The sequence below is a fragment of the Streptomyces sp. PH10-H1 genome, assembly GCF_030063355.1.
Lineage (GTDB): Bacteria > Actinomycetota > Actinomycetes > Streptomycetales > Streptomycetaceae > Actinacidiphila.
Window position 1 is genome coordinate 1 of the sequence record NZ_JASISZ010000023.1, and the last position, 56590, is coordinate 56590.

The following is a 56590-nucleotide window of genomic DNA, read 5'->3' on the forward strand; positions in this document are numbered from 1 at the left end:
GATGAGAAGAAGCTCAGGATCATGGGTGCTGACAGTAGAAACACCACACGGCTCAGTGCAAAGCCCAAACCCCCTGGCCATCAGCCCAGTTAGAGTCAATCGCCACACGCAAACTAAGCAGAGACAAGGCGGCGGAAGTCGTGGGGAGCGAACTTCACCTCGGCGAACCGCGGGTCGGTGTCGATCAGTCCCTCCGCGGCCCGGCGGATCATCCGCCACATCGTCGTGGTGGACATCGCCCGCAGTCCCCCTGCGTGCACGTTTTGGAACAGGTAGGGCAGCGGCTCGCTCCAGACCTTTTCGTGCAGGTCGTATCGGACGCAGGTCGGAACGGTGCCGTGCGCTGATGTGGCGGCGGATGATCTGGGCGATGACGTGGAAGAGTTCTGCGGACATCGGGATGACCCGTTCTCGGTCGCTCTTGGACGGCGTGATCACGAGCAGGGCGACGACTTCACCGCTCGGGCGCTGGTAGTTGCGCACGCTCAGGTGAGTCAGCTCGGTCAGTTCCTCGGCGCGCAGCCCGGCCAGCCGGAGCGTCTCCACAATCGCCCACTGCCAGAACGCCTGGTTCTCGGTGTGCGTGAGCTGTACCAACTTCCCCGTCACCCGGTTCACCGCCCGGATCGGCGCGGTCGTCGGGTCCCGGCGTTCAGCGTCGATCTTCGCGGAGACGCGCTGCCACTCGGTCCCATCGACAATGAAGTGCTCACCGAGCCCGACCGCACGGGCGCTCTCCAGCACAGTGCGTTGCCGCTGCCACTGATCAGTGACGTGCTAGGACAGGACCGGCAGCAGCGGCTGGCGTTCCCGTGTGCGGTTGGCCATCCGCTCCTGGACACGGCGCCGGCGGACATGGAACCAGCGCACGTCTTCATCGCGGATCGGGCAGGGCGCCACCCACTGGGCCCAGCGTTCCGGCTCTGCGACCGCCCAGGTGTGCAGGTCCAAATAGAAGGCGCGGACCGCGAGGAAGGGGCCCTCGACGTGCAGCCGCGGCTTGCCGTCCGGCCGGACGAGCAGGCTCTCCTTCCAGTGGGTGACCGCCTCGGGCGACAACCGCAGGTCAGCCTGGTCCGGGTTGAAGTCCTCGATCACCTTCCAGAACCGGACGAGGTTGGTCACCAGGGAGGTGAGGGTGGAGTGGTCGACCTCGACCGAGCGCCGGCTGATGTAGTGGATCAGCAGGTCGCGAACACCCCGGTTGCGGACCTTGTGCTTGTCGACGAGTTCGGCGACAGGACGTTGGCCCTTGACCACGGCGGCCCGCAGCGTGCCTGGGGTCGAGGCCGGGAAGTGCCCCATGTTGGAGAGGATCGGCCAGGCTTGAGTGGCGGCGAAACAGCCGTCCCCGCCCGCCTCACCGGCCGTGACGCCGTACTTCCTGGACTCCGTCGCGTAGAAGAGCAGGGCCTCCGGCGTCAGGTCGGCGATGTCGATCCCGAAGACGGTCAACGGGACGATCACGTCGAACTGGGCCCGCCGAATCGACTGGCGGCTCACGTTCAGCGACAGGGTCCGCTCGCAGAACTCCTCCAGCACCGGGTCCTTGGCGATGGTGCGGAACCACCGCAGGTAGTGGGAGAAGCGGTAGGAGCGGAAGGCCAGCAGCGACGGCTGGATCAGGCGCATTGCGAAAGCGTGGCCCGCAGAGGTGTTCATGGTGCTCTTGATCGCCCTGCTGCGGCCCTGGTAGAGCTGCTGGGCCTGGCGTTCCCCACTCGTTGAGTCCGGCCGCTTCCCACCGCTCCTGCCATGTGTCGCCGGGGAACTCCTGCAGGTGTTCCAGCAGCCGTTGCATCTCCGTCGTCCACTTCGCGACACCGGAGCCGATCCCGAGGACCGTCCCGGCCAAATCTGCGATGTCCTCGATGGAAGCGGTCGACAACTCGCCCAGAGGCCGGGGCGGATGGACGGGCCTCGGCGGAGGCGTGGGCTCCACCGCAGTCGGCTTGAAGCTGAAGTCCCGCTCGTAGATCTCCAGCGAATGACGGCGTACTCGTCCGGTGGTCGGGCCCTTCACCCGGGCACTGTTGCCAGCCTGACTACCGGGCACCGAACACCACCGCCACGTCCTGCGGGTCGTACTGCTGGGACCACGCGGCCGGCTGGGCCGGGCGCCCGTAGTGCTCGGCGAGCTTGTCGACCAGATCGTCCAGGCCCACCACGGTGTAGAGGGCCGTGGTGGTGACATGCGCGTGCCGAAGGATCGTCTGCACCTCCGCCAGAGTCATCTCCGGGTCCCGGGCGAACCGGGTCGCTGCCGTGTGCCTCGCGTCATGCAGCGTCCAGTTCATGCCCAGCTGCTCCGTCGCCCGCTGGAGAATCCGCCGGGCTGCCCAGTAGGTCAGCGGACGCGTCTCGCCGCGGCGAGTGCGCCAGATCAGCCCGCCGTCATCAGGCAAGCCGACGTCGTCGAGGTAGGCCGCCAGGTAGGCCAGCGCCTCGGGAGACACAGGCACTGGCTGACGGTCCCGGGTCCCTTTGGAGACGACCACAACTGGCCCTTCTGCCAGTCGATATCGGCAAGCCCAACACCCAGCAGTTCGGTGGCCCGCGCCCCGGAGAATACGTAGCAGGCCAACAGCGCCCGATCCCGGGCGCACCGCATGTATGCGAACAACTCCTCCCACTGAGCATCGGGAATCGCCCGCGGCTGACGGACTGGAACCTTCGGACGCAGACGGCCCCGACGATGCCGACCGGGAACCTCCAGCGGCGACCGGTGCGTTAGCGTCGCGCGGCGGGCCCGATTCTCCGGCACCGGGTTGAGCACCGGCCCACGTCCGAAGTGCAGGTGGAAGGCATAGAAGCCGTGCACCACCGACAGGCTGTGCGCGATCGTCGCCGGGGCATACCCCGCTGCCAGGACCCGCTTGCCGGTTGTCGGATTCACCGACCCGGGAGGGGACCCGCCCTCACGACATCTGTGCCGCTGCGGATTGCGGGCACACCGCAGCCAGCCCACCATCGCGGCTGCCTCCGCCTCCGTGGCCTGCTCCCATCCGACGTCCACGGTCCACAGCACCCGGAACCAGCGCAGCAGGTCGTACGCGTAACTCCGGCAAGTCAACGGACTCACGTCCCCCAGCAGACGGTCCCGCAGATAGCTGCTGACCGGCTCGACCTCACGCCCCGCACCATCCACCACCAGCCACGGCAACGACACCGACGTACCAGCAGCAACCGCCCCGATCCTCGACAGCCGTACACGGCCATCCATCAGATCTCGATGTACCCGGGAGAACTCATGCGACAACGACATGCCCAGATGCTCCTGACGCACCGCCTCCAAGTCGAGCCGTGGCCTGAGTTAGTGCAGTCAACTGACCCAACGATCCACAACCCCGGCAAGGCCGTCCGACTCGGTCGACCCGGCCGGCAGGAGCCCCGGGCGAGAGGGCGGGCGTCAGAGTCACATCAACGACGCGTCAATAGGGCAAGGGCCACATCTGCGGTGGTAGCCGGGCAGGTGCAACCCCGGGCGAGGTGGCCTGCGACCTGATGCGCACCGCGACTTCGTCCGTTGAGGGGGTGCCGCGCCGGCGGCTCCCCCCTCAACGGACGAGCCTTACGGCTGCATGACGTACGCGCCGGACAGCGCCTCTACCTGTGTCCAGACCCGGGCCGCGCGCCCGGCGTCCGAGACCGGGCGGCGGACGTGGGCCAGCGCCCAGGTGGCCTGCTCGTCGGTTGTTGAGCTCTTGCCGTGCAGCTCGGTGGCATGCGCGGAGAAGTCACGCACCAGGACGTCGAAGATCTCGTCCAGCAGGTCGGCGTCTGTGCCGGTCAACTCGGCCTGCTCCAGTACCAGCTGGCCGTAGACCACCAGGGCGAAGAGCTGGCCGATCTCCAGCAGGAAGTCCAGGTCCTGCTGCTGGGCCTCGCTCGGCGCATGGGTGAGGAGGAGCGTGCACAGGCCGTCCGCCTGCTCGCGGAAGCGGGCCACGTTGGGCAGGTGCGCGTGCGCGTCGTAGGCGGTGCGCCAGTCGTGGAAGCGGATCGCGCCCAGGCCCCGGGCCGGGCCCTGTTGGAACAGGAAGGTGTCGTCGGCCGGGTCGAGGCGGCTCGGCACGGCGGGGTACTCGGCCGGGTCGAAGAGGTAGTTCGCCATGAACTTGAGGATCAGGGCGAGGTTGACGTGCACCGTGCCCTCCAGCTTCGGCAGGCCGCGGATGTCGCGCGCGGCCTTGTCGAAGTAGGTGTCCGTCTCGAAGCCCTTGGCCGCGATGACGTCCCACATCAGGTCGATGACCTTCTCGCCCTCGGTGGTGACCTTCATCTTGGTCATCGGGTTGAAGAGCAGGTAACGGCGGTCGTCAGGCGAGGCGGAGCGGAAGTAGTCGACAGCGCGGTCGCTGAACAGCTTCATCGCCGTGAGGCGGGTGTATGCGTCGGTCAACTCGCGGCGCACGTGCGGGAAGTCGGTGACTTTTCGGCCGTACAGCACCCGGTTGTGTGCGTGCGTGACGGCCTCGTACATCGCGTGCTCGCAGATGCCGATGGACGCGGTGCAGAGGTTGAACTTGCCGACGTTGACGGTGTTCAGCGCGGCGTCGAAGGCCGCCTTGCCGGTGTGCAGCACGTCCTCCACGTGCACCGGGTAGCTGTCGAGGCGGAACTCGCTCACGTACATCTGCGAGTTCACCACGTTCTTCACCAGGTGGTATGCCTCGTGCCGGCTGTCGGCGGCGAAGAAGACGTAGCCGTCCGGACCCTCGACGTCCGAGCGGCGGCCGAAGACCGAGACCAGGCCGGCGACGTTGCCATTGCCGATGTAGTACTTGGAGCCGCTCGCGGTGAAGCCGCCCTCGCCGTCCGGGGTGAGGATCATGTCGGTCGAGTAGATGTCTGCGCCGTGCGTCCGCTCGGAGAGACCGAAGGCCATGACATGACCCTCCGTCAGGAGCTTGGCGGCACGCGCCCGCACCGCCTCGTTCTCGCTCTGCCAGACCGGCCCGAGGCCCAGGATGGTGACCTGCCAGGTGTACCAGTAGCCCAAGCCGTAGAAGCCGAGGATCTCGTTCAGCTCGGCGATCCGCGCGGTGTCCCAGCGCTTCGAGCCGTCTGCGGAGGCGGGGGTGAGGAACTCCGCGAACAGCCCCTCCTTCGCCGCGAATTCGAGGAAGTCGCCGTACCAGGCGCGGTCGACGTAGGTGTCGATGAGTGCCTTCTTGCCGCGCGACTCGAACCAGTCGACGGTGGCGCGAAGCAGCCGGCGGGTGCGCTCGTCGAACTGCACGGGGTCGTAGGTGCGCGGGTTGAAGAGCATGTCAACTCCAGTTGAATGAAGGTCAGTTGGCGAGTCGGTGGAACGTGGCGAGCACGTCGTCCAGCCAGGCGAGGGTCATCCGCTCGTACTCGATGCCGCCGCGCAGTACCACGTGCTGCAGCTCCTGCTGGGCGGAGAGCGAGGTCAGTTCGGGGAAGTCGCGCTGCTCACCTGTGAGGTAGCGGGCCAGCAGTGCGGCATGGCTTTCGCGGTGCCGCTCGACCTCGGAGATCAGTGAGGTCAACGCGGCCCGGTCGTCGAAGGCGGCGGCGCGGATCTTGACGGCGAGTTCATGCCGGACGGTCTCCGGTTCGACGGGCTCGCGCAGCCAGGAGGCCAGGGCCGCCCCGCCCGGACCGGCGGCGGAGTAGACCTTCTTATCGGGCCGACCGTCCTGAGCGACCTCCTCGGCGGCGATCCAGCCGTCCGTCTCCATCCGGCGCAGCACCCGGTAGATCTGCTGATGGGTGGCAGTCCAGAAACGGCCGATGGAGCGGTCGAAGCGGCGCGCCAGCTCGTACCCGGAGCCGGGCTGTTCCAGCAGGGAGACGAGGATCGCGTGCTCGAGGGCCATGTCCGCATCCTGCTATGCAACGAGTTGCATAGGCAATGACACCCGGCCCCGTTGAGACACGGATCACGCGCGGCAGCCACTGCCTCCCGCGGACCAGCGCACCTGGACACCAGGCGGCGATGTGCCACGCTCTGCCGGCAGTCCAAGGTACGGCGGGTGCGGGTCCACGACCCTGCGGCAGAGGTGCGCGTCCCTACTGCGCGCACAGGGCATAGCCGCTCGGACCATCATGGGGAGACGCTGGGCCACAGCTTGAGCGCCGCGACGGGCACCCGGCCCACGACGATTCGGCTCTGGACCGAATTGTTGGACGGGGCGTCCAGACGCACGGTGCAATGTCCCGGGCGACCCCTCGTCCAGCCATGCAAGCCGCCCGCACAGTCAGGAGACCAGTCGCATGGTCAAGCTCCGCAAGATGCGCCGCTCCATCGCCACGGCCACCCTCGCCTCCCCTTGGGGGTCACGTATGTCCGTCCGCCGCGCCACCCGCCGGTCCGTCGCCATCGCGGCCGCAACCTTCGTCGCCGCCACCGCGCTCACCGCTGCCGCCCCCACCGCCTCCGCCCACGCCGCGGGCTGCGACCCTAACGGGCAGCGAATCATGCTCGGCCCGTCCACCCCCGTGCAGGTCTCCAAGTACAACAGCCCATGGAGCACCATCGGATACCTGTACATGGGCTGGATCCCGTCCTGCTCGTGGGCCTACGCCGAGATCGACTGGATCAACGGCTGGCAGGGCGACGTCTCCGGCAGCGTCTACATGAACTGGAACGACCCCGCCCACAACAGCGCCGAAGGCCGTGTCTCCTTCCAACCCGGCGGCCCCGTCTCCTGGGTGTCCCACATGCTGTACGAAGGCCCCGGCACGCCCTACATTCCCGGCCGCTCCTTCACCGCCGCCGCGCAAATCACCGTCACCATCCCCAACTGGGGCTTCGCCCAATGCGGCCCGAAGGTCATCGTTGGCAACACCCACGACTTCTCCAACGGCGCAAACAGTGGCGTCGGCGACGGCCACTGCCACGTCTGAGAGGGTGATGCATCCTGCGGATGATGTCTGATTCTGGGGCGTCGGGTTTCCCAGGCTGGGGTGGTTTCACCGGTGCGACGACCAGCAACATCAGCAGCAGGCCGAGGGTGTCGGTGACGATGCTCCGCTTCCGGCCGACGATCTTCTTGGCAGCGTCCGTTCCCTGCTCGGCGGCCGGGACGCTGGGCGAGGTTTTCCCGCTCTGCACGTCGACGATGGCGCCTCAACGCCACCGAAGACCTGGAAGCCGCCGGCGAGAACATCGTGCTTGCCCGAGCAGTCCGGCCGACTCTCGTCCCCGGTGCGTCGGCGGGTCCGCACCACCGTGCGCGGGCGCCCTCGCCGCGGCAGCCGGGTCAGGCGGCATCATGGAAAACCAGGCCGAGGGCATGGCGACGGCCGGAACGTACGGTGCTGACCCCGTGCCGCATACCGCCGGCGGACCAGCCGCGGATGGAGCGGATCGGCCGGTCGCGGGTGGCGAAGACCAGGCCATGCCCCTGTGGAAGCGCGGTGGTAATGCCACGCGACTGGGCCCGGGGCCGCTGTTCGACGAGCAGGAACTCGCCGCCGGTGTAATCCGCTCCGTATTCGTCGAGGCCGATGACGACCTGGAGTGGGAAGAGCATGTCGCCGAAGACATCGCGATGCAGGGCGTTCCAGTCATCCTGCCCGTAGCGCAGCAGGATCTGCGCGGACCTGTCCTGGCCCGCCGAGTGACACATCGAGATCCACTCCGCAAGGCTGTCGGGCCAGGGCGCCGCCCGTCCGAGCCGTTCCGCCCAGTCCCGGGCGACGGCGAGAAGGTGTGGATACAGTGCGCCGCGCAGCTCCCTGACGGGATCGGGAAGGTCATGGGTGAAGTAGCGGTACTGGCCCGATCCGAAGCGGTGGCGGGCCATGTCCACGGTGGAACGGAAGCGTTCGGCCTCGTCGTAGAGGGCGGTGAGGGTGCGGCACTCGTCATGGGTGAGCAGCGGAGGCGTCAGGGCGCAGCCCTGGGTGTCGAGTTGAGCGGCCACGGCCGGCCAGTCGGCCGCGGCCACCCGCCGGCGGGCCTCGCCGGCAGTGAAAGTGCTGTTCATACGGTTTCTCCGGAGTAGGTGGACCGCGTGATCCGCGGCCGCCGGGCAGTTGTCTGCGGGGCGAGGCCGCGCGGGCTGCCACACGTCAGATGAGAACGGGCTGCAGGGCCCCTTCGTGGATCAGGAGATCCTGCTTGCGCCCGACGCCGCCGGCGTAGCCGCGCATCGTGCCGTCCGCGCCGATGACCCGGTGGCACGGGCGGACCAGGAGCAGCGGATTGGCTCCCACCGCCGCGCCCACGGCGCGGATTTCCGCGCGCTCGATACCGAGCTGGTCCGAGAGGCGGCCGTAGGTGGTCGTCGTGCCGTACGGGATATCGTCCAGGGCCTCCCAGACCCGTTGCTGGAACGCCGATCCGCCGGGCACGAATTCCAGATCGAAGACCCTCGCTCCGCCGGCGAAATAGGCCCGCAGCTGACGCGTCACTTCGGTGAATGCCTGCTCGTCACGCTGCCAGCCGTCCTGGACGGCTGCGGCGTTCTTCCGGCCCTGCATCGACAGGGACGCGAGCGCGATGCCGCCCCTGGCCGTGGCGGACTTCTCGCCCACCAGAAGAAGATCGCCGAGGGGGCTTCCGGCTGTGCTGTAGAGCGTCATCGTCAGGTCCCTTCGTAGCTTCGTAGTGGTCCCACTTCCTCACTATGCTCCGGGCCGGAGGCCGGGGCTGGCGGAAATCGGACGGGGCGTTCACCGACTGCGGGGGCCTGGTGACCACGCCGAGCCGACGTCAACGGGGCAATGCATTGCTGAGTTCCGCGTCCGTTTTGGGCGGGAAGAACTCGAAGGAGAAGGACCGGGTTCCTGTGGCCAGGATCTCGCGCAGGGTGCTCATGAGGGGCCTCCATGAGCGTTGAAGTGGCCGGCTTGGGGGTGGTGGATGATGATCGCGTCGGTGGACTGCTCGGGGTGCAGCTGGAACTCCTCGGAGAGGATGACGCCGATGCGTTCCGGCTTGAGCAGGTCCATGATCTTGGTGCGGTCCTCCAGGTCCGGGCAGGCCGGATACCCCAGCGAGTAGCGGCAGCCCTGGTACTCGGTACGGAACATCGCGTCCAGGTTGTCCGGGTCGGCGCCCGCGATGCCCAGCTCAGTGCGGACCCGGCCGCGGGCCGCTCTGGATGGGGTCTGCGGAGACAGCGGGCCCGGGACGCCTGAGGTCCGGGGGATCCCCGGAACCTGCCGCGAGCAGCCGGACGAGGACCGCCGTGACCAACGTCAGCACCGCCACCACCACCGCCACCACCACCACCGCCAACGCCACGGCCGCCACGGTCGGCGGCCGGCGACGGGATGCCGCCGGCGTCCTTCGGGAGTGCTGCGGCACGACCGGCCGAGCAGGGCACTGAGAGGCCGGGGTGGCTGGGGTGGCCGGGCGAGAGCTGCCGGAGCCGCCAGGGGATGGGCCGGCCGGGGACGGAACGGTTCGCGGAGCCTCAGCGATGAGCCGGGAGGCGACCGCGGCGAGTTCGGACACCCCTGCGGACTCCCAGGCCGGCCCGAACGCCGCGACGGCCGTCCGCTCCACTTCGGCGACCAGTTCCGCTGTTCCCGGGCGTCGCTCCGGTCCCTTGACCAGGCCCGATCGGAGCAGCGACCTCAACGGCTCTGGGACCACCGCCACGGAGACGGGTGCGGTCAGATGCCAACTCATCAGGCTGAACGGCTCCTTCGCCTGCGACGGCGGTTGGCCGGTCAGGCAGGGGAGGAACACGCACATCGCCGCGTACACGTCCGCCGCCGGCGACGGGAGACCGCCGCGCCAGACCTCGGGTGCCCGGAAGGCAGCATCCCCCTGAGTGAGCGCCGCTACCGCGAATCCGGTCAGCGCACTGTGCCCGGCGGCGCTCACCACGATCTTGGCCGGCCGCAGGTCCCCATGAGCCAGACCCAGCAGGTGTGCCTCGGACAGTCCCCACAGGGTGCGCTTCAGCAGAACCAGCGCCACCGCGCCCGTCAGCGGACCGTGCCGGTCCAGTATCCGCCGTACGGAGACGCCGTTGACCGCATCCGTCACCAGTGCCGCACCCGGGCCTGCCCCCACGCACAGATGCGGCCGGGCGATCCTCGGGTCTTCCTCGTAGTGACGCAGACCGGCTACGAAGGGGTGACCGAGGAGGGCCAGTGGCGCCGGGGCCGATCCACTCGGCCAGGAAGACCCGGAGCCCCCGCTCGCACAATCGGGACGCCAGCCGCTTGGCCTGCTCGACGTCCACAGCGGCGCAGGAGATGAAGACGTCGTAGCTCCCAGCGGGATCGAGACCGGGCACGGGATCGAGGGCGGGCGGTGGATCAAGGCCGGGTACTGGAGTCGGGCCACCACTCCGGACGGCGAATCTGGTCCCGGAGCGGAACATAGGCGAAGTACGCCACCACCACTCCAGTGATCATGCTGGCGAGCGCGACGGCCAGGTTCGCCCAGTCCATGCGGCCCAGGCTAGTGTCCCGGTCCAAGTTCTGCGCCCTTATGGACTACTGGTACCCGCCGCCGGACCGGGGCGGCGGGTACCAGCGGGAGCGCGGCGAACCAGGCGGAGCCGTACCCGTAGCGGGAGGACCGGGCTTCGGGGGCCGGGTGATCACTGGCCATGATCGGGACCCGGTTACCCTGGTGGGATGGGAGCGGCCGACGCTTCCGAACCACGGGGGTGGGCGGCTGTGCTGCGTGTGACGTTGGCCGGACTCCGGGCGTACAAAGTACGCCTGCTGCTGTCATCGGTGTCGATCGTGCTGGGGGTCGCGTTCATCGCGGGCACGTTCATGATGACCGATTCGATCAATCAGGTTTTCGACCACAGCTATGCCCGCGCCGCGGAGAATGTGGATGCGGCCGTGCAGCCGTCGGACACCGCGAAGCAGCGGCTCGCCGCCCAGCCCGGCGTCACGGTCCTCACCCCGGAAGTTCTGAACGCCGTGCGCCGCGTCAACGGGGTGGCCGCGGTAGCCGGCCGGATCAAGGCACCGGCGCCGATGCGCGACGTCGACGGCCGGCTGATGACGACCGACGGACTCGTCGGCAGTGCCCTGGCGATCCCGGATGACGTGGCACTCAGCAGCGGCACGGTCGTCGCAGGCACACCGCCGCGCAGGCCCGACGAGGCGGTGGTCGACAAGGACACCGTCTCGGAACGGCATCTGACGATAGGTCAGCAGATCCAGATCGTCGCTCACGACCAGCAGGTGCGGCAGTTCCGGCTGGTCGGGGCCATGGAGTTCGGGGTGGACAACCGGGCCAACGGCTTCACGGTCGTGGGGCTGCGGCCCGATGTTGCGTTGTCCGTCACCGGACATACCGGCTACGACCAGATCGACGTACGTGCCGCTGCTGGGATTTCGCAGGCCCAACTGGCGGACCGCCTTCGCGCGGCGCTCGGATCGTCCGCTGATCTCGCGGTCCTGACCGGACAGCAATTCACCCAGGCGACCTTGCTGCACCGCGCGAAGATAGCCGGAAACCTGCCGCAGATCCTCGCGGTCTTCAGTGTCACGGCGCTGCTCGTCGCGGCATTCGTCATCTACAACACGTTCACGATCCTGGTCACTCAGCGGATGCGGCAACTGGCACTGCTGCGCTGTGTGGGCGCGACGCGCAATCAGGTGTTCGTCAGCACCCTGCTGGAGGCAGCGGTGGTCGGGCTGCTCGCCTCGGTGGCCGGACTCTTCGCGGGGATCGGCATCGCGGCGGGGCTGCGGTCCGTGGTCCGGGCCCTGTCCACCGGGCCAGTGCCCGCCGGCGGTGTCGTGGTGCACAGCACGACGGTTGTCGCCGCCTTGACAGCCGGGATGGTCGTAACGGTGGCCGCCGCGGCGATACCGGCTCGCGCCGCGACGGCGGTGGCTCCGATATCCGCCGTGCGCCAGCAGCCCGACACCACCGCTTCCCCTGCCCGGATCGCGGTGCTGCGGCTCTGGGTGGCGATCGTGCTGGGCATCACCGGGATCACGGTCATCGAGTTCGGCACCCGCTCGTCCGAGCTCTATACCGGCATCAAGGTGATCGGTGTGGGTTGCGCGACGGTCTTCCTCGCGGTCCTGGCGATCGGCCCGGTCGTCGTCGGACCGCTGACGCGGGTGCTCGGTTGGTTGCCGGCCAAGGTACTCGGCACGCCGGCGAGACTGGCAGCCGCCAATGCGCGGCGCAACCCGGGGCGGACGGCCACGACGATGGCGGCCCTTTCGGTCGGCGTGATGCTGATGAGCCTGTTCACCGTGATTCAGGATTCGGCCATGGTCACCCAGTCGCAGTGGATCGAGGCGCACAATCCCTACGACTACTCGGTCGACCCGCTCGCCGGTTCCGACCAGACCGTGCCGTTCAGCGTGGCGGCGGAGCTGCGCAAGAAACCTGAACTGGCCCATGTCGCCGCGCTCGACGGTACGAAGACCAATGTCAACGGTCACCCGTCGGATGTGGGTGCCGTTGAATCGAGTGCCTACGGCTCGCTGTTCCAACCGAACGTGCGCGAGGGCTCCCTCACCGACTTCACCGCCGGGACGGTCGCCGTCTCCAACGAGCTCGCCGCGACGCTGCGTCTGAAGGTCGGCGACACCGTGAGCGTGGCGACACCGCGTTCCGGTACCGTCACCGCCCGGCTCACCTTGATCTACCAGGTCTACACCGGGCATGGGATCGACTGGTTCGACGTCCTCCTGCCCCGCGAAGATTTCCTCCGCGGCTTCGCACCCGCCGGCGACACCCAGGTGCGGATCCTGGCCGGAGCGGGCGTGAACATCGCTGATTCGCGCGCGGCCGTCCAGGGCGTCATCGCCGCGCTGCACCTGCTCCACATCGGAAGTCTCGCGGAGAAGAAATCGGACCTGTCCGGCAGTGCACAGTCGACCCTGACACTGTTCACCGTGATGCTCGCCATGGCGATCGTGATAGCCGTGCTCGGCATCGCCAACACACTGTCCTTGTCGGCCGTGGAACGCTCCCGGGAGTCCGCTCTGCTCCGCGCCCTGGGCCTCTCACGCGGCGCGATGATGGAGATGCTCTGGGTGGAGGCCGTACTGACGGCCCTGCTGGGCACCCTCATCGGGCTCACCCTCGGGGTGTCGTTCGGCTGGGCGTTCGAGCAACTCATCGGCCACAGCCAGGGCGGCGCCGTCCTCAGCGTCCCGGTCGCGAAGCTACTCGCCTATGCGGCGATCGCCACGGCGGCGAGCCTGTGCGCAGCCCTGCTACCGGGCAGCCGCGCCGCGCGCGCCTCGGTGGTTACCGCCCTGGCGGACGCCTAGAACGAGCCGGCCGTGGCCCTGTGCGGGTCCCGCCGGGGTCGGTACGTTCCGGATGAGCCGACCCTGGCTCGTAGGGCTGCCCATCCTCCCCCTGAACGCGACCCCGAAGCGACCCCGAGCGCGGCCTCCGCACGCGAACTCCCGCAAGCGGCACCGGAGACGAGCGCGCTGAAGACCGTGCATTCGGATGGGCCGTACCCGTTGACGATGCGGGTGTCCGGCAGGGCCCGCACGGCGCGTGCGACGTGCTCCTGGGAGAGTGTCTCTCCGCCGATCAGGAGCTGGTTCAGGCCCGCAGCGAGGACACGTCGACGTCGACCGCCGTTGAAGGCGGCCGACGTCAACCAGAGCACGGTCGCACCGCACGCGGCCGCCTGCCGGGCGACGGCCAAGTTCATCGGTACGCCCGACCAGGTGGCGGACACCATCACCGCGTGGTTCGAGGGCGGTGCCCCCGGACGGGTTCAACAGCATGGCACCCGCCCTGCCGTCGGGCCTGGAGACCTTCATCGAGCAGATGCTGCCGATCCTGCGCAGCAAGGACCTGTTCCGCGAGGAGTACGAAGGCACGACCCTCCGCGAGCACTACGGGCTCCCGGTACCGGCGAACCAGTTCCACTAGGCAGAGACCGAGGTGCTCCTGCCGCTTCTCGGAGCGGCGGCAGACCACCAACGCTCCTCGTTCAGGGGGTGAGCAAGACGTACGGGGACGCCTGCGCCGCATCGCCCTTGTCCCACGCGCTGTTGCGGTCGTTGTGGAGGTCGAAGGACTTGCCGTCAGAGTAGACGTAGCGGTAGTCGCCCAGCACGTAGGCAGCCACCGCGTCTGCAAAGGCCTCGGTCCACGCGCATCCCTTCGAGCCGGCGATGTCGAAGGTGTGGTTCTCGCAGTTCGGCGCGTCCGGGAACGAGTGGTTGTACAGCTGGAAATGGAGCCAGTGCCCGGCCTCGTGGAGGATGGTGTGCTTGGAGCCGGCGTCGTCGGCGGCGAGGACGACGTTGTGGGTGTCGGGATCCCAGTAGCCGCCGTCGACGGCGTCCGAGGCCCAGGTGAAGGTCAGCTGATCGCAGCTGGTGTTGGTCTGGTGGCGGGTCCAGCACACGGATCCGGAGGTGTCGGCGGCGACGGCTTTAGATCGGCTGGTTCTCACCGGCTTCGACATCCCGGTGCTCGTACATGAGCGTCCCGCTGATGCAGATCTGGGCGGCGGCCTGGGAACCGGCAGTCGGTTGGCTGCCGGCCCTGGACGGACCGCAGGCCACCAGGCCCACCAGCAGCGCCACGAACTCACGGTGTCGGCCGACGGCACCCTCACCGTCGACGACGCCGGGCCGGGTATACCGGCCGAGTTGGCCGGCTCCCTGTTCGAGCGCTTCCGGAGCGGCTCCGGATCCACCGGCCTCGGCCTGTCCATCGCCTCCTGGGTCGCCCACACCCACGACGGCACACTCACCGCCGGAACCAGCCCGCGCGGCGGTGCCCGCTTCACCCTCCGCCTCCCCGCACACCGCCGGTAGCGCCCGGACAGGCCCTGGGTGGTTCACCGCGCCCAGCGGATGCCATGGAAGCCCGGGGAGGCGTCGAAGTCGACCACGTGGGCCAGCCTGCCGTCGATGAGGCGGAGCGGGGCCACGTCCTTGTGCAGGGAGTGGCTGTCGAGCCGCCAGATCCGGTGGACCCGCTTGACGCCGACCTCGGGTTCGAAGCGGACGGCCAGTTCGAGACGCCGACCGGCGCCGCTGAGCCAGCGGCCGTAGTACGACTCGCAGGTCTCGGCCGCCACCTGGTACTCCAGCGCGAGCGTCTCGCCGCGGCCGAGTGGTGCGAACAGCAGCTCTGCGGCAACCAGTTGGGCCTCGGGGTCGGTACGCACACGCCCGAGCCGGGTGTCCCGTCCGGCCTGGATCTCGGGCGGCGCACCGCTGGAGACATGGCAGAGCACCACATGCCGGTCGACGCCGGAGCGACGGGCTCGGACCACGACGCGGACGACGGCCAGACAGCCGCTCACCGTCACCGTCACGTCGTCCTGCACGGCAGGCACGTCCAGACCAGGGTCGCCGGACACGTCGAGTGCGGCCCGGAGCCGCGCGGCGGCGGGCCGAGAGGTGCCTGGGGAGAAGCTCTGACGACGGCCTCGGTGGGCGGGCTCCGCCAGCAGTCGCCGCAGGGCACCGTCCGGCAGGTCGAGCACGACCTCCAGCGCGGCGACAGCTCGAAGGCTGTCCACGCGCCGGGGACGGCCGGCCCCGCGCTGCCAATTGCTGAGCGTGGAAACGCTCACCGGGAGCCCGCGACTCGCGAGCCGCTCGCGAAGGCGGTCGAGGCTGAGGCCGCGGGAGTCGATCGCCCAGCGCAGCGCCGTATGGAACGGGCCGGTGAGGAGGACGTCATGGATGTCGTCGATCGGGAACCTCCCCTTACCCGCCGGTACTGGAATTCCATCGCCGCAGCGCCATTCTTGCAGGCAACGCCGTTCTGTGGCTTCCCCGCACCCCCACCCGATCCGGAGAACCGGCTTCCCACCGGCTCGGACAGCCACCACGATGTCCGCGAATCCCTGCCTCCTGTGTCCGGCCCGACAAGCAGCATCGAGCACCTCTCTGCACATGGTCACTCCGGGTTGGGACTCATCCAGCGCCTCCCGCACACCACTTGAGGAGCCCCTGTGCGTATCCGCCGTCCAGCCATCGGCCTCACCGCCACGCTCGGCCTGCTCTGTGGTCTCGCCGCCTCCGTCACCGCTGCCCCGCCCGCTTCTGCGGCCGTCAGCCCGCCGCGCCCGGACCACGTGGTGATCGTGCTGTTCGAGAACACGTCGCAGGGCTCGATCATCGGCAACCCCCAGGCCCCGTACTTCAACCAGCTGGCCAACACCGGGGCCGACTTCACCAACTCCTTCGCGATCGAGCACCCCAGCGAGCCGAACTACCTGGACCTCTTCTCCGGCTCCAACCAGGGAGTCACGGACGACTCCTGCCCGCACACCTTCGGCACCGACAACGAAGGCGCCCAACTGAGCGCCAAGGGGCTCACCTTCGCCGGTTACTCCGAGGGCCTCCCGTCGACCGGATCCACGGTCTGCACCTCCGGCAGGTACGCCCGCAAGCACAACCCGTGGGTCAATTTCAGCAACGTCCCGTCCTCGGCCAACAAGCCGTTCTCGGCCTTCCCGACCGACTTCACGCAGCTGCCCACGGTCTCCTGGGTGGTCCCCGACCTCTGCAACGACATGCACGACTGCTCGATCCCCACGGGCGACACTTGGCTCAAGACCCACCTGGACAGCTACGTCCAGTGGGCCAAGGCCCACAACAGCGTACTGATCACCACCTTCGACGAGGACGACAGCGCCGGGAACAACCAGATCGCCACCATCTTCAACGGCCAGCCCGTCAAGACCGGCAACTACGCCGAGCGGATAGACCACTTCAGCGTGCTGCGCACCATCGAGGACATGTACGGCCTGCCCTACGCCGGCGCCGCCGCCCAGGCCACCCCGATCACCGACGCCTGGACCACCGGCGGCCCGAGCGGCAACGTCACGGTCACCGCGCCCGGCGACCAGAACGGCACCATCGGCACCGCGACTTCGCTGCAACTGCAGGCCACCGACACCGCAGGCGGCACGCTGAGCTGGTCCGCGACCGGCCTGCCCGCCGGACTCACCGTCAACAGCACCACCGGCCGGATCTCCGGAACCCCGACCACCGCGGGAACCTACTCGGTGACCGCCACGGCCACCGACTCCACCGGCCCGTCCGGCAGCGCCACCTTCACCTGGACCATCGGCGGCGGGACGGGCGGCTGCACCGCGGGCCAGTTGCTCGGCAATCCCGGCTTCGAGACCGGCACCGCCTCCCCCTGGACCGCCACGAGCGGCGTAATCGACAGCGGCTCCTCAGAACCGGCCCACTCCGGCGGCTGGAAGGCCTGGCTGGACGGCTACGGCAGCACCCACACCGACACCCTCTCGCAGACCGTCACCATCTCCGCCGGCTGCAAGGCAAGCCTCAGCTTCTGGCTGCACATCGACACCGCCGAGACCGGCACCACCGCCTACGACAAGCTGACCGTCCAGGCCAACTCCGGCACGCTGGCGACCTACTCCAACGTGAACGCGGCCTCCGGCTACCTCCAGAAGACCTTCGACCTCTCCGCCTACGCCGGCCAGACCGTCACCCTCAAGTTCACCGGCACCGAGGACTCCTCACTGCAGACCGGCTTCGTCATCGACGACACCGCCCTCAACGTCTCCTGACCGCCATCCGTGTGCGCCGGGCTGTGATCCCCCGGTGTCCTCGGCTTCCTTGGACTGCTGCGGTAGCCGGGCGGCGGTGTGCCGCCCGGCCGGCCGTCAGGTGCGGCAGGCGCAGTAGACCGAGCAGCGGCGCGGTTTGCCGAGTCGGCCGGGTGTCCAGAAGTGCTCCGGTGCGCTCGGCTGGCACGGCGTCGGCCATGCGTCCGAAGGACGTGGCAGTCGGTGGGGGTTCACCAGCGCATCGCACTTCAGCAGGGCCTTCCGCGGCGCCTACGGCATGACCCCGCGCGAGTGGAGCGCGATGAATCGACGTAGTTCCGACGTGGTTCCCGGGTGATGGCCCGGCCGGGCGACGAGCGAGGCCCATCGCCCGGCCGGACACGTCGGGCCTACCGCTGCGCGTCGGCGCATCGCTCCAGCACGAGCCGGAGCGCCTCGTCCGGCGTCGACTCCTTGCAGCAGCTGCCGCATGGGGACGAAGCCGGCCGGACGCACCCAGGTACGGTCCACGGCCGGGACCTGCGGGTCCGCCGCCGCGTTGAGCGTGATGACGACGTTCACGCTCAACGAGGCGAGCGATCTCACGATGGCGGCGAGAGCGTCCGGGGCGTCGACGAACCTTCCCAGCGTCACCAGGACCAGCGGCGGGTTCCCGTGACCCGCGAACCGCGGCACGGACCAGGCGTCGTGCTCGGAGGAATCGGAGGAATCGGAGGAATGCGGCTCGGGGCGCACGGTGATCCGGTCGCCCGGTGGAGTCCAGTCCTGGCGATGCAGACGGTCGGGCCAGGGATCGAGATGGGCCAGGCGCCGTGTGGGCGTCAGACCGCGCTCGGCGTACCGCGGGAGGACGGCGCGGTCCAGGGCCGCGGTCAACTGCTCGTCCAGTGCCAGGCCCCAGCCATGGGACGCCCATGGCACGTTGAGAGCGGCGGCGACCAGCGGGCCGATGCAGTCGACCACCTCGGCGATGATCAGGTCGGGGGCGAAGTCGCGGGCCACGACGAGCGCCTCGTCGACTCCCAGGTCCACGCGGGCGCCGCCGAAGAACTCGGCCGGTGTTGCGGGGGTCGTGTCGGTGCCGGCATCGGCTCCGGTGCGACGCATCACTTCGGCCAGGGTGGCCTCCACAGTCGCGCCCGCGGGCAGAACCCGCAGTGGGGCGACCGCGTCGGCCATCGACGCGTGGGTGACCAGCGCGGTGTGGTGACCGGCGCGGCGGGCGGCCGCGGCCAGCGGCAGCAGAGGTAACAGGTGCCCGAAGGCGGGAGTGCCGAAGAACAGGATGCGCATGGGATTCCTAGAACGTGGGTGATGCTGCGGGACGGCTGCCGGGGACCCGCATCGGGTGGGGTACGAGGGGTCAGGGAGCCCCGCGCAGCACGAGCTTGCCGCGGGTTCGGCCGCTCTCGCCCCGACCGTGGGCGTGCGCGGCCTGATCCAGCGGGAAGACCTCGTCGATCTCCACCTTCACCTCGCCGGTGTCGATGAGTTCGGCGATGCGCGTCAGGGCGGGGCCGTCGGGCGCGACCAGGAAGGCGCTGGTGCGCAGGTGCCGGGACTCGGCTGCCTTCAGCAGCGCGGGCGAAACGCCGGAGGGGATCGCGACGATGAGACCGCCTTCGCGCAGCACGCTCAGGGAGCGGATGCTGGTGTGGTCGTGCTCGTCGCCCACCAGGTCGATGACGACGTCGATGTCCTTGACCGCGTCCTCGAAGGGGACGGCGGTGTAGTCGATGAGTTCGTCGGCGCCCAGTTCGGTGAGCCAGACATGGCGGCCGCTTGTGGCGGTGCCGATGACGTGGGCGCCCAGGTGTCTGGCGAACTGGACGGCGAAGTGCCCCACGCCGCCCGCGGCCGCGTGGATCAGCACGCGCTGGCCGGGCTGGACGCCGGCGGTGTCGACCAGGGACTGCCAGGCGGTGAGGGCCGCCAGCGGGACGGCGGCAGCCTGTTCGTGGCTCAGGGCCGCGGGCCTGCGGGCGAACTGCCGGGCGGGCGCGGTGACGTACTCGGCGTAGGCGCCGGCCGCGCGGGGAAACCACGGCATCCCGTAGACCTCGTCGCCGGGCTTGAGAGTGGTCACCCCGAAACCGGTGGCCTCCACCACTCCGGAGACGTCCCAGCCGGGGATGAACGGGCCGTCCCGGGAATCGGTCCGGGCGCAGAAGGCTTTGAGCTCCGTGGACAGGACCCTAGGATCGATGACCGGCCGGGTTTTGACCGTCAGGGCAGATGCACTTGACCGAGAGCGAACAGCACATCGTCCGAATCCTGGCCCTGACCGCACGAGAATCCTCCTCGCGAGGCTTCCTACCGTTGGAACCGGGAGACTCTCAGCACGGAGGGTTGTACGGGAGGTCCGGAACGTATTTCTTCCATTCCTCTCTGGTGATCTTGCTGGCGATCACGGTGCATATGTAGGCGGCGACCTGGTCGGTGTCGGTGTTCCACAGCCAGATGGTGCTGTTGCTGGCGGAAGCAGCGAGGGTGCGGCTGTCGGAACTCAAGGTGGTTGGATTCTTGGCTCCACCGCCATCGCCCGCGGCGCCCGATTCCGGGGCGGCGCGGGCGATGGCCAGTACCGTCAGACCGTCAGGCGCGTTCCGCGGTGAGGGCGGCCAGCTCGCGGTCGACTGCGAGCCGGTGCTCCTCGGCGTCCTCCCGTGCCTTCTTGGGACTCCAGCGTCCGGACATCACGAAGATGAACGGCAGGAACAGCGCCTGGCCGCCCACGCACACCCACCACCACGTACGCCACTGCCCGGGGCCGTCCGCGGCGGCCTTCTGCACCTTGGGCCCGTACTCCTGCAGCAGCCGCAGTTGGGGCTGCGCCTTCTGGACCACCGCCAGGTCGGACGGCCCGACCTCCTTCACCGCGCGGGCGCCGAGGGCCGGCGGGACGGCCGTGGGCGGGAACTTGCCGAGCTCCGCGAACAGTTCCTGGTGGGCGCCGACGACGGCGAGGGCGGGAGCTGCCTGGACGTGTGCCGCCTGTACCTCGGCACCGTGGTCGACCAGCGGGGTGACCGCGGTGACGAGCACCGGGATGAAGGCCGCGGAGACGGCGACGACGGCCCGGATGATCCATCCCCAGATGGCCAGGCCCGTGGCCGTGGCTGCCGGATTGTGCTTCTCCACCGTCTCGGTGAAGCTCGCCATCCACGGTGCGTAGGCGAAGCCGGCGAAGGCGCCGATGCCGACGAACAGCCAGGCGAACGTGTAGTAGCTCGTGCCCGGATGGGTGGCGCGCATCGCGAACGCGGCGGTGACCACGATCGAGCCCAGCGCCCCCACGACCATGAACGGCTTGCGCACCCGGAGCCGGTCCGACAGCAGACCGGCCGCCACCAGGGCGACCGCGTTCGCGGCCCAGTACCAGTTGGCCACCGCGTTGGCACGCTGCTCGCTGTAGCCGAAGACGGTCGCGAAGAAGACGACGAAGTTTCCGACCGCGGCGAAGTACAGCAGCAGGTAGACGCTGATGGCGAAGGCCGAGCCGACCACGTCCAGCCGGAGCATCTGGCGCCAGTGCCCCTGCTGGGCGGCCTGCGGGTCCATGCCCTTGGCCCGGGCTTCGACAAGGGCGCGGTCGCGCAGGCTGACCATGATCTGGTCCCGTAGCGCGGGCGAGAGCTCGCGCAGCGCGAACAGCGCGACGACGAAGATCACGAGTCCGGCCGCGCCGGAGTAGCGCAGTTCGTCCTGCCAGGAGGAGGTGGTGAGGGTGTTGCTGGTGACCGTGGTCACGACGAGGCTGCCGATCACCGGGCCCATCGTCCAGTACCCCATGGCGGTGGCCCGCCCGAGCTGCGGCGAGAAGTCGCGGATCAGCGCGGGAGTGGCGACCAGGACGACACCCTCGATGAAGCTCACACAGGCGAAGAGCACCAGGTACGTGGTCTTGTCGGCGGCATTCGGCAGCCCGAACAGGACCAGCAGCGCGGCTGTCAGCAGACCGTAGACGACCATATTGGCCCGCCCCCAGCGATCCGCGAGGCCCGCGGCCAGGGACGCGAAGGCACCGATCGCGTTGCCGATGACCGAGACCCAGATGAAGTAGCTGTAGGTCATGTGGAAGTGCGTGATGATCGATGTGGCGACCGCGTACTGGATGTAGAGCATGTAGTACAGCACGACGGTGGTCACCACGACGATCGCCAGGTACGCCATGCGGCGGCCGGTGGCGGGGTAGTGCGCCAGGTCGCGGTGCCACAGGCGGGCGGCGAGGCCGGGCCCGGGCCTGACGGGCAGGTAGGGGACGGCGTTGGCGTCTTCGTTCGACGACGGGGACGTGGACATGCGGCTCCTCCTGGATGCCGGAAACGCGGCATCGGCGGGTGCGGCTTCGGGGGCGTGGCCAGAGGGTAGTACCGACCAGTCGGTACGGCCTAGACGTGTGCACGAGGCAATCGAAGTCGGCTCGACGGCCACGCAATCCGACGGCCTAACACCCCGGGGGCCTGCTCGGATCCGGGCCGGCGGTCGCGCTATCGTCCTGTTTCGGGTCCGTGCACCGGACGCCGACCCCGCAGCGCCGCCGCTGATCCTTCACGCCAGGCGGTTCGTCGCGCCGAAACCGGTCGGAAACCAGCTGCATCTGAAGAGGGGCGAGGTCCTGCGATGGCCGTCTACGAATCGGTCACGGACGCGATCGGCGGAACGCCCCTGTTCCGGCTGGCACGTCTCGGCGACGGAATCTCCACGCCGGTCTATGCGAAGGCCGAGTTCCTCAACATCGGCGGCAGCGTCAAGGACCGTGCCGCGCTGTCGATGGTGGAGGAGGCCGAGCGGGCGGGGCTGCTCCGGCCGGGCGGGACGATCATCGAGGCGACGTCCGGGAACACCGGCATCGGGCTGGCCATCGTCGGCCGGCAGCGCGGCTACCGGGTCGTGGTCGGAGTGTCCGACCGCGCCGCCAGGGAGAAGAGCGACATCCTGCGGGCCTACGGCGCCGAGGTCGTCCTCGCCCCGACCGCGCTGTCCAAGGACAGTCCTGACCACCTCTTCCATGTGGTGCGGAGGCTGGCCGAGGAGATCCCCGGCGCCTGGCTGGCGAATCAGTACGACAACCCCGCCAACCCCGACGCCCATGTGCGGACCACGGGGCCGGAGATCTGGGAGCAGACCGGCGGCCGGGTCACGCACTTCGTAGCCGGCGTCGGCACCGGCGGCACCATCAGCGGCACCGGCGGCTTCCTCCAGAAGGTCTCGGGCGGACAAGTCACCGTCGTCGGCGCGGATCCGGAGGCGTCGGTGTACTCCGGCGGCGACGGCAGCGCCTACTTCGTGGAGAGCATCGGCCACTTCGTCCATCCGGAGACGCAGGAGGACGTGTGGCCGGAGTCGTACCACCAGAACGTGGTCGACCGGTTCGAACGGGTGCCGGACCGGGAGTCGTTGCTGACCGCGCGGCGGATGGCCCGCGAAGAGGGACTGCTGGTGGGTCCCTCGTCGGGAACGGCGGTGGCCGCGGCGCTGCGGGTGGCGCGGCGGCTGGGCCCTGACGACCTGGTCGTCGTCCTGCTGCCGGACTCGGGCCGGTCCTACCTCTCCTCGGCGCTCAACGACGACTGGCTGCGGCAGCGGGGCTTCCTGGAGGAACCGCGCCACAGCGGCGACACCGAGCCGACGGTGCGCACGGTGCTCGGTGATGCCCCGGACCGCGGCGAGCGTCTGGTCACCGTCCCTTCCGCCGCCTCGCTCGGCGAGGCGCTGACCGTGCTGCGTGCCGGGCACGCCACCGTCGCACCCGTGGTGCTCGCCCGTGCCGGCCGGCCGTTCGGGATCAGCGCCACCGAGATCATCGGCTCCGTCGAGTCCGCCAGGCTCCAAGTGGCAGTCGACTCGGGGGCGGCGCGCCCGGAGGAGCCACTGCGCGACCACCTCGGCCCGGCGCTGCCGATCGTCGGCGTCGGCCAGCCGCTCTCCAGCGCGCTCGCCTCACTCGACACCCCCGGACACCGCCACGAAGCCGCCGTGGTGCTGCTCGACGGGCGCGCCTACACCGTGGTGCACCGGTCGGAGTTGCAGGCCGGTCCTACCGCGACGCGCACACCGTATTAAGCGGGCAGGGCCGACACCCTGTGGACCGGCCATCGCCGCGGCCACCAGTACGCCGTCAACAAGAAGGAGACCTACGCCGGCGAACGTCCAGCGCCACCCTCACCATCGGCCACGACGCCTGGGACGCCCTCGTCGCCATCGTGGGTCAGCCACCTCGCCGGGCTGGCGAGGAACCTTCCATGTCCGGCGGATGATCGGCGGGCGTTCGGCGTACCAGCGACGGCCTCGGCGCCTCCGGTACGCCTCCAGTACGCCTCCAGTACGGCTACCTGTACGGCTACTTCGGCGCCCGCCGGAAGCGGACATGTGCGACACCGGGCGAGCTGACGAACTCCACGCACTCATAGCCGTCGGGGCCACCGTCGAGGTGATCGAAGAGCCGCTCGCCACCGCCGAGCAGGATGGGAACGACCGCCAGGTGCATCTCGTCGATCAGGCCTGCCCGGAGGTACTGCTGGACGGTGGAGGCGCCGCCGCCGATCCTGACGTCGGCACCTTCGGCGGCGTCCTTCGCCCGGTCGAGTGCCGCTTCGATGCCGTCGTCGACGAAGTGGAACGTCGTGCCGCCCTGCATCGTGATGGAGGGATGCGGGTAGTGGGTGAGCACGAACACCGGGTGGTGGTACGGAGGGTTCTCGCCCCACCAGCCGGTCCACTGATCGCCGCCCCACGGTCCGCGGACCGGGCCGAACATGTTGCGCCCCATGATGGTGGCGCCGATGCCCACGTCGCCCTGGGCGAGGAGCTCGTCGTCGAGGCCCTCGTCACCGCCGTCCGTGTCCTGCATCCGATGACCGGTGCGCGTGGCGAAGGCCCATTCGTGCAGCCCCATGCCGCCCACTCCGAGTGGGTTCTCGAGGCTCTGATCGGGTCCTGCCACGTACCCGTCGATGGAGACCGCGAGATTGTGTACGCGCAGCTTCGGCATGGGTGTCTCCCCGTCCGTTGATCGAGCGCTTTGCTGGATGACGTCGCCACCGGTGGCACCGGCGCAATCGGCGGCATCGGCGGAATCCGGCACTGTCGTCATCGGCACCGCCGGATCCCTCGACGTTCTCTCATCCCCACAGAACCATGCATCCACAGCCAGGTCGTGGACCTGATCGAGAAGTCTCGCGTGTCATCCGGCCGTACCGCATATCGCGACGGGCGTTCAACACTTCGACACAGCCGCGGTTCCGGGATCCGCCGTATTGACGTGATCTGCCCCAAGCGTTCAAACCTCGTGCTCCGGCGGCCGGTTGTGGAGATTCCCGTGCTACTTCTTGACGCCATCGAAACAGGGTTGTAAACATCACCCCACCGGGAGAGCGCTCTCACGGAGATTTCAGCCTCCATCACGGACCCCCACCCGTTTCAGGAGACGCCATGTCAGGCATGAGTACTTTTCTGCCGCGCCATCGGTTGAGGCGAGTCAGACAGCCGTTTCTCATCATCGCTCTGCTGGCCGCATTGCTGGCGGGCCTGGTGTTCGTCATGACGCAGTCGCCGGCCCGTGCGGCGGGCACGCTGCTCTCGCAGGGGAAGCCGGCCACGGCGTCGTCCACCGAGAACGCCGCGACTCCCGCGAGCGCCGCCGTCGACGGCGACACCGGCACCCGCTGGTCCAGCGCCTTCAGCGACCCGCAATGGATCCAGGTCGACCTCGGCACCGCCGCCTCGATCAGCCAGATCGGACTGACCTGGGAAGCGGCGTACGCGACCGCGTTCACCATCCAGGTCTCCGACACCGGCACCGGTAGCTGGACGACGATCTACTCCACCACCACCGGCACCGGCGGCACCCAGACCCTCAACACCACCGGCACCGGCCGGTACGTGCGGATGAACGGCACCACCCGAGGCACTCCCTATGGCTACTCGCTGTGGGAGTTCCAGGTCTACGGTCTTCTCACCCCCGGCGGCGGATGCGGCACCGACAACGCGGCACTGAACCGTCCGGCCACTTCGTCGTCCACCGAGAACTCCGCAAGCCCCGCGAGCGCCGCCGTCGACGGCAACACCGGCACCCGCTGGTCCAGTGCCTTCAGCGACCCGCAATGGATCCAGGTCGACCTCGGCGCTTCACAGCAGATCTGCCAGGTCGTCCTGCAGTGGGAGGCGGCGTACGCGACCGCGTTCCAGATCCAGGTCTCCGACACGGGCACCGGTAACTGGACGATGGTCTACTCGACGACCACCGGCACCGGCGGTACTCAGACCCTCAACGCCACCGGCACCGGCCGGTATGTGCGCATGAACGGCACCGCGCGGGGCACCGCCTACGGCTACTCGCTGTGGGAGTTCCAGGTGCACTCCGGATCCTCGACCAGCACCCCGCCCACGACTCCCCCGACCACGTCCCCCGACCCCGGCTCGTTCTGGGGCGACACCAGCACCATCCCGGCCGCGCAGAACGTCGTCATGCTCAAGATCCTCAACCGGACGAACGGCAAGTACCCGGACAGCCAGGTCTACTGGAGCTACAACGGGCAGGCCCACTCGATCGCCGAGCAGCCGTACTTCGACATGCCGGTCAACTCCGCCGGCCGGATGTACTTCTACCTCGGCTCCCCCAACAGCCAGTACTTCGACTTCATCGAGTTCACCGTCGGCGCGAACGTCTTCAACGGCAACACCACGCGGGTCGACGCGTTCGGTCTGAAGATCGCGATGCGGCTGCACACCCACGACGGATACGACGTGTCCGTCGGCGAGGACCAGCCGACCTTCGCAGAGGACCGGTCGGTCACCTTCCAGAAGTTCATCAACGAGGTGCCGGCGCAGTTCAAGGTGCTGGCGCAGTCCCAGGCCCCGTACCGGATCATCGCTCCGGGCAGCGACCCGACCTTCAGGACGGGCGGTGTGAACGCGAACTACTTCACCGCCTACGCGAATTCGGTCGGGGTGAACGCCCCCACGTCGGACGTCTTCGGGTGCGCGGGCACGCTGGCCGAGAACCCGAACATGTGCGCGGCACTCAACCGGCATGTCGCCACGCTGCCGCAGTCGCAGTGGTCGGACCCGGCCCAGTACTACCTGTCCGCCCCGGCGAACTACTACGCGAAGTTCTGGCACGACCACGGCATCAACAGGCTGGCGTACGGCTTCCCGTACGACGACGTCGCCGGCCAGTCCTCGTTCGTCTCCCACGCCAACCCGCAGTACCTGCTGATCGCCGTCGGCTGGTAGTCGGCCCGCACCCCGCGGTACCGGCCGAAGATCAGGTGGCGAATCCTGACGCCCGGCGGGCGAACGCCTCACAGGGTCTCGGAGGCGAGTGCGCGGACCGTGGACACCGTGTCGGCCTCGGCGGCCGGCTTGTCGTCGCGGTAGCGGAGGATGCGCGCGAAGCGCAGGGCGAGGCCCGCGGGGTAACGGGGGCTGCGCTGGAGGCCGTCGAAGGCGACCTCCACCACCAGCTCCGGCCGGACCCTGACGACGTATCCGTCCCGGCTCTCCTCCCGGTCCAGCAGTTCCCGGGTCTGCCAGGTGAGCAGTTCGTCGGTGAGTCCCTTGAAGGTCTTGCCGAGCATCACCCAGGGCTCGGGGTCCGATTCCTCGCCCCGCGCCGCGAGATGCAGATTGCTCAGCCATCCCTGGCGCCTGCCGTGACCCCATTCCGCGGCCGTCACCACCAGGTCCAGGGTGTGCCGCGGCTTGACCTTGATCCACCCGGCTCCACGGCGTCCCGCCGCGTAGGGTGCGGCGGGGTCCTTCACCACGACGCCCTCGTGGCCGCGGGCAAGTGCCTCGCGGAAGAAGCGCGCGGCGTCGTCGGCGTCCCCGGTGACGAGGCGTGGCACGCGCAGCTCCGCCGGGGCCACAGCGTCGAGCGCCTCCCAGCGGCGTTCCGCCGGCAGGTCGAGCAGATCGGCGCCGTCGCGGTGCAGCAGATCGAAGAAGAAGACATGCAGCGGCACCTCCGCGCGCAGCCGCTCCGGATCCTGCTGCGAGGCGGTACGGGCAGCGGTGATCTGGAAGGGGCGGGGGCGCTCGTCCGGTCCGAGGGCGATGGCCTCGCCGTCGAGTACGGCGGTCCGCACCGGCAGCGCCCGTGCGGCCTCCACCACTTCCGGGACACGGGAGGTGATGTCGTCGAGGCTCCGGGTGAACACGGCCACGTCGTCCCTGTCGCGGTGCACCTGCACCCGGATGCCGTCCAGTTTCCACTCAAGCGCGGCGGGGCTCACCCGTTCCAGAGCCGAGGCGACATCCGGGGCAGTGGCGGCGAGCATCGGCCGCACCGGGCGTCCGACCTCCAGACCGAACGCCCGCAGCGCTTCCTTCCCGCCCGACATGGCGGCAGCGGCGACCGCCCGGGCGGATCCGCGGAACATCAGCGCCCGGCGCACCTCCGCCGCCGGAACGCCCGCTGCCTTCGCCACGGCGTCCGCCACGACGGCGTCCAGCGCCCCCTGGCGCAGCTCGCCCACCAGCACGGCGCCCAGGAACGTCTGCTCCTCCGCGGTGGCCCGGGCGAACAGCTCCTCCAGCAGCCGTCGCCGTTCGCCCTGCGAGCCGGGTCCGCGCACGGCGGCGAGCGCGGCCAGTACGTCCTGGGTCTCGCCCACCCCGAGCTCCGGCTCCTCAGCCGGCGGCGGCAGATCGCGCAGACCCGCGGGGCCCACCCCGATCCGCATCCGGCGGGACTCGCCGGACAGCAGAGCGACGGCTGCGGGCACTTCGTCCGGTCCCAGGCTCCGCAGGTAGTCGGCCAGCAGCGCGATCTTCGCGTTGCGGGCCGGCTCGGCGCCGACGGCGTGGGAGGTGACGGCCAGTTCGTGAAGCAGCATGGGCGGGGCACTCCGGGGCTGGTGGCGACGACGGCGCCGGTTTTTTGTCCGTTTCCGCTTTCCTCCACGGTCTCCCGTACGGCGGCTCAGCGCACGCCGTGCGGGCGGAATTGCACGCTGATGCGTGGCCCCACCGACCGCGCGGTCTTGGGAATCGCGTGCTCCCAGGAGCGCTGGCAGCTGCCGCCCATGACGATGAGGTCGCCGTGCCCGAGCGGCATGCGCACGGTGGCAGGTCCGCCCGTGCGCGGCCGCAGCACCAGGTTCCGGGGCGCGCCCAGCGAGACGATCGCGACCATGGTGTCCTCGGTGGCGCCCCGGCCGATGGTGTCCCCGTGCCAGGCGACACTGTCCCGGCCGTCGCGGTAATAGCACAGTCCGGCCGTGGTGAACGGTTCGCCGAGTTCGGCGGCGTAGTGCGCGCTCAGTGCGGAGCGGGCCTCGTCGAGACTCGGGTGCGGCAGAGGGTCGCGACCGCCGAAGAACGACAGCAGCCGGGGCACCTCCACCACCCGGTCGTACATGACGCGCTCCTCGGCGCGCCAGGCGATGCCGCTCGCCAGCGCCTCGAAGAGCGCGTCCGCCCCCACGAGCCACTGCGGAAGCACGTCGATCCAGGCACCGTGCCCGATGTCGGTACGGCGCAGCCCGTCGAGCGGGCGCGGCCCGATCTCGTCCTCCTGGTCGAAGAGTGAGCTCTGCAGATGTACGGCCATGGCACGAGCCTACCCGCATTAGCACGTGTGTACGAATTATTTGCGCCCGGACGGCACGCGTGGCGGCTTTGCCGTCAGCGCGGGCCGCGACGGCGCAGGGCGGGTGCGGTCAGACGACACCCTGGGCCAGCATGGCGGAGCCCACCCGCTCGAAGCCCGCGATGTTGGCACCGGTGACGTAGTCGCCCGGGGCTCCGAAGCGGTCGGCGGTGTCATAGCAGGTGTCGTGGATGCCGCGCATGATGGTCGCGAGCTCTTCCGCCGTGCGCTCGAAGGACCACGATTCGCGGCTGGAGTTCTGCCGCATCTCCAGTGCGCTGGTGGCGACGCCGCCGGCGTTGGCCGCCTTGCCGGGACCGAAGGCGACTCCTGCTTCGCGCAGCAGCTTGACCGCGTCCGGAGTGGTGGGCATGTTCGCGCCCTCCGAGACGGCCTTCACGCCGTTGCGGACGAGGACGGCGGCTGCGTCGCCGTCGAGTTCGTTCTGAGTCGCCGACGGCAGGGCGACATCGGCGGGCACGTCCCACACCCGGCCGCCGGCCACATACGTGGCCGAGGCGCCGCGCCGCTCGGCGTAGTCGCTGATGCGGCCCCGCTCGGTCTCCTTGATCTGCTTGAGCAGTTCGAGGTCGATGCCCTTCTCGTCCACGACGTAGCCGCCGGAGTCCGAGCAGGTGAGGACGTTGGCGCCGAGGGACTGGGCCTTCTCGATGGTGTAGATCGCGACATTTCCCGACCCGGAGACCGTGACCTGCTGACCGTCGAAGTCCTCGCCGCGCTTCTTCAGCATTTCGGCGGTGAACAGCACGTTGCCGTAGCCGGTGGCCTGGGTACGCGCCTGGGAGCCGCCCCACTCCAGGCCCTTTCCGGTCAGGACGCCCGCTTCCCAGCGGTTGGTGATCCGCTTGTACTGGCCGAAGAGGTAGCCGATCTCCCGGCCCCCGACGCCGATGTCGCCCGCCGGAACGTCCGTGTGCTCACCCAGGTGACGGTGCAGTTCGGTCATGAAGGACTGACAGAAGCGCATCACCTCGGAGTCCGAGCGGCCGTGCGGATCGAAGTCGCTTCCGCCCTTGCCCCCGCCGATGTTCAGCCCGGTGAGAGCGTTCTTGAAGATCTGCTCGAACCCGAGGAACTTCACGATGCCCAGGTTCACCGACGGGTGAAAGCGCAGGCCTCCCTTGAACGGACCCAGGGCGCTGTTGAACTCCACCCGGAATCCCCGGTTGACGTGGATTTCGCCCGTGTCGTCCTGCCAGGGCACCCGGAACATCAGCTGCCGTTCCGGCTCGCAGATGCGCTCGACCAGCTTGGCGTCGGCGAACTCGGGCCGCGCCGCGAGCAGCGGGGCGAGGGTCTCCAGCACCTCCTGTGTCGCCTGGTGGAATTCGGGCTCTCCCGGGTTCCGCTGTATCAACTGGGCACGAAAGGAAGGCTTCATATCGATTCCATTCAGGAGCGGCTGCTGGGCGGAACACCGTGCGCTGTACTACGAGCGCCGCGGGCTCGACGTTCACGACCGTCCCATCGCCCCCGCGCGCAGTTGATGTTCACATCCGGTCCCGGGCTCCACAAGTACCGGCAGACAAGTCAGGGGTTACGTCGCGGTGAGTGTGGAGTGGGCAACAACGGGGATCACTCGAGGCTGAACGGACCCATACTGGCGGTCATGACGACTGTGGCCAACTGGGGTGGGACCAGCCGCTTCGCCGACCTCGGCGGGCCCGTCCACTGGGTCGACTTCGGGGGGCCTGAGGACGCACCACGGGCCGTCCTGGTGCACGGGCTCGGCGGGTCGCATCTCAACTGGTGCCTGCTTGCGCCCAAGCTGGCCGGCCGGGTGCGCGTGGCCGCCATGGATCTGGCCGGCTTCGGACTGACACATCCGGAGGGCCGGGGCACTACGGTGCAGGACAACGTCGCGCTGCTCGACCGCTTCCTGCGCGAGGTCATCGGCGAACCGGCTCTGCTGGTGGGCAACTCGATGGGCGGGATGATCTCGATCCTGCAGGCGTCGGCCCGTCCGGAGACGGTCACCGGGCTCATCCTGGTGGACCCCGCCCTGCCGCTGCCCTTCGGGGCGCGGCCGGATCCGCTGGTCCTGTCGACGTTCATGCTCTACGCGGTGCCGGGGCTCGGGGAACGGCTGCTGGCCCGGCTGCGCACCGGTCGCACGGCCCGGCAGCAGGTACGGCGGCTGCTCAGCCTCGTGTGCGCCGATCCTTCGGGCATCCCGGAGGATCTGATCCTGGCTTCGGTCGGCATGGTGGAGCGGCGCGCCGAGGTGCCGGGGCTCGACGCGGCCTTTCTGGCGGCCGCACGCTCGCTGGTGCTGGTGAACGCGCGCAGGGCCACGTACTGGTCCGCGATGCGGGCGCTGCGCATGCCGGTCTTCCTCATGAGCGGCGAGCAGGACCGGCTGGTGCCGGTGCGGTCGGCCCGCGCGGCGGCGGCACGCAATCCGCACTGGCGATTCGAGACGTTCCCCGGCGTCGGCCATGTGCCGCAGCTGGAGATCCCCGACGTCGTCGCCGAGCGGATGCTGGACTGGCTGGACCGGCTCGACGAGGCGCATGCAGCCGGTGAGCCCACGCACTAGGTCAGCGGTCCAGGTCAGCGCTCTAGGTCAGCGCGAGGAGCTCGTCGAAGCCGGCCCGGATACCGTCCGCGAGCACCTGGACGTCCGGTACGCCGTCGAAGTCGGCGTTGATGCCGAAGGTGATCTGGCCGAGGTAGGAGAAGATCCCGACGCTGATCCGCATCGTGCTCGCGATGGGCACGTAGGGGTACATCTCGGCCAGCCGCCTGCCGAGCATGTACAGCGGCACGCGCGGGCCCGGCACATTGGTCGTGACCGTCTGCAGGAACTGCTGCGGGAAGCGCATGGCGGTGCGCGAGCCCAGCGCCAGCAGGGTGGGTGCCGCGAAGTTCGCCATGCCGGTGATGGCGTCCGCGCCCGCGGCCTGGCGGCTGCCCTTGAGGTCGTCCATCTGCTCGCGCACCGCCGCCAGCCGCGCCTTCGGGTCGGGCTCGCTGACGGGCAGGTTCACCAGGACCGCGCTCACCCGGTTGTCCAGTTTGTTGCGCTGGTCCCGGGAGCGTACGGAGACCGGCACCATCGTGCGGACCACCATGCCCTCGGCCAGCTCGCCCCGGCTGTCCAGCAGGTCGCGGAAGCCGCGGGTGATCGCGGTGAGGATCACGTCGTTGACGGTCCCGCCGGTGACCTTGCGGATCTGTTTGGTCTCCGTCAGGTCCGCCTTCGCCCACACCCAGCGCCGGTGCGGACCGAGGGACCCGTTGAGGGAGCCGGCCGCGCGCGTGGTGAGCCGCCGGGCGGTGCCCGGCAGGCTGCCGGCCAGGGCGCGGCCTATGCCGAGCAGTTCGGAACCGCTGCGCAGCCGCCGGGCGAGCGCGGGGACGGCGGACAGGTGCTCCAGCGGGGTCAGCAGGGCGTCGCGCACCCCGTCGGCGACGAGTCCGAGCGTGGACGGGCTCGGCTCCGGCGACCAGGGACGGGGTTCCGGCAGCTCGCTGTCCTCGCGCCAGTCCAGGAGCACCTGCATCAGGTCGGTGCCGGCTATGCCGTCGATCATGCAGTGGTGCACCTTGGAGATGAGTGCCCAGCGGCCGCCCGCCAGCCCTTCCACCAGCCAGATCTCCCACAGCGGCTTCGTCAGGTCCAGGCGCTGGGCGAACAGCCGGCCGGCCAGGTTGCGCAGCTGATCGTCGTCGCCGGGCGCGGGGACCGCGGTGTGGCGTACGTGGTAGAGGATCTGGAAGTGCTCGTCGTCGACCCAGACGGGACGGCCGAGATGCATCGGCAGGCTCTTGACCCGCTGCCGGTACCGGGGCACGTCCGGCAGCTTGGACACCAGGAGTCTGATGACGTCGCCGTAGGACGGCACCGACCCCTCGAAGACCAGGACCGATCCCACGTGCATCGGCACGTTCTCGTCCTCGATGAAGTAGAAACCCGCATCCAAGGCGCTCATCCGGTCCATTGACGCAACCGTAGATGGGCCCCTCGTCCCCGTCCAGACCGCGTGGGGACCGATCCCGGCCTCGTGGGAACAGGCGGACTCACCTGACGCGATGCCAGGAGCCGCTGACGGTCCACACGAAGCCGGCGGTATCGGTGGCGCCGCCGCGACCGGTCGCGGTGACGGCGACCGTGCTGGTACCGGGAACCGTCGCGGTGCCGGAGATCACCCCGTCGCGGCTGATGGACAGTCCCTCGGGCAGGCCGGTCGCGGTGAACACGAGGCCGGAGCCGACGGCGCCGGTGGTGCGGGCCGTGACCGGCAGCCGTACCGCGGTGCGGGCCCGGCTGCTCATCCCGTGCGGGTTGATCACGGTGACGCTTCCCGCCGCGCTGCCCGTGCCGGTGACTGTGCCGGTGACCGTCCTGGCCGTCAGCGTGGCACCGACCGTCAGGGATCCGGTCAGGGGCAGATTGCGGGACGAGTCGCCGATCAGGATCCGGTAGCCGCCCGGGGTGGTCGTCCAGCCGCCGGCGGTGTCCGACCAGTGCGCCAGGTCGTGCGCGGTGACGGTGAACCGCACCTGCCGGCGCTCCCCGGGTCGCAGGTCGACCCGCTGGAACCCCTTGAGCTGCCGGACCGGTTCACCCGTCGAGGCCGGCGCGCCGGCATAGAGCTGGACGATCTCCGCTCCGGTGCGGCGGCCGGTGTTGGCGACGATCGCGGCAACCGTTGCGTTGCCGCTCGCGTCGGGAGCACCCACATGGAGGCCGGAGAAGGAGAACGTCGTATAGGACAGGCCGAATCCGAACGGGAACAGCGGGGCGATGCCGCCGGCGTCGTACCAGCGGTAGCCGACCTTCAGACCCTCGGAGTACTGCACCGTGCTGCCGGTGCCCGGCCACTGGGCGGCGGTGTGTGCGGGCGCGTCGGCGAGGCTCGCCGGGAAGGTGACCGGCAGCTTGCCCGACGGGTTGGCGTCACCGAACAGCAGCCGGGCGACGGCGTTGCCGACTTCCTGCCCGGCGTACCACTCCTCCAGCACGCCCTGCACCTGGCCCAGCCACGGCATGGTGACCGCGGAGCCGGTGTTGAGGACCACCACGGTCCTCGGGTTGGCGGCGGCGACCTGCGCGATCAGCTCGTTCTGCCGGTCCGGCAGGTCGATGCCGGGCAGGTCGAAGAACTCCTCCTCCCCGTAGCCGACGCAGACGACCGCCACATCGGAGGCACGGGCCAGCGCGACGGCGGACGCGATGTCGGAACCGTCGTTGTACTGGACGGTGGTGCCGGTGCCCGCGACGCGGTTCTGGATCCCGGCGAGCGGCGAGACGGTGCCGGAGCTGGTCACGGCGGCGCTGCCGCCGCCCGCACTGCGCACCCCGGCGCCGCCGTCGGGGCCGAGGAGCGCGATCGAGTGCGTCGATGAGGTCGACAGCGGCAGTACGCCGGTGTTCTTCAGCAGGACGCTGCCCTGCTCGGCGACCTGGCGGGCGGTCGTCCGGTGGGCGGCGGAGGTGACCACGGCCGTGGTCGATCCGGTGTGCTGTTTGTCGAAGAGGCCGAAGGCGAAGTACTGCGTGAGCACCCGGCTCACCATGGTGTTCAGGGTGGCCTGGGTGACCTGGCCGTTGGCGAGCGCCTGGGCGAGGGAGCTGGAGTAGAAGTGTCCGCCGGGCATCTCCATGGTCATCCCGCTGTTCGCGGACTCCACGGTGGAGTGCGTCGCGCCCCAGTCGCTGGTGACGAAGCCGCCGAAGCCCGCCTGCTCGTAGAGCGCGGTGTTCAGCAGATAGGGGTTCTGGCAGGCGAAGGCTCCGTTGACGGTGCTGTAACTGCACATCGCCGAGGCCGCCGCGCCGTTGCTGACCGCGGCCTGGAAGGCGGGCAGATAGATCTCCTGCAGGGTGCGGGTGTCGACGACGGCGTTGTCCAGCGGCCCGTTGCGGTTGGTCTCCTGGTTGTAGACCGCCACGTGCTTGGCCTGCGCCATGACGCCCTGGCTCTGCAGGCCCTGGATGTTCGCGGTGGCCATCCGCGCCGTCAGGTACGGGTCTTCGCTGTAGGTCTCGAAGGCCCGGCCCCAGCGCGGGTCGCGCACGATGTTGAGTGTCGGGCCCAGCGCCACATCGGCGCCCTTGCCCGCGAACTCCTTTCCGGCGACCGCGCCGTACCGGTGCTGCAGCGCGGTGTCCCAGGTGGCCGCGGAGGACACGGCCGAGGGCAGCTGGGTCACGCCGCCGAGGAGATCGCCCACACCGCCGGGGCCGTCCTGAAGGCCCACCGAGGGGATGCACAGGGACGGGATCGCGGCCAGGTTGCCGATGTACGGCTCCTGGTTGCCGTTGCCGTGCAGCATCTGGATCTTCTGGGCCTGCGTCATCCGCGCCATGAGCTGCGCGACGCGGTCGGCCACGGGCGCGTTGGAGCCCGCCCAGGGGCAGTTGCCGTCTCCGCCCCCGAGCGCGTCGGCAGTTCCGCCGGGGGTCAGGACGATGAACTCCCAGAGCGAATAGCCCCATGCGGTGGCGCGCTGAGTGCCGTACATCCGCACGTACCGGCCGGTGCCGTTCACTCTCACCGTCTCGCTGCCGCCCGCGCCGGTGGTGGTGGAGTAGACGGTGTTCCAGGTGGTTCCGTCGTCCGAGAGCTGGATCTGGTACGCCTTCGCGTACCCGGTCTCCCAGTCCAGTTGGACTCCGCAGACCGGCCGGCTGGAGCCGAGGTCGACCTGGAGCCACTGCGGGTCGCTGGGGGCGCTGGACCAGCGGGTGCCCGCGTTGCCGTCGAAGGCACCGCCGGCCGGGGTGCTCGCGTTCTCGGCGGAGGAGGCGGTCGCGGGCCGGCCCATCGCGGCGGTCGTGATGCCGCAGACGACGGGCCCCACGCCGCCGTGCCGTTGCGCCGCGGCCTGCGCGGTCGAGCCGGTCACGGCCGGCGTCAGGCACACCACCAGGGCTGCCACCAGCATGAGGACCAAGGACCACCGGCGCCCGTGCGGGGGCACGCGGCGGGGTGCGCCACGCCGAAGGGGGAACTGGGGAGTGCCGGACATGGCGTCTCCAATCGGTGATCACCACAGCTGCGAGGGCGCTCTCCTGACGATGTGATAGTTACGGCGCTGTTGCCATTGCGTCAATAAGTGGGACTTATCCCGTTTTACTGTTCACCGTTTGACGCCCAACCCCCTTGAAGCGGGAGGTATTTGGCAGCCTTCACTCACGACACACCGATATCCGTAAAGAAGTTGCATCCACTGACTCGACATCAGGCGCCGCAGCGGAGGGGCCAATTCCGCTCAGCCGCCGGCTCGTGGCAGCGCCGGGAGCGGGGTCTCGCGCAGCCACGCGGTGAAGAGGCCGTCCAGCGGAAGCAGGGTGTACCGCTTCGCGAGGGCGGTGAACTGCTCGGTGGCGACGGTGCCGTGGCGGTGCTCCGACGTCCACGCGCGCAGCAGCGCGAAGAAGGCGGTGTCACCGACTGTCGTTCGCAGCGCGTGCAGCGCGAGCGCGCCGCGCTTGTAGATGCGGTCGTCGAACATGTACCGGACACCGGGGTCGCCGACCCGCAGGTCCTGGGGCAGCCCGGCGAGCCGGGCATGCGCGCGGGCGGCCAGGACCGAGGCGGGGGCACCGCCGGCGGCCTCCGACCACAGCCATTCGGCGTAACAGGCGAAGCCCTCGTTCAGCCATATGTGCCGCCAGTCGGCGAGCGTGAGGCTGTTGCCGAACCACTGGTGGGCCAGCTCATGGGCCACCAGGCGCTCGAAGCCGCGGCGTCCGTCGATGTGGTTGGCGCCGAAGACCGACAGCGCCTGCGCCTCGACCGGTACTTCCAGCTCCTCGTCGACCACGACCACCGCGTAGTCGTCGAAGGGGTACGGGCCGAAGAGGTCCTGGAACAGGGCCATCATCTCCGGCTGGCGGCCGAAGTCATGGGCGAACGGTGCGAGCAGCGCCGACGGGACGGCCGCGGGCTGCGGGACCGGGCCGCCGAGATGTTCCAGCAGCTCGTAGGGGCCGATCTGGACGCTGGCGAGATAGCTGGCCATCGGGGCCCGCTGCTCATAGACCCAGGTCGTGGTGGAGGCGCCGATGGTGCAGGACTCCAGGGTGCCGTTGACGAGCACCGTGCACGGCGACGGCGCGGTCACCGCGATGCGATAGGTGGCCTTGTCGGCGGGGTGGTCGTTGCAGGGGAACCACGAGGGAGCGCCGATCGGCTGGCTGGCCACCAGCGCCCCGTACTCCAGAGGCTCCCAGCCGAGGTCGCCCCAGTAACGGCTGCGGACCGGGCGGGGCGTGCCGACGTAGTGCACCTCGATGGTGAAGGGCGCCCCGGCGGGCAGTTCGCGGGCCGGCCGCACCCGCAGCTTGCCGGCGCGGTGGGTGTAGCGGGCGGGGCGTTTGCCGTCCACCAGTACCCGGTCGATACGGAACGCGCCGAAATCGAGGCTGAACTCGGAGAGCGCCTGATCGGTGACGGCGGAGATCCGCGCCCGGCCCGACAGCCGGTCGGTGCTCGGCCGGAAGTCCAGGTCTAGTTCGTAGCGCACCGTGCGGTAGCCGCCGTTGCCGTGTTCTGGAAGGTACGAGTCGGTGGAGACGGCTGCCCCGGGCCTGGCGGGGGCGGCCGCGCGGCCGCCCCCCGGTGCGTTGCTCACTACCTGCGCGTCCCCTCTGCGTGCCGGTCGGTGTGCCAGGCGGCGATCGGATTGCCGAGCCAGCGGGTGCCCTCGGGCACCGACTCGCCGCGCATGACGAGCGACGCAGGACCGATGGTGGTGCGCGGCCCGATGGTCGCGCCGGGGAGCACGATGCCATGCGGCCCCAGGGTTGAACCATCCCCCAGCGTCACCGCGTCCATGCGCATGATCCGGTCGTGGAACAGATGGGTCTGCACGACGCAGCCCCGGTTGACGGTCGCCCCGGCTCCCACCCGCACGAGGTCGGCCTCCGGCAGCCAGTACGTCTCGCACCAGGCGCCGCGTCCGATCCGCGCACCGAGCGTCCGCAGCCACAGGTTCATCAGCGGGGTGCCGGCGGTCGATCCCACCAGCCACGGCACGGCGAGCACCTCGACGAAGGTGTCCGCGAGCTCATTGCGCCATACGAAGGAGCTCCACAGCGGATGCTCCACCGCCCGGAACCTGCCGACCAGCAGCCACTTGGCCGCGGCGGTCACCGCGCAGGCCACGACGCCCGCTGCCGCCGGAAGCAGTCCGGCGCACAGGGCCGCGACGGCTGGTCCCTCCGTACTCGCCAGCGCCTCGAAGGCGCCCACGACCAGCACGGCGAGGGCCACCGTGCACATGACCGGCACGATCCGGCAGAGTTCTACGGCGGCACGGGCCACCATCAGCGCGCGGGGCGGATCGTAGGTACGGCTCTGGTCGCCGGCCTCGGTGGGCCGCGGCAGTTTCATCGGCGGCATGCCCAGCCAGGAGCTGCCCGCCTTGGCTCCCTTCGGTGTCGAGGACAGCACACCGACCAGCCCGTTCTTCGGTACCGAGCGGCCGGGTGCGGTCATCCCGGAGTTGCCCAGGAAGGCCCGCTTGCCGACGCGGGCGGCCGCGATGCGCATCCAGCCGCCGCCGAGTTCGTAGGTGGCGATCATCGTGTCGTCGGCGAGGAACGCGCCGTCGCCGACCGTCGTCATGGCGGGCAGCGCCAGGACGGTCGACGCCTCGACGCGCCGGCCGACCTTCATGCCCAGCGCGCGCAGCCACACCGGGGTGAACAGGCTGGCGTACATCGGGAAGAGCACGACGCGGGCGGTGTTCATCAGCCGCTCGGTCGCCCAGGCCCGCCAGGCGACGGGGCTGTGCACGGCGTGATAACCCTCGCGCAGTCCGGTGCCCAGCGCCCGTACCAGGCCCAGGACGAGCAGCGCGTAGGTGACCAGCGACACCACCGTGGCCAGCGGTACCGCGATCAGCGCGGCGGTGAGCGCGGCACCGGGCGCGGACTCGCCGCGGACGAACAGGACGAGCGTCAGCAGTCCGGGAAGCGCGGCCAGCGCGGGCAGCAGGCCCAGCGCGGTGGAGGTGAGCCCGTAGACGAGGGTCCACCGGCGAGTGCGCGGCGGGCGGCTGCCCGGCCAGCGGTGGGCGGCCTTGCCGGACCGGGCCGCCGGGACGCCCGACCAGCGCTGCCCGGCCGGTACCGCGCCGGTCACGCCGGAGCCCGGCGCGATCTCGGCGCGCTTGCCGACCCGGGCGCCGGGGAACAGGGTGCTGCGCGCGCCGACCGTGGCGCCCGCGCCGATCCGGATTTTGCCGATGTGCAGCAGGTCGCCGTCGACCCAGTGGCCCGACAGGTCGACCTCGGGTTCGATGGCGCTGCCCTTGCCGAGCCGCAGCATTCCGGTGACGGGCGGCAGCGAGTGCAGGTCGGCGTCGGCGCCGATCCGCGCGCCGAGCGCGCGGGCGTAGTGGGTGATCCAAGTGCCGGTCAGGTTAGCCGCGCCGCTGCGTTCGGCGAGGCGCTCGGCCGTCCACAGCCGCAGGTGGACGCTGCCACCGCGCGGATACGTGCCCGGGCGTACGCCGCGCAGCAGGAGGCGCGCGCCCCCCGCCGCGATGGCGACCCGGCCGGCGGAGCTGACGCACAGCAGCCAGCCCAGCGCCACCCACCACCAGGACACGGTGGGCGCCCACGGGAAGTCGCCGTACCGGGCGAGCACGTTGTTCAGCGCGGCGACTCCCACGGCCCAGCGCAGTCCGGAGACGGTCAGCAGCGGGAGCATCAGCGCCAGCTGCACGGCGGCGGCGCGAAGGGGGGTGGGGCGTACGGTCCGCACGGCGCTCTCGCGGGCGTCCGACGCGTCCAGGACGCGCGCCAGCCCGCCCAGCGACGGGTTCTGGTAGATGTCGCTGACGGAGATGTTCGGGAAGCGTTCGCGGATGAGGGCGACGAGCCGGGCGGCGCCCAGGCTGCTGCCGCCGATGGCGAAGAACTCGGCGTCGGCGGTACCGACGGAGGTGCCCAGGATCTCGGCCCACTGTTCGGCCAGCCAGGCCTCGGTGCCCTCCAGCGGGCTGTCCTGCCCGGCGGTGTCCAGAGCCGGCAGCGGCCAGGGCAGCGCGGCGCGGTCGACCTTGCCGGAGGTACGGGTGGGCAGGGTGGCGACCACCGCGATGAGCGGCACCAGCGAGGCGGGCAGCGCCTCGCGCAGCCGGCGCAGCGCATCGACGGGGTCGAACGCGCCGGCGCCGTGCTCCGTACCGGCCCCGTCTTCGCTGCTCGCGTCGGTCTCCGTTCCGGCGTTCTCCGTGCTCGCGTCGGTCTCCGCGCTCACCACGTAGCCGACGAGGATCTGGTTGCCGCCCCGGGTGGTGCGGACGGCGGCCGCCGCGCCCGCGACGTTCGGCAGGGCCTGCAGGGCCGCGTCGACCTCGCCGAGTTCGATACGGCGCCCGCCCAGCTTGATCTGCTCGTCCGCCCTGCCGACGAACAGCAGCCCGGCGGATTCGGCACGGACCAGGTCCCCGCTGCGGTAGGCGCGCGACCAGCCCAGCGAGGGCAGCGGCGCGTACTTCTCGGCGTCCTTGTCCGCGTCCAGGTATCGGGCCAGCCCGACACCGCCGATGACCAGCTCACCGACCTCACCCATGGGCACGGTCTCCCCGCGGGCGTCCACGACCGCCAGATCCCAGCCGTCGAGCGGCAGCCCGATCCGGACCGGGCCCTCGCCGGTGAGCTGGGCGGCGCAGGCGACAACGGTGGCCTCGGTCGGGCCGTAGGTGTTCCACACCTCGCGGCCCTCGACGGCCATCCGCTCGGCGAGTTCGGGCGGGCACGCCTCGCCGCCGAAGATCAGCAACCGGACGTCGTCGAGTGCCTCGGTGGGCCACAGCGCTGCCAGGGTGGGGACCGTGGACACGACGGTGATGCGCTGCTCGACCAGCCAGGGGCCCAGATCGAGCCCGGTGCGGACCAGCGAGCGCGGCGCTGCCACCAGGCAGGCGCCGTACCGCCAGGCCAGCCACATCTCCTCGCAGGAGGCGTCGAAGGCGACCGACAGGCCGGCCAGCACCCGGTCGCCCGGTCCGATGGGCTCCTCGGTGAGGAACAGCCTGGCCTCGGCGTCCACGAACGCCGCGGCGCTGCGGTGGGTGACGGCGACGCCCTTGGGCTTGCCCGTCGAGCCCGAGGTGAAGATGATCCACGCGTCGTCGTCGGGTCCCGGCCGCCGGCCCACGACGCCGTGCGGCGTGCCGCAGGGGCGGATCTCGCGGTGGGCGCCGATGACGGCGCTCACCCCCGCTTCGGAGAAGACCAGCTCGGCGCGCTCGTCGGGGTCCTCGGCGTCCACGGGCACATAGGCGGCGCCCGCCGCCAGCACCGCGAGGATCGAGATGTAGAGGTCGACGGTGCCGGACGGCACCCGGATGCCGACCCGGTCGCCGGCGCCGATGCCGGCGGCCGCGAGTCGCAGCCGCATCGCTTCGGTCTCCGTGGCCAGCGCGCGGTAGTTCAGCGCCGTGGTCCCGTCGTCGACAGCTGGACCGTTCGGGTGCCTGCGGGCGGTCTCCGCCAAGATGTCGAGCAGGGTCCGCTCGGGGGCGGAGCCGTGCCCGGAGAAGACAGCGCGCGGCGCCTGGGTCCCCAACCCCTCGAGCAGTGGGCCGAACGTCAGTTGAGGTGCCTCGACCAGCGTCATACAGCGCTCACGCTCCCGTTCCCGGCCGGTGTGAAGGGCGGCGGCGCACAGTGCGCGTCGATCCGATCAATGCCGGCCAGGAACGGACGCATTCTTACCCTCCGATATATCTGGACTGTTCGCCGTGCGCTGCGGGGCCTGCTCCGGGGACGGCCCCCACGACCGTCCCGGCCCACCCGGGCGGCTACGCACACGCCGGGACTCGCCGGGCTCTTGGTGCACCGGCTCCGCAGCATCCGTGCCACGGCAATCAGGCCGAAGGGACACGTTACCGGCGGTTGGTGAACACAGCCTGCCGGGTTTGCCCCGAGTGGCCGGTATCACAACAGTCCCGCCACACCGATCTACGGGCGTTCAGCGCGGCTCAGAAGGCGAAAACCGGGCCCGTTTCGCCCCCCATGACGCAGGAGTTCGCGTAAGTGTGGGCGTACGAGACCCGCTGCCCCTGCCAGACTCCGTCGGCGGTGACCACGACCGGGTCCCAGATCCGGGGGCAGATCTTGCCGGGGTCGCTGGCTAACAGCGCGGCGAAGTCGCCGCCGGCGACGTTCAGTTCCGTACACGCCGCTTGTGCCGACGGGTGGTCGCCGCCCGGGGTGGGGCGACAGCGCAGCAGTACGGCCCGCTGGACCGCGGCGGTCGACACGTTCTCGCCCCTGCCGATGGTCAGCACCATCGCCGACGGTGCGTACAGCCGTTGGGGCTGAGGGGATTCAGCCCGCGCGGTCCCGCTGGTGCCCGCCACACAGCTGACAGCCAGCGCGGCTCCCAGCCCGATCGCACCTAGGGTGTAGCGCATTCCGAACACTCCTTCTCCGTTGGTTGCGGATAACGGACAGGAGTCTTACGGAGAGGTCACATGAGCGCATCTTGAACGATCACTTCCGGTCGCGGTGCGTGATCACCCGATGGCTCGTTGTGCGATCCAGGCAGCTCAGCGTCCCTCCCGGCGCACCGCGCGAGCCGTCCAGCATACGGACAACTGTACGTCTGGCAGGAGTTGTCACGTCTGCGACCTGCGAGAACGTCGCAGCCCAGTGGTTCCCGGCCGACCGCTCTCGACCGGAAACCACCGCTGAACGCGACCACTGAGCGCCACCATCACCGCGGGCCGGCGCGATCAGAGCCCGTATACGGCCGTGGCGGTCCCTCCGAAGACGGCGTCGCGCTCGGCCGGACTCAGCGCGGCCATCAGGGCGCGGGCCGTGTCGGCCACTTCCCCGTACGAGGCGGCGAGGAGGCAGACGGGCCAGTCGGAGCCGAACATCAGCCGCTCAGGACCGAACGCCTCCAGGACGGTATCCGCGAACGGACGCAGATCCGCCACCGACCAATCGGCCCAGTCGGCCTCGGTCACCATGCCGGAGAGCTTGCACACGTTGTTCGGCACCGCCGCCAGCGCCCGCACCCGCTCGGCCCACCGAAGCAGTTCACCGGATGCGATGGGAGGCTTGCCCAGGTGGTCGAGGACAAAGGTCAGTTCGGGCAGTGCGGCGGCGGCCTCGGCCGCGGCCGGGAGCTGGTGCGGCAGGACCAGCAGGTCGTAGGCGAGCCCCGCGCGGGCGACGGCCCGCAGTCCGCGGAGCACCTCGGGGCGCAGCAGCCAGCGCGGGTCGGGCTCGCCCTGGACCTGGTGCCGGATGCCCACCAGGCGCTCGCCGCCCGGCAGTTCGCGCAGGGCGGCGAGCGTGTCGGCCACGTCGGGCGCCGTCAGGTCCGTCCAGCCGACGACGCCGGCCACCAGATCGCTTCCGGCGGCCAGCGCGAGGAATTCCGGGGTCTCTTCGGCCACCGTGATCGTCTGGACGAGTACGGTCGCCCCGATGCCGGCGGCCCGCGCCGGGGGCTCCAGCTCCGCGAGGGTGAAGTTCCGGCGCAGCGGGGCGAGTTCCGCGCCGGTGATCCAGTCCTGGTCGCGGACCGACAGATCCCATACATGGTGGTGGGCGTCGACGACCGGCACCGGCGTCACAGCTCCCACACCACGGGCAGCGACGCGTCCGCGCCGTCGGCGGAGTAGTCGTGCGCGACATCGAGGAGTTCACCCATCCTGGCCTGCCAGGCGGTGTTGACCGGCAGTTTCTCCAGCGCGGCGATCATCGCGGCGTAGTCGTCGACCTCGATGACGTGGAAGAGGTCGGTGCCGCTGCGCCAGATCGTCCACGATGTCGCGCCCGCGGCCCGGATGGCGTGCACGAGTTCTTCCGGCACCCCGCGGTGCGCGGCGTCGTACTCGGCGGTCCGGTCGGCGCGGACCTTGGTGTGCAGGGCGACTCTCACGGCGGCTCCTCGGCGTCGGCGCTGGGCGGCACGGCGATGACGCCGGGGCGCGTGTGCCGTACGCGCCCATGACGTGATCGAGTTCATTCGTGATCGAGTTCAATATCACCCGCGGCGGCCGCTCCTGAGAAGGGGATCAACGACCCCGATGCCGCACCGGAAGGTGCGGGGAGGTGCCGGTCAGGTGGCCGAGCCCGCGGCGGCGCCGGTCTTCAGGTCGGGGCCCCAGCGGTCGATCGACTCCTGCAGGTCCAGCGTGCGGATCCGGTTCGGCTCGTCCTCGGACGGCCAGTCCTCGCGCGGCACCCGCCACATGATCTCGAACTCGTTGCCGTCGGGGTCCTTGGCGTACAGGGACTTCGACACCAGGTGGTTGGTCGCGCCGACGAGCGCGCCGCGCTCGGTCAGCTTGGCGGCGGTGTCGGCGAGTTCGCCGAGCGTGCCGACCTCCCAGGCCAGGTGGTACAGGCCGACCCGGCCCTGCTCGGGGCCCGGGGCGTCCGCGCCGATCGCGAAGAGGCCGAGGTCGTGGTCGTTGAGGGTGTCCTGAGCACTGAGGAACGCGGCCCGGCCGGGGATCTCCACATCGACTCTGAAGCCGAAGACATCGGTGTAGAACTCGACGGCGCGCGGGACGTCGCGGATGTAGAGCACTGCGTGGTTGAGGCGGCGTACAGGCATGGGGCACTCCTGGTCGTACTCGGTCGCCCCCGTGGTCGGGGGTACTTCTCCGACGGTACGCCCACCAATTTGAAAGTTCAAGTAATCGCTTCGGGGCTTCCTCCCCTGCCGACCGCTGTGGCCTCAGTGCAGCGTGACCTCAGTGCACCGCGTCGGAGAGCCGGACGAAGCGATGGCCGGCCGCGAGCATCTCCGGGAGCGCGCGGGCCATGCCCCGGGCGGTGCCTCCCGCCGGATGGTTCATATGCCCGATGACGATGGACCCGGCGGTCGCGGTGAGTGTGGAGCGGTGCACCTGGGCGGGAGTGAAGGTCGCCCCCGCGTCGGCGTTGACGCTGAAACCGGCGAAGCGTTCCCCGAGGTCGGCGACGATGCGCGCTGCGACGTCGTCGCAGTACGCGGTGCCGGAGCGGAAGAAACGCGGCGGATGTCCGAGCAGGGCGGTGAGCTTGTCGCGGTTCCCCGCGACCTCGTCGAACACCTCTCCCGCGTCGCGCGTCCCGCCGATGCCGTACGCGGCGCGCCCGGACACCGACAGCGGCCGGTGACGTGTCCCGTGATTGGCGATCTCGAAGAGCGGATCGCCCGCGAGCTGCTCGAAGTGCGCGCGGTTGGCGTCGATCCAACGCGCGTTGAGGAACAGGGTCGCGGGCACCTTGCGCGCCCGCAGCAGGTCGATCAGAGCCTCGTCATAGCCGCCGCCACCCGGCCCCCCGCACGCGTCGAAGGTCAGCGCGATCGCCGGCCTGGCGGCGGACGGCAGCTCGGTGACCACCCCCGGAGCCGTGAAACCCCAGGTGGTGGCCTTCGTCCGGCCGTACTGGGCGACCATCTCGGCGCGGGTCACCCGAGGTACCGCCCCGGGCGAAGACGGCACCGGTGACGGCGTACGGGCCGGGCCGTCGGTCGGACGCGCCACGGTCGGCGGGGGCACCGTCCGCGCCGTGGGATCCGGTGCGGACTCGCACCCCGCCAGGAATCCGCCCGCCACGACCGTGAGCAGCGCCCGGCGACTCAGCGACATCCGTTCCCCCGAACATGATCCATGGCGCACCCACCCCGGCCCTAACCAGCCAGTTCATATGACCATACGATGCAGTCTCCGCTGTGGTCGCCGCCACCCCCGCCGCCGGTGTGTCGGCGGGACGAACGGACCGCGCCGCGCCGCACCAGCGCACACAGCGCCCGGTATACGGAACTTTCGTCCCCGGCGACGCGTCCACTACACCGGAGGAGATGATCTCCGCAGCGCGAAGCGGTGACAGGCGCGAAGCGGTGGACAGCGCAACGCAGTGGTACGGGAACGGAGCTCTTGGTGTACATCGGCCTTCTGACAGCCGTCGCGGCATCGGCCTGCTACGGCACGGGGTCGGTCCTGCAGGCCCTGGGATCCCGCAAGTCCGCCCGCCAGGAGACGGCCGCCGCCTCCACCACCGGGACCACCCAGCACGGCGGACCGAGCCTGTCCTCCACCGCGAAGGCAGCCGTGACCTGGGAGTTCATGCTCGGCACCGTGCTGGACTTCATCGGTTTCGCGCTCGGGGCACTGGCCGCCCGGCTGCTGCCGCTGTTCCTCTCGCAGACGGTGATCAGCGCGAACCTGGTGATCACCGCGGTCCTGAGCATCAGACTGCTCGGCATCCGGCTGAGCCGGCCCGAGTGGATCTCCATCGGCGTCGTCTGCTCCGCCCTGGTACTGCTGGCCACGGCGGCGGGCCCGGAAGGCAGCGGGCACACCCCGCGTGCCACCCACTGGTGGCTGCTCGCGGCCGCCGTCGCGATCATCGGGGCCGGCAGCCTGTTGGTGCACCGCCTCGGCGCACGCGGCGCCATCCTGGCCGGCCTGCTGTCAGGGCTGGGCTTCGGCGCGCTCGGCGTCGGCGTGCGGGTACTGGACGGCGTGGACCCCTTCGACCTCCCCACCCTGCTGGCCGACCCCGCCCTGTACGCGATCCTGATCGCCGGCATCGGCGGCATGTACCTCCACACGGTGGCCCTGCAGATCGGCTCGATCAACGGCGCCACGGCCGCGCTGGTGGTCGGCGAGACCGTGGTGCCGGGCATTCTCGGTGTGGTCTGGCTCGGCGACACCTCCCGCAACGGCTTCGGCTGGGTGGCGGCCGTCGGCTTCGTCCTGGCCGTGACGGGCGCCGTGGCGGTCGCCTGGTACGGGCAGCCGGAGGACGCCCGGGCCGATGAACCGAGGTCCGAGGCGCTCACCTCCACGGGGAGCTGACCGGGCGCGGGAGGGGGTGTGCGCGGTCGCGCACCCGCTGGGCGTAGCGTCGCAGCTGTTGAGCACTGGTGAAGAGAAAGAGGCGCCCGCCATGGGTGAACTGATCCTGGTCCGGCACGGCGAGACCGAGTGGAGCGCGTCGGGGCAGCACACCAGCTATACCGACCTGCCGCTCACCGCCCGCGGCGAGGAGCAGGCCCGCGGCCTGGCGCCCCTGCTGGCGCGGTTCCGGATCTCCCTCGTGTTCACCAGCCCGCTGGGGCGCGCGGTGCACACCGCCAAACTCGCCGGTCTCGGCGAGGCGCGCATCGACCCCGATCTGCACGAGTGGGACTACGGCGGCTACGAGGGCGTCACCACGGCCGACATCCACCGGACCCGGCCGGACTGGAACCTGTGGGCCGACGGCGTGCCGCCCGGCGTCCCCGGGCATCCCGGCGAGCTGCCGGAGGAGGTCGGAGCGCGCGCCGACCGGGTACTCGCCCGGGTGGACGCCGCGATCCGCGACGGCGCGGACGGCGCGGACGGCGCGGACGGCGCGGACGGCGACATCGTCCTGGTCGCCCACGCCCACTTCCTGCGGGTCCTCACCGCGCGCAGACTGGGTCTGCCCCCGGCGGCCGGCGCGCTGTTCCAGCTCGCCACCGGGACCGTCAGCCGGATCGGCACCGAGCACGGCCATCCCGTCCTCGTGTCCTGGAATCACGCCCCGTAGGCCTATTCAGGCCGCCGACCGGCGCCGGGACACGCCGGGTCACCGGCATGTCGCCCTCTGTGCACCAGGGCCGGCACCCCCGACACTGAGGCGAAGCACTCTCAAGGGAGCGGGTATGACGGTGACGGCGGACCGGCAGGCATCCCGGCTCACCTCGCCGTGGGTGCGCGGCGCCGCGGCGGCCGCGGCGGGCGCGCTGCCCGCGCTCGCGTTCCCCGCACCGTCCCTGTGGTGGCTGGCGTACGTGGCGCTGGTGCCGTGGATCCTGCTCGCCCGATCCGCGACAACGGGCCGGCGAGCCGCGCTCGACGGCTGGCTGGGCGGAGCCGGTTTCATGCTGGCCGTCCACCACTGGCTGTTTCCCAGCCTCAATGTGTTCCTCGTCGTACTGGCGCTGCTGCTCGGGGCGCTGTGGGCACCGTGGGGGTGGCTGCTGCGGCGGACGCTGGGCGGTCGGCCCGGCGCACGGCGGCTGGCCGCGGCCATGGTGCTGGTGCCGTGCGGATGGCTGATGGTCGAGCTGGTGCGCTCCTGGCAGTACCTGGGCGGACCGTGGGGACTGCTGGGGGCGAGCCAGTGGCAGGTCGCCCCCGCACTGCGACTCGCTTCGGTCGGCGGAGTCTGGTTGATCACCGTGCTGGTCGTCTCGGTGAACACGGCGGTGGCCGCACTGATCGCGGTGCCCGACGCCCGCGCTCCCGCCGGCGCCGCGCTGGCCGCCGCCGCGGTCGGCACGACCGCCGTCTGGCTGGGCGCGCCGGTACCCGAGCGGACCGGATCGGTGCGGATCGCGGTGGTGCAGCCGGGGGTGATCGAGGGGGCACAGGCGCGGTTCGACCGCGAGGAGGAACTGACCCGCGCGCTGGCCGGGCAACGGCTGGATCTGGTGGTGTGGGGCGAGAGCAGCGTCGGCTTCGACCTGTCGTCCCGTCCTGATCTCGCCGACCGGCTCGCCGCGCTCGCGCGGGACGTGGACGCGGACGTCCTGGTGAACGTGGATGCCCGGCGCGCCGACGGACGCGGCATCTCCAAGACCTCGGTGCTGGTGGGAGCGGGCGGCGTCACCGGGGAGAGCTACGACAAGATGCGTCTGGTGCCGTTCGGCGAGTACATCCCGTTCCGCTCGATGCTGGGCTGGGCGACCTCGGTCGGCAAGGCGGCCGGCGAGGACCGGCGCCGTGGCGACCATCAGGTGGTCATGACGGCCGGGGAGCTGCGCTTCGGCCCGCTGGTGTGCTTCGAGTCGGCCTTCCCCGACATGAGCCGCACCCTGGTGGACTCCGGGGCGCAGCTGCTGGTGACCCAGTCGTCCACCTCGTCGTTCCAGGGCAGTTGGGCGCCTCCCCAGCACGCCTCGCTCGCCGCGCTGCGGGCGGCGGAGACCTGGCGTCCGATGGTGCACGCCACGCTGACCGGGGTGAGCGCGGTCTACGACGGCCGGGGCCGGCCGGTGGGCTCCTGGCTGGGCACCAGCGCCAGCACGGCGGCGGTGTACCAGGTGCCGCTGTCCGAGGGCCGCAGCCCGTATGCCCGGTTCGGGGACTGGGTGCCCCACCTCGCGCTGGCGCTCGTCGTGGTGGCCGCGGGCTACGAGATCTCGCTACGCGTCAGGCGGACTGCTCGCGCACCGCGGTGACGATCCGCTCGCACAGCTCGTGGGTGCGCAGCGCGTCCTGCGCGTCGAGCAGTTTGCCGCTGCGCACCGCGTCGAGGAAGGCGAGGATGATCTGCTCGATGCCGCGCTGGCGGGCGACCGACACCCAGTCCCCGCGACGGCGCACCGTGGGCTGGCCCTTGTGGTCGATGACTTCGGCGAGGTTGACGACCTGGCGCTTGGTGTCGGCGCCGCTCACTTCGAGGATCTCCTCGGTGGAGCCGCTCATCCGGTTCATGGTGCCGACGGCGGTGAATCCGGATCCGGACAGCTGCAGGACGACATGGTGCAGCAGGCCGTCGCGGACCCTGGCCCGGACATCGGTGTGCTCGATCGGGCCCGGCACGAGATAGCGCAGGGTGTCGACGACGTGGATGAAGTCGTCGAACACCACCGAGCGGGCTTCCTCGGCGAGCCCCACCCGGTTCTTCTGCATGAGGATCAGATCGCGCGGATGCTCCGCGCACTGGTTGTAGCCGGGCGCGTAACGGCGGTTGAAGCCGGCCATCAGGCTGACGCGGCGCTGCTCGGCGAGGTTCACCAGATGCCGCGCCCCGGCCAGGTCGGGAGCGAACGGCTTGTCGACATAGGCCGGGACGCCGGCCTCGATCAGCGCCTCGGTGATCTCGACATGCCGGTCGGTGGGGGCGTGCACGAAGGCGGCGTCGAGCCCTTGGCCGATCAGCGCCTCAAGGCTGGTGTGCCGGTGCGGCAGGCGGAGCGCGTCACCGACCCGGTCCAGGGTGGCGGGGGTACGGGTGTGCAGGTGCACTTCGAGCCCCGGCTGGGTGGCGAGCACCGGCAGATACGCCTTCTGTGCGATGTCGCCGAGCCCGATCACCCCGATCTTCAGGGGGGCGTTGCCGGATCCCATGTGCCTCTCCCGTTCTACCGCGGTGCCACGTCTAGTGTGTTCTGGCAGCATACGGGGCCCGCGGGGGCCGCCGACCGGCGATGCCGCGGAAGCCCGCGGCGGGGATACGTGGTGGCGCTGCTTTGGTGGCGATACGTGGTGGCGATACGTGTCACTCCGCGTCACTCCTGCGGGGAATACCCAAGGGCAGCTGTGACCGGCAGAGTTGTCCGAATGCGTCATTTGGCAGCAGTAGTGCTCATTGCGGCGACTTCCGCCGTCACCGGATGTACGACGGTGAACCAGCAGCCCGTACCCGAGTCGTCGCCGGGGCCGGTCGTGCCCGGCTATCCGCTCCCGCAGGACCGGACGATCGTCCGGCAGCCGGACCACGAGGCGCTCGCGACCGTCCGTCCCGAACCCTCCGCGGAACCGCGGATCCCCACCCCGCGGCCGGAGTCCGCCCCACGACGGCACAGGGCCCGGATCCCGGCGGCGGCACCCGCCCGGTCCGGTGCCGAGCCCGCCCCGGCCGCCAGGACAGCCCCGCGCCCCCACCCGGCCGCGTCGCTGCCCGGCGGGGCGGGGGTGTGCGCGCTGGGCGAGTCCTACGGCGGCTGGGCCAAGGACAGTGACGCCTCCCGCATCTGCCACGAGTCCTACGGCCGGTGACCGGAGCCGTCCAGCCGCAGCTCCATCCGCCCGATCGCGGCCCGCAGGCCGTCGCCGTAGTCGTCGTCACCTAGCGCCCCCGAGGCGCTCTTCGCCCGGACGAGGTGATTGCGCGCCAGCCCGTGCTCCCCGACCTTCACGTAGTCGGCGGCGAGGTTCAGATGCAGCGACGGGTAGAAGCCCCGCACGGCGAGCGACTCGTGGTGGCGGCCCATGCGCTCGTCGGAGAGACCGTCCGCGGCCCGCAGGGCCCGTAGATCCCACTCCAGTTCGTCCTCGGGATCGTCCTGGGTGTCGGCCATGAAGTGGGCCAGGGTGCAGCGGTGGAGGGGATCGCCGTCCTCGCCGATCTCCGCCCACAGTTGACCGAACCGGGTCCTGGCCTCTTCACGGTCGCCACCGTGCAGCAGCATCATGACCTGGCCGATCCGCGTCATGACCGCGTCCTGCCCGCCGCCCCAGCCCTGCTCGTGCTCGTGCTCCTGCCCCTGTTCCGTCACTGCCGCCTCCTGCGCCCTGCGGGCGTCCCATTCCATGGATTCCTTGACGCTATCCGCAGGGTCCGGCAATCGCGGTCAGGCGCGGACTCCGAGGTCCGGGACGCGCCAGTCGATCGGAACGTGGCCCTGCGCCTTGACCGCCTCGTCGATCTGCGTGAAGGGACGGCTGCCGAAGAAGAGCTTCGCGGACAGGGGCGAGGGGTGCGCGCCCTGGACCACCGCATGCCGCTCGGTGTCGATGAGCGGCAGCTTCTTCTTGGCGTAGTTGCCCCACAGCACGAAGACCGCCGGGTCGGGCCGCTCGGACACGGCCTTGATCACCGCGTCGGTGAACTTCTCCCAGCCCTTGGCCTTGTGCGAGTTCGCCTCGGACTCCCGCACCGTCAGCACCGCGTTCAGCAGCAGGACGCCCTGCTCGGCCCAGGGCATCAGATACCCGTTGTCCGGTACCGGGTGGCCGAGTTCCTCCTTCATCTCCTTGAAGATGTTCCGCAGCGACGGCGGAGTCCTGACCCCCGGCCGCACCGAGAAGCACAGGCCGTGCCCCTGCCCCTCCCCGTGGTACGGATCCTGGCCGAGGATCAGCACCTTCACCTGGTCGAACGGGGTGGCTTCCAGAGCCGCGAAGACCTCGTCTCGGGGCGGGAACACCTTGTGCGCGGAACGCTCGGCCTCCACGAACGCGGTGAGCTGCTCGAAGTACGGCTTGTCCAACTCCTCGCCGAGGACGTCCTGCCAGGAGTCGGGCAGCATGCTGGGCACGTCAGGAACCTCCGGTACACGATCCGTTACTGGACTCCGAACGTACCGGGAGCCACTGACAACGCACTGCCCCGGGTACTTCCCGGTGCTTTCGCGGGTGCTTTCCCGGCTGCTTTCCCGGGTGCCGCATCCTCAGCGGCACGTGAGAAATCCTTGGTTCCGGCCCCTGTTCGGGACCGGCACCAAGGATTGCGCGTTGCGGTACGGACGGGGGCGAGGACCGCTCAGGCGACGCCCGCGTGCAGGAACAGCCCGCCGTCCATCACCAGAGTCTGGCCGGTGATCCAGCCCGCCTGCTCGGACAGCAGGAACGCGGCGGCGCCGCCGATGTCCTCCGGCAGACCGAGCCGCTTGAGCGGATAGCCCGCCGCGGCCTCCTCCTCGCGGCCCTCGTAGAGCGCCGCGGCGAACTTCGTCTTGACCACCGCCGGAGCGATGGCGTTCACCCGCACCCCGGGCGCCATTTCGGAGGCGAGCTGCAGCGTCAGATTGACCATCGCGGCCTTGCTGATGCCGTAGGCGCCGATGAAGGGCGACGGCGCGAGACCGGCGACCGAGGCGATGTTGACGATCGCCCCGCCGTTCTCCTTCTGCCAGGCCTTCCAGGTCTGCTGGGCGAAGCCGAGCGCGGAGATCACATTGGTCTCGAAGACCTTGCGCGCGACGTTCAGGTCGAGTTCGGCGATCGGGCCGAACACCGGGTTCGTACCGGCGTTGTTCGCCAGGAAGTCGACACGGCCGAACGCCTCCATGGTGCGTTCGACGGCGACGGCCTGGTGGGCCTCGTCGTGCGCCTTGCCGGCCACGCCGATCACCCGGTCGGCGCCGAGCTTCTCGACGGCCTCCTTGAGCGCGTCCTCGTTCCGGCCGGTGATGCAGACCCGGTCGCCGCGGGCCACGAGTGCCTCGGCGATGCCGTAGCCGATGCCCCGGCTGGCGCCGGTGACCAGGGCGACCTTGCCGGTGTCGGTGCGAATTTCACGTGTCATGGTGCTCAGATCTCCGATGCGCGTCAGTTGAGCGGGCCGCCGGCCACGTACAGGACCTGCCCGGAAACGAAGCCGGCCTGCTCACCGGTGAAGAAGGCGATCGCGTTGGCGATGTCGTCCGGGTTGCCGACCCGCTGGACGGGGATCTGGGTCGCGGCGGCGGCCTGGAACTCCTCGAAGCCCATGCCGATCCGGGCGGCCGTGGCAGCGGTCATGTCGGTGACGATGAAGCCGGGCGCCACGGCGTTGGCGGTGACGCCGAACTTGCCGAGCTCGAAGGCCAGGGTCTTGGTGAAGCCCTGCAGACCCGCCTTGGCGGCCGAGTAGTTGACCTGACCGCGATTGCCGAGCGCGGAGCTCGACGACAGGTTGACGATACGGCCGAACTTGGCCGCCACCATGTGCTTCTGCACCGCACGGGACATCAGGAACGCGCCGCGCAGATGCACGTTCATGACCGTGTCCCAGTCGGTCGCGCTCATCTTGAACAGCAGGTTGTCGCGGAGCACGCCCGCGTTGTTGATGAGGATCGTCGGCGCGCCCAGCTCCTCCGCGACCCGGGCCACCGCCGCTTCGACCTGAGCCTCGTCCGAGACGTCACAGCCGACCGCGAGCGCCTTGCCGCCCTCCGCCGTGATCTGCTCGACGGTCTCCTTGCAGCCGTCCTCGTCGAGGTCCAGTACGGCGACGGCGCGGCCCTCGGCCGCCAGCCGCTTGGCGGTGGCGGCGCCGATCCCGCGCGCGGCCCCCGTCACGATCGCGACGCGCTGCTCGGTCGTGGACATGCAGTCTCCTTTTACCCTCAAATGCGGCTCTTGCCCTGAAAGCGACGCCGCGCGGACTCCGCCCGGACTCCGCACATGAGCAACCGCTTAGTAGGTTAGTTGTCGAAACCGTAGGAGCCCTGTGACCCGCTGTCAACGGAACCCCTCGCGAGTGTGTTTCAGCGCACCAGGAGACCGAGCAGCCGGTCCACCTCCGCCTCGGGGTCCGCGGTCAGCCCGGTGTGGATCGGACCGGGCTGGACCACCGTGCTGCGCGGAGCGGTGAGCCAGCGGAAACGCCGCCCCGCGTCATCGCCGGCGGCCTGCCCGGCCCGCTCCCCGCCCTCGCACACGCCTTCGTACCCGCGCAGCGCGGCCCGCACCCCTTCGACGTCCACCTGCGCGTCGAGGCAGCGCAGCCGCGCCTCGTCGAGGTGGATCCGCGCGCCGACGAAAGACTTCGCGCGGCAGTACACGAGCACGCCCGCGTTGATCATCTCGCCGCGCTCGATCCGCGGTACGACCCGTACCAGCGCATACTCGAACACATCGCGGCCACTGCCCCGGTACCCGGTCACTTCGCGGCCTTCCCGTCCACCCAGGTGCGCAGCCAGGTCGGCGCTTCCTGTTTCTGCTTCTGTTCCGGCACGAGGGCGATCCGCTCGTGCACGGAACCCGCGCGGGCGAGCAGCACCCGCTCGTAGGCCCGCCTGACGTCTTCGGGTCCGTCGAAACCCGGCTCGTCAGCGATCCACTCGTCGGGCACGAGCGCGGTGACCTCGCGCAGCAGGTCGCCGGTCACCTTGGGCGCGAGCTCGGCCGCGGCGGCCGCCGGGTCGGGCGAGAAGCGGGACAGGGCGTGGTCTGCGGCGTCGAAAGGCTTGGCCGACGTCTGCTCGGCGGTCTTCCAGTTGTGGTGCCAGATCAGCGAGGCGCCGTGGTCGATGAGCCAGAGGTCCTTGTGCCAGATCAGCAGATTGGGGTTGCGCCAGGAGCGGTCCACATTGCCGATCAGGGCATCGAACCAGACGATGCGGCCGGCCTCGGCCGGATCGATCTCGAAGACCAGCGGGTCGAATCCGAACGAGCCCGGCAGGAAATCCATCCCCAGGTTGAGGCCGCCGCTGGCCTTGAGCAGATCCTGGATCTCCGCGTCGGGCTCGCCGAGCCCGATCACCGGGTCGAACTGGAACCGCACCAGTTCGGGGATGCGCAGCCCCAGCCGGCGGGCCAGCTCGCCCGCCACCACCTCGGCGACCAGCGCCTTGCGGCCCTGGGCGGCTCCGGTGAACTTCACGACATATGTGCCGAGGTCGTCCGCCTCGACCACCCCCGGCACCGAGCCGCCCTCGCGCAAGGGCGTCACGTAACGGATTCCTGTGACCTCTGTGAGCATTCCACCAGGCTACGTGCGAGGCGCGGAGCGGACGATCAGCCACCGGCGGGGTACCGGGGTGGGGCGACGTTGGCGATGGGTGCCGGCTTTGGCATGCGGGTCCGTGTGGGTGCCGGCTGGAATTCCTGCGGATCACGTTGAACGCGCCGGAGGATCTCTGCGTATGACGTGGCGGGCGCACAACACGCCCGCCGGGCGGCGCTCCCCCGCCACCCGGCTCTTCTCCAGCCGACAGGAAGTGTCACATGACCGATACGTCCGGTATCCCAGTGGCTCCGACCCGCCGCACGATGGTCGCTGCGGCGGGCGGCGTAGGTCTCATCGCCGCGCTGAGCGCGTGCGGCGGGTCGGATTCGCCGAAGGCCAGCGACTCCAAGCAGACCACGACTCCGCCGTCGGAGTCCTCGGCACCGGACCCGTCCGCCACCACTGGGGGCGGAGACGGTGGCGCGTCGCTGGCCAAGACGGCGGACATCCCGGTGGGCGGCGGGAAGATCTTCGCGGACCAGAAGGTCGTCGTCACCCAGCCGACCGCCGGTGATTTCAAAGCGTTCTCGTCGATCTGCACCCATCAGGGCTGCGCGGTGAGCGAGGTGGCGGACGGCACCATCAACTGCCCCTGCCACGGCAGCAAGTACCACATCGCGGACGGCAGCGTCGCGAACGGTCCGGCGACCAAACCACTCGCCGCCGCCAAGGTCACCGTCTCGAGCGACTCGTTGAAGCTGGGCTGACCGCTACGGATTTCCTCCTCGCTGTCCCTGCCGCTTCCAGCAGGCCAGGATGTCGTCGGTCGCACTGATCGTGGAGACGAGCGCGAGGGTGTGGCGGACGACGGCCTCGGTGTATTCGCGGGGCACCCCCGCGATGGCGTCGGCGGGGACCACCACCTGGTACCCCAGGTTGACCGCGTCGAAGACGGCGTTGGGGATCGCGATGTTCGCGGAGACCCCGGCGACGATCAGGGTGCGGCAGCCGAGATTGCGCAGCAGGGCGTCCACATCGGTCCCGGCGATCGGCGACAGCCCGTGCAGTCGCCGTACGACCAGGTCACCGTCGGCGAGCGGGATGCCGTCGGCGAGCCGGACGGCTGGCGTGCCGGTCAGCTGCTGAACGGGCAGCCGACCCGCGGCGCGGAACAGCCGTGCGTTGTGGTTGGCGCCTCGCCCGTCCGGGCGGCGTTCGGCGATGGCGTGCAGGACGGCGGCGCCCACCTCATGGGCGCCGCCGACCAGGCGTGCCACATTCCCCAGCGCCCCGGACTCCCGCGCCTCGGCGGCGAGCTCCGGCAGCGCACTGTCCGGCCCGACGACACCGCGCTGGCACTCCACGGTCAGAACGGCGGTGACCGCAGGATCCAGCAGCTCCACGAGCCGGTCGCTCGGCGCCATGAATGCCCCCTCGTACGACGGACCAGGACGGGGC

Annotated in this window: 52 protein-coding genes and 3 pseudogenes; 14 read left to right on the forward strand and 41 right to left on the reverse strand. The window is 70.3% G+C overall.

What is annotated here, in order from left to right:
- The 6 genes from QMK24_RS16135 to QMK24_RS16160 form a co-directional block, all read right to left on the reverse strand.
- The coding region (locus tag QMK24_RS16135) for a site-specific integrase (protein WP_502989145.1) at positions 1-744 on the reverse strand (744 nt) is incomplete at its 3' end.
- Positions 745-777: 33 nt separating this feature from the next.
- Positions 778-1632 (reverse strand): hypothetical protein, encoded by an 855-nt coding sequence (locus tag QMK24_RS16140; RefSeq protein ID WP_283466667.1) that lies wholly within the window; start codon positions 1630-1632, stop codon positions 778-780.
- A gap of 413 nt (positions 1633-2045) precedes the next feature.
- Complete coding sequence (locus tag QMK24_RS16145; RefSeq protein WP_349361992.1) at positions 2046-2498, reverse strand: tyrosine-type recombinase/integrase; 453 nt, start codon at positions 2496-2498, stop codon at positions 2046-2048.
- Positions 2384-3265: a site-specific integrase gene (locus QMK24_RS16150; protein WP_283466669.1), complete on the reverse strand. Its 882-nt coding sequence runs from the start codon at positions 3263-3265 to the stop codon at positions 2384-2386. Before QMK24_RS16150 ends, QMK24_RS16145 begins: the two co-directional genes overlap by 115 nt.
- A gap of 306 nt (positions 3266-3571) precedes the next feature.
- The gene (locus QMK24_RS16155) at positions 3572-5272 is read right to left on the reverse strand and encodes an acyl-CoA dehydrogenase family protein (RefSeq protein WP_283466670.1); all 1701 of its coding nucleotides are present in this window, start codon (positions 5270-5272) and stop codon (positions 3572-3574) included.
- 22 nt (positions 5273-5294) lie between these two features.
- Entirely contained in the window at positions 5295-5846 is a 552-nt protein-coding gene (locus QMK24_RS16160) for a PadR family transcriptional regulator (protein ID WP_283466671.1), read from the reverse strand.
- Positions 5847-6243: 397 nt separating this feature from the next.
- Here QMK24_RS16160 and QMK24_RS16165 point away from each other — a divergent pair, with 397 nt between their 5' ends.
- Positions 6244-6876 (forward strand): hypothetical protein, encoded by a 633-nt coding sequence (locus QMK24_RS16165; protein WP_283466673.1) that lies wholly within the window; start codon positions 6244-6246, stop codon positions 6874-6876.
- A 79-nt stretch (positions 6877-6955) separates the two neighbouring features.
- On the opposite strand, the pseudogene QMK24_RS16170 reads toward QMK24_RS16165, so the two are convergent.
- The 6 genes and pseudogenes from QMK24_RS16170 to QMK24_RS16195 all read right to left on the reverse strand — a co-directional run.
- A pseudogene (locus QMK24_RS16170) lies at positions 6956-7096 on the reverse strand (IS5 family transposase); the annotation flags it as partial.
- Between the two features lie 136 nt (positions 7097-7232).
- The gene (locus QMK24_RS16175; RefSeq protein WP_283466675.1) at positions 7233-7961 is read right to left on the reverse strand and encodes a 2OG-Fe(II) oxygenase; all 729 of its coding nucleotides are present in this window, start codon (positions 7959-7961) and stop codon (positions 7233-7235) included.
- A gap of 85 nt (positions 7962-8046) precedes the next feature.
- Positions 8047-8559, reverse strand: a complete 513-nt coding sequence (locus QMK24_RS16180; RefSeq protein WP_283466676.1) for a methylated-DNA--[protein]-cysteine S-methyltransferase — start codon at positions 8557-8559, stop codon at positions 8047-8049.
- Between the two features lie 231 nt (positions 8560-8790).
- Positions 8791-9063, reverse strand: a pseudogene (locus QMK24_RS16185) (vitamin B12 dependent-methionine synthase activation domain-containing protein); the annotation flags it as partial.
- Entirely contained in the window at positions 9050-10282 is a 1233-nt protein-coding gene (locus QMK24_RS16190) for a protein kinase domain-containing protein (RefSeq protein ID WP_349361993.1), read from the reverse strand. The pseudogene QMK24_RS16185 and the gene QMK24_RS16190, both read right to left, overlap by 14 nt.
- The gene (locus QMK24_RS16195; protein WP_283466678.1) at positions 10252-10386 is read right to left on the reverse strand and encodes a hypothetical protein; all 135 of its coding nucleotides are present in this window, start codon (positions 10384-10386) and stop codon (positions 10252-10254) included. The genes QMK24_RS16190 and QMK24_RS16195 overlap by 31 nt, the downstream gene beginning before the upstream one ends.
- 231 nt (positions 10387-10617) lie before the next feature.
- On the opposite strand from QMK24_RS16195, the gene QMK24_RS16200 reads away from it, so the two are divergent.
- The gene (locus QMK24_RS16200) at positions 10618-13197 is read left to right on the forward strand and encodes an ABC transporter permease (protein ID WP_283466680.1); all 2580 of its coding nucleotides are present in this window, start codon (positions 10618-10620) and stop codon (positions 13195-13197) included.
- Here QMK24_RS16200 and QMK24_RS41825 read toward each other — a convergent pair.
- Positions 13194-13625: an AMP-binding protein gene (locus QMK24_RS41825; RefSeq protein ID WP_502989146.1), complete on the reverse strand. Its 432-nt coding sequence runs from the start codon at positions 13623-13625 to the stop codon at positions 13194-13196. The genes QMK24_RS16200 and QMK24_RS41825 overlap by 4 nt on opposite strands.
- A gap of 44 nt (positions 13626-13669) precedes the next feature.
- On the opposite strand from QMK24_RS41825, the gene QMK24_RS41495 reads away from it, so the two are divergent.
- Positions 13670-13819: a hypothetical protein gene (locus tag QMK24_RS41495; RefSeq protein ID WP_349307897.1), complete on the forward strand. Its 150-nt coding sequence runs from the start codon at positions 13670-13672 to the stop codon at positions 13817-13819.
- 61 nt (positions 13820-13880) lie between these two features.
- Here QMK24_RS41495 and QMK24_RS16210 read toward each other — a convergent pair whose 3' ends face one another.
- The gene (locus QMK24_RS16210) at positions 13881-14360 is read right to left on the reverse strand and encodes a hypothetical protein (RefSeq protein ID WP_283466682.1); all 480 of its coding nucleotides are present in this window, start codon (positions 14358-14360) and stop codon (positions 13881-13883) included.
- Positions 14329-14481, reverse strand: coding sequence for a hypothetical protein (locus tag QMK24_RS16215; protein WP_283466800.1), 153 nt, complete (start codon positions 14479-14481; stop codon positions 14329-14331). The genes QMK24_RS16210 and QMK24_RS16215 overlap by 32 nt, the downstream gene beginning before the upstream one ends.
- Before the next feature lie 9 nt (positions 14482-14490).
- On the opposite strand from QMK24_RS16215, the gene QMK24_RS16220 reads away from it, so the two are divergent.
- Positions 14491-14715: a sensor histidine kinase gene (locus QMK24_RS16220; protein WP_502962602.1), complete on the forward strand. Its 225-nt coding sequence runs from the start codon at positions 14491-14493 to the stop codon at positions 14713-14715.
- 23 nt (positions 14716-14738) lie between these two features.
- Here QMK24_RS16220 and QMK24_RS16225 read toward each other — a convergent pair whose 3' ends face one another.
- Positions 14739-15428 (reverse strand): hypothetical protein, encoded by a 690-nt coding sequence (locus QMK24_RS16225; RefSeq protein WP_283466683.1) that lies wholly within the window; start codon positions 15426-15428, stop codon positions 14739-14741.
- A gap of 570 nt (positions 15429-15998) precedes the next feature.
- Here QMK24_RS16225 and QMK24_RS41500 point away from each other — a divergent pair.
- Both QMK24_RS41500 and QMK24_RS41505 read left to right on the forward strand, forming a co-directional pair.
- Positions 15999-17459, forward strand: a complete 1461-nt coding sequence (locus QMK24_RS41500; RefSeq protein WP_502989147.1) for an alkaline phosphatase family protein — start codon at positions 15999-16001, stop codon at positions 17457-17459.
- Positions 17460-17679: 220 nt separating this feature from the next.
- Positions 17680-17760: pseudogene (locus QMK24_RS41505) on the forward strand (AraC family transcriptional regulator); the annotation flags it as partial.
- Here QMK24_RS41505 and QMK24_RS41510 read toward each other — a convergent pair.
- From QMK24_RS41510 to QMK24_RS16255, 4 genes are all read right to left on the reverse strand, one after another.
- The gene (locus QMK24_RS41510; protein WP_349307895.1) at positions 17730-18752 is read right to left on the reverse strand and encodes a hypothetical protein; all 1023 of its coding nucleotides are present in this window, start codon (positions 18750-18752) and stop codon (positions 17730-17732) included. The pseudogene QMK24_RS41505 and the gene QMK24_RS41510 overlap by 31 nt on opposite strands.
- 70 nt (positions 18753-18822) lie before the next feature.
- A complete protein-coding gene (locus tag QMK24_RS16245) occupies positions 18823-19749 on the reverse strand; it encodes an NADP-dependent oxidoreductase (RefSeq protein WP_502962601.1) in 927 nt (308 codons plus the stop codon).
- Between the two features lie 46 nt (positions 19750-19795).
- Positions 19796-19969 (reverse strand): hypothetical protein, encoded by a 174-nt coding sequence (locus QMK24_RS16250; protein ID WP_283466684.1) that lies wholly within the window; start codon positions 19967-19969, stop codon positions 19796-19798.
- Positions 19970-20054: 85 nt separating this feature from the next.
- Positions 20055-21761 carry an MFS transporter gene (locus QMK24_RS16255; protein WP_283466685.1) on the reverse strand — a complete coding sequence of 569 codons (1707 nt, stop codon included), beginning with the start codon at positions 21759-21761 and terminating at the stop codon, positions 20055-20057.
- Between the two features lie 321 nt (positions 21762-22082).
- Between QMK24_RS16255 and QMK24_RS16260 the strand changes: the two genes are divergently transcribed.
- Entirely contained in the window at positions 22083-23525 is a 1443-nt protein-coding gene (locus QMK24_RS16260) for a pyridoxal-phosphate dependent enzyme (protein WP_283466687.1), read from the forward strand.
- Between the two features lie 277 nt (positions 23526-23802).
- On the opposite strand, the gene QMK24_RS16265 is transcribed toward QMK24_RS16260, so the two are convergent.
- A complete protein-coding gene (locus tag QMK24_RS16265; protein WP_283466690.1) occupies positions 23803-24453 on the reverse strand; it encodes a dihydrofolate reductase family protein in 651 nt (216 codons plus the stop codon).
- Between the two features lie 449 nt (positions 24454-24902).
- On the opposite strand from QMK24_RS16265, the gene QMK24_RS16270 reads away from it, so the two are divergent.
- On the forward strand, positions 24903-26696 hold the full coding sequence (locus QMK24_RS16270) for a discoidin domain-containing protein (RefSeq protein WP_283466692.1): 1794 nt from the start codon (positions 24903-24905) through the stop codon (positions 26694-26696).
- A gap of 68 nt (positions 26697-26764) precedes the next feature.
- On the opposite strand, the gene QMK24_RS16275 is transcribed toward QMK24_RS16270, so the two are convergent.
- The 3 genes from QMK24_RS16275 to gdhA all read right to left on the reverse strand — a co-directional run bounded on the left by QMK24_RS16275 (position 26765) and on the right by gdhA (position 30457).
- Positions 26765-28300, reverse strand: a complete 1536-nt coding sequence (locus tag QMK24_RS16275; RefSeq protein ID WP_283466694.1) for an ATP-dependent DNA ligase — start codon at positions 28298-28300, stop codon at positions 26765-26767.
- 86 nt (positions 28301-28386) lie between these two features.
- Positions 28387-29016, reverse strand: coding sequence for an alpha-ketoglutarate-dependent dioxygenase AlkB (locus QMK24_RS16280; RefSeq protein WP_283466696.1), 630 nt, complete (start codon positions 29014-29016; stop codon positions 28387-28389).
- 109 nt (positions 29017-29125) lie between these two features.
- Complete coding sequence (gdhA, locus tag QMK24_RS16285) at positions 29126-30457, reverse strand: NADP-specific glutamate dehydrogenase (protein WP_283466698.1); 1332 nt, start codon at positions 30455-30457, stop codon at positions 29126-29128.
- 228 nt (positions 30458-30685) lie between these two features.
- Here gdhA and QMK24_RS16290 point away from each other — a divergent pair, with 228 nt between their 5' ends.
- Positions 30686-31615 (forward strand): alpha/beta fold hydrolase, encoded by a 930-nt coding sequence (locus QMK24_RS16290; protein WP_283466700.1) that lies wholly within the window; start codon positions 30686-30688, stop codon positions 31613-31615.
- Positions 31616-31637: 22 nt separating this feature from the next.
- Here the strand turns inward: QMK24_RS16290 and QMK24_RS16295 are convergent, their stop codons facing one another.
- From QMK24_RS16295 to QMK24_RS16335, 9 genes are all read right to left on the reverse strand, one after another.
- Complete coding sequence (locus QMK24_RS16295; RefSeq protein WP_283466703.1) at positions 31638-33011, reverse strand: WS/DGAT/MGAT family O-acyltransferase; 1374 nt, start codon at positions 33009-33011, stop codon at positions 31638-31640.
- 88 nt (positions 33012-33099) lie between these two features.
- Complete coding sequence (locus tag QMK24_RS16300) at positions 33100-35970, reverse strand: glycoside hydrolase family 3 C-terminal domain-containing protein (RefSeq protein WP_283466705.1); 2871 nt, start codon at positions 35968-35970, stop codon at positions 33100-33102.
- Between the two features lie 327 nt (positions 35971-36297).
- Entirely contained in the window at positions 36298-37662 is a 1365-nt protein-coding gene (locus tag QMK24_RS16305) for a M1 family metallopeptidase (protein WP_283466706.1), read from the reverse strand.
- Positions 37662-41663, reverse strand: coding sequence for a Pls/PosA family non-ribosomal peptide synthetase (locus tag QMK24_RS16310; RefSeq protein ID WP_283466707.1), 4002 nt, complete (start codon positions 41661-41663; stop codon positions 37662-37664). The genes QMK24_RS16305 and QMK24_RS16310 overlap by 1 nt, the downstream gene beginning before the upstream one ends.
- Before the next feature lie 364 nt (positions 41664-42027).
- Positions 42028-42462 carry a subtilase-type protease inhibitor gene (locus tag QMK24_RS16315; protein ID WP_283466709.1) on the reverse strand — a complete coding sequence of 145 codons (435 nt, stop codon included), beginning with the start codon at positions 42460-42462 and terminating at the stop codon, positions 42028-42030.
- Between the two features lie 321 nt (positions 42463-42783).
- Entirely contained in the window at positions 42784-43635 is an 852-nt protein-coding gene (locus QMK24_RS16320; protein WP_283466710.1) for an amidohydrolase family protein, read from the reverse strand.
- Positions 43632-43943, reverse strand: a complete 312-nt coding sequence (locus QMK24_RS16325; protein ID WP_283466712.1) for an L-rhamnose mutarotase — start codon at positions 43941-43943, stop codon at positions 43632-43634. The genes QMK24_RS16320 and QMK24_RS16325 overlap by 4 nt, the downstream gene beginning before the upstream one ends.
- A gap of 180 nt (positions 43944-44123) precedes the next feature.
- Positions 44124-44624 (reverse strand): VOC family protein, encoded by a 501-nt coding sequence (locus QMK24_RS16330; RefSeq protein ID WP_283466713.1) that lies wholly within the window; start codon positions 44622-44624, stop codon positions 44124-44126.
- 139 nt (positions 44625-44763) lie between these two features.
- The gene (locus QMK24_RS16335; protein WP_283466714.1) at positions 44764-45648 is read right to left on the reverse strand and encodes a polysaccharide deacetylase family protein; all 885 of its coding nucleotides are present in this window, start codon (positions 45646-45648) and stop codon (positions 44764-44766) included.
- Positions 45649-45939: 291 nt separating this feature from the next.
- Between QMK24_RS16335 and QMK24_RS16340 the strand changes: the two genes are divergently transcribed.
- The 3 genes from QMK24_RS16340 to lnt all read left to right on the forward strand — a co-directional run bounded on the left by QMK24_RS16340 (position 45940) and on the right by lnt (position 49211).
- Positions 45940-46860 carry a DMT family transporter gene (locus QMK24_RS16340; RefSeq protein ID WP_283466716.1) on the forward strand — a complete coding sequence of 307 codons (921 nt, stop codon included), beginning with the start codon at positions 45940-45942 and terminating at the stop codon, positions 46858-46860.
- Positions 46861-46951: 91 nt separating this feature from the next.
- The gene (locus QMK24_RS16345) at positions 46952-47575 is read left to right on the forward strand and encodes a histidine phosphatase family protein (protein ID WP_283466717.1); all 624 of its coding nucleotides are present in this window, start codon (positions 46952-46954) and stop codon (positions 47573-47575) included.
- A gap of 115 nt (positions 47576-47690) precedes the next feature.
- Entirely contained in the window at positions 47691-49211 is a 1521-nt protein-coding gene (gene lnt / locus QMK24_RS16350; RefSeq protein ID WP_283466718.1) for an apolipoprotein N-acyltransferase, read from the forward strand.
- On the opposite strand, the gene QMK24_RS16355 is transcribed toward lnt, so the two are convergent.
- Positions 49183-50082, reverse strand: a complete 900-nt coding sequence (locus QMK24_RS16355) for a Gfo/Idh/MocA family protein (protein ID WP_283466790.1) — start codon at positions 50080-50082, stop codon at positions 49183-49185. The two genes, lnt and QMK24_RS16355, sit on opposite strands and share 29 nt — an antisense overlap.
- 297 nt (positions 50083-50379) lie before the next feature.
- Between QMK24_RS16355 and QMK24_RS16360 the strand changes: the two genes are divergently transcribed.
- Positions 50380-50754: a hypothetical protein gene (locus QMK24_RS16360; RefSeq protein WP_283466720.1), complete on the forward strand. Its 375-nt coding sequence runs from the start codon at positions 50380-50382 to the stop codon at positions 50752-50754.
- On the opposite strand, the gene QMK24_RS16365 is transcribed toward QMK24_RS16360, so the two are convergent.
- The 6 genes from QMK24_RS16365 to QMK24_RS16390 form a co-directional block, all read right to left on the reverse strand.
- Complete coding sequence (locus QMK24_RS16365; protein WP_502962600.1) at positions 50742-51290, reverse strand: hypothetical protein; 549 nt, start codon at positions 51288-51290, stop codon at positions 50742-50744. The two genes, QMK24_RS16360 and QMK24_RS16365, sit on opposite strands and share 13 nt — an antisense overlap.
- Before the next feature lie 39 nt (positions 51291-51329).
- Positions 51330-52007 carry a uracil-DNA glycosylase gene (gene ung, locus QMK24_RS16370; RefSeq protein WP_283466794.1) on the reverse strand — a complete coding sequence of 226 codons (678 nt, stop codon included), beginning with the start codon at positions 52005-52007 and terminating at the stop codon, positions 51330-51332.
- Positions 52008-52240: 233 nt separating this feature from the next.
- The gene (locus QMK24_RS16375) at positions 52241-53005 is read right to left on the reverse strand and encodes an SDR family oxidoreductase (protein WP_283466722.1); all 765 of its coding nucleotides are present in this window, start codon (positions 53003-53005) and stop codon (positions 52241-52243) included.
- Positions 53006-53028: 23 nt separating this feature from the next.
- On the reverse strand, positions 53029-53790 hold the full coding sequence (fabG, locus tag QMK24_RS16380) for a 3-oxoacyl-ACP reductase FabG (RefSeq protein ID WP_283466724.1): 762 nt from the start codon (positions 53788-53790) through the stop codon (positions 53029-53031).
- A 158-nt stretch (positions 53791-53948) separates the two neighbouring features.
- Positions 53949-54347: a DUF3037 domain-containing protein gene (locus QMK24_RS16385; protein ID WP_283466726.1), complete on the reverse strand. Its 399-nt coding sequence runs from the start codon at positions 54345-54347 to the stop codon at positions 53949-53951.
- On the reverse strand, positions 54344-55165 hold the full coding sequence (locus QMK24_RS16390; protein ID WP_283466728.1) for a HipA family kinase: 822 nt from the start codon (positions 55163-55165) through the stop codon (positions 54344-54346). Before QMK24_RS16390 ends, QMK24_RS16385 begins: the two co-directional genes overlap by 4 nt.
- A 245-nt stretch (positions 55166-55410) precedes the next feature.
- Here QMK24_RS16390 and QMK24_RS16395 point away from each other — a divergent pair, with 245 nt between their 5' ends.
- Positions 55411-55899, forward strand: a complete 489-nt coding sequence (locus tag QMK24_RS16395) for a Rieske (2Fe-2S) protein (protein ID WP_283466729.1) — start codon at positions 55411-55413, stop codon at positions 55897-55899.
- 3 nt (positions 55900-55902) lie between these two features.
- Here the strand turns inward: QMK24_RS16395 and QMK24_RS16400 are convergent, their stop codons facing one another.
- Entirely contained in the window at positions 55903-56556 is a 654-nt protein-coding gene (locus tag QMK24_RS16400; RefSeq protein WP_283466730.1) for a cysteine hydrolase family protein, read from the reverse strand.
- Positions 56557-56590: the final 34 nt, after the last annotated feature.

Bases quoted from the DNA above. Each gene is read 5' to 3' on its own strand.
- QMK24_RS16175 (WP_283466675.1), bottom strand. From the start codon at position 7,961: ATGAACAGCACTTTCACTGCCGGCGAGGCCCGCCGGCGGGTGGCCGCG.
- QMK24_RS16395 (WP_283466729.1), top strand. From the start codon at position 55,411: ATGACCGATACGTCCGGTATCCCAGTGGCTCCGACCCGCCGCACGATG.
- QMK24_RS16330 (WP_283466713.1), bottom strand. From the start codon at position 44,624: ATGCCTGTACGCCGCCTCAACCACGCAGTGCTCTACATCCGCGACGTC.
- QMK24_RS16180 (WP_283466676.1), bottom strand. From the start codon at position 8,559: ATGACGCTCTACAGCACAGCCGGAAGCCCCCTCGGCGATCTTCTTCTG.
- QMK24_RS16160 (WP_283466671.1), bottom strand. From the start codon at position 5,846: ATGGCCCTCGAGCACGCGATCCTCGTCTCCCTGCTGGAACAGCCCGGC.
- QMK24_RS16210 (WP_283466682.1), bottom strand. From the start codon at position 14,360: ATGTCGAAGCCGGTGAGAACCAGCCGATCTAAAGCCGTCGCCGCCGAC.
- QMK24_RS16335 (WP_283466714.1), bottom strand. From the start codon at position 45,648: ATGTCGCTGAGTCGCCGGGCGCTGCTCACGGTCGTGGCGGGCGGATTC.
- QMK24_RS16150 (WP_283466669.1), bottom strand. From the start codon at position 3,265: ATGTCGTTGTCGCATGAGTTCTCCCGGGTACATCGAGATCTGATGGAT.
- QMK24_RS16270 (WP_283466692.1), top strand. From the start codon at position 24,903: ATGAGTACTTTTCTGCCGCGCCATCGGTTGAGGCGAGTCAGACAGCCG.
- QMK24_RS16300 (WP_283466705.1), bottom strand. From the start codon at position 35,970: ATGCTGGTGGCAGCCCTGGTGGTGTGCCTGACGCCGGCCGTGACCGGC.
- QMK24_RS16140 (WP_283466667.1), bottom strand. From the start codon at position 1,632: ATGCGCCTGATCCAGCCGTCGCTGCTGGCCTTCCGCTCCTACCGCTTC.
- QMK24_RS16275 (WP_283466694.1), bottom strand. From the start codon at position 28,300: ATGCTGCTTCACGAACTGGCCGTCACCTCCCACGCCGTCGGCGCCGAG.
- QMK24_RS16255 (WP_283466685.1), bottom strand. From the start codon at position 21,761: ATGTCCACGTCCCCGTCGTCGAACGAAGACGCCAACGCCGTCCCCTAC.
- QMK24_RS16165 (WP_283466673.1), top strand. From the start codon at position 6,244: ATGGTCAAGCTCCGCAAGATGCGCCGCTCCATCGCCACGGCCACCCTC.
- QMK24_RS16345 (WP_283466717.1), top strand. From the start codon at position 46,952: ATGGGTGAACTGATCCTGGTCCGGCACGGCGAGACCGAGTGGAGCGCG.
- lnt (WP_283466718.1), top strand. From the start codon at position 47,691: ATGACGGTGACGGCGGACCGGCAGGCATCCCGGCTCACCTCGCCGTGG.
- ung (WP_283466794.1), bottom strand. From the start codon at position 52,007: ATGCTGCCCGACTCCTGGCAGGACGTCCTCGGCGAGGAGTTGGACAAG.
- QMK24_RS16365 (WP_502962600.1), bottom strand. From the start codon at position 51,290: ATGGAATGGGACGCCCGCAGGGCGCAGGAGGCGGCAGTGACGGAACAG.
- QMK24_RS41510 (WP_349307895.1), bottom strand. From the start codon at position 18,752: ATGCGCATCCTGTTCTTCGGCACTCCCGCCTTCGGGCACCTGTTACCT.
- QMK24_RS16290 (WP_283466700.1), top strand. From the start codon at position 30,686: ATGACGACTGTGGCCAACTGGGGTGGGACCAGCCGCTTCGCCGACCTC.
- QMK24_RS41495 (WP_349307897.1), top strand. From the start codon at position 13,670: ATGGCACCCGCCCTGCCGTCGGGCCTGGAGACCTTCATCGAGCAGATG.
- QMK24_RS41825 (WP_502989146.1), bottom strand. From the start codon at position 13,625: ATGGTGTCCGCCACCTGGTCGGGCGTACCGATGAACTTGGCCGTCGCC.
- QMK24_RS16280 (WP_283466696.1), bottom strand. From the start codon at position 29,016: ATGGCCGTACATCTGCAGAGCTCACTCTTCGACCAGGAGGACGAGATC.
- QMK24_RS16155 (WP_283466670.1), bottom strand. From the start codon at position 5,272: ATGCTCTTCAACCCGCGCACCTACGACCCCGTGCAGTTCGACGAGCGC.
- QMK24_RS16315 (WP_283466709.1), bottom strand. From the start codon at position 42,462: ATGCGCTACACCCTAGGTGCGATCGGGCTGGGAGCCGCGCTGGCTGTC.
- QMK24_RS16400 (WP_283466730.1), bottom strand. From the start codon at position 56,556: ATGGCGCCGAGCGACCGGCTCGTGGAGCTGCTGGATCCTGCGGTCACC.
- QMK24_RS16265 (WP_283466690.1), bottom strand. From the start codon at position 24,453: ATGCCGAAGCTGCGCGTACACAATCTCGCGGTCTCCATCGACGGGTAC.
- gdhA (WP_283466698.1), bottom strand. From the start codon at position 30,457: ATGAAGCCTTCCTTTCGTGCCCAGTTGATACAGCGGAACCCGGGAGAG.
- QMK24_RS16390 (WP_283466728.1), bottom strand. From the start codon at position 55,165: ATGCTCACAGAGGTCACAGGAATCCGTTACGTGACGCCCTTGCGCGAG.
- fabG (WP_283466724.1), bottom strand. From the start codon at position 53,790: ATGTCCACGACCGAGCAGCGCGTCGCGATCGTGACGGGGGCCGCGCGC.
- QMK24_RS16295 (WP_283466703.1), bottom strand. From the start codon at position 33,011: ATGAGCGCCTTGGATGCGGGTTTCTACTTCATCGAGGACGAGAACGTG.
- QMK24_RS16260 (WP_283466687.1), top strand. From the start codon at position 22,083: ATGGCCGTCTACGAATCGGTCACGGACGCGATCGGCGGAACGCCCCTG.
- QMK24_RS16310 (WP_283466707.1), bottom strand. From the start codon at position 41,663: ATGACGCTGGTCGAGGCACCTCAACTGACGTTCGGCCCACTGCTCGAG.
- QMK24_RS16195 (WP_283466678.1), bottom strand. From the start codon at position 10,386: ATGGACTGGGCGAACCTGGCCGTCGCGCTCGCCAGCATGATCACTGGA.
- QMK24_RS16375 (WP_283466722.1), bottom strand. From the start codon at position 53,005: ATGACACGTGAAATTCGCACCGACACCGGCAAGGTCGCCCTGGTCACC.